A 57,671-nucleotide genomic window follows, 5' to 3' on the forward strand; every position below is an offset into this window, starting at 1 on the left:
GGCGTGGGGTGTCGGTGCGGCTGGTGAGTGTGAGGTGTCAGTGAGGCTGGTGGGTGGCGGGGGTGGGGCGGGGTGTGCGGGGGTGGGCGGTCATCTGCAGGGGCTGGGGGCGCAGGGTTACGCGGGGGATGGGGGTTACCGGGCGGCCTGGGGTGGGGGTCAGGGTTCGGATGGAGCTGATCGCGGCCAGGGCCAGTGCTCCTTCCATCTCGGCGAAGGTGTTGCCGATGCACTGGCGGGTTCCGCCGCCGAAGGGGAAGTAGGCGTACTTCGGGCGGGTGGGGTCGGGGGTCAGCCAGCGCTGGGGGCGGAACTCCTCGGGGGCGGGCCACCAGGTGGGGTCCCGGTGGATCACCCACTGGCTCAGCAGGACGTTCGTGTCCGCGGGCAGGTGGTACCCGGCGAGGGTGACGTCCCTCGTCGTGCGGCGCAGGAGGATCCACGCGGGTGGGTACAGGCGCAGGGTCTCGCTGAACACGGCCCGGGTGTAGGGCAGCTCGGCCAGGTCCGCGGTGGTCGGTTTTCGGCCGTTGAGGACGTCGTCGAGTTCGGTGTGCATCCGGTCGCGGGCCTGCGGGTTGGTGGCGAGCAGGTGGTAGGCCCAGGTCATCGCGTTCGCGGTGGTCTCGTGACCGGCCAGCAGGATGGTCAGCGCCTCGTCGCGGATCGAGGTGTCGTCCAGGGGGGCGCCGGTGTCGGCGTCGCGGGTGGCCAGCAGGGTGGACAGCAGGTCGGAGCCGGCGGCGTCGAGTGATCTGCGCTGCTCGATCATCTCCATGACCACGGCGGTGAGGTCGTCCCGCGCGTCGCGTGCCGCTCGCAGCGGGCCGATCGGCAGGTGCTGCTGCAGGCGCATGGCTCCCGGGAGAACGGCCAGCTGGGACAGCCGCATGTTCGCGGCGACGGCGCGGCGCACCCGCCGGACCACCTCGCTGTCGACGTCGACGCCGAACACGGTGCGGGCGACGATCGCGAGGGTCAGCTCGCTCATGTCGGTGTGGACCTCGCGGCGGGAGCCGTCCGCCCAGCCCAGCGCGGTGGCGCGGGACAGCTCGGAGATCGCGGCGCCGTAGCCGGCGATCCGCTCGCGGTGGAACATCGGCTGGATCAGCCGGCGGCGGGTCCGGTGGAGGTCTCCGCCGCTGGTGAGCAGGCCCGAACCAAGCAGCAGGGACAGCGGCTGGATTCCCTCGCCCGGCGGCATGGTGCGCCGGCGCAGGCCCTTCGCGTAGGCCCGCTGCTCGCCCACCAGAACCTGCTCGACCGCGTCGGGGCCGCACACGAGGTGGAAGCCGCCGCGCCCGACCGGCACCCGGACGATCGGGCCGTAACTGGTGCGCAGCCGGGTGAACAGGCGGAGCGGGTCGGCGAGCAGCTCGCGCAGGAACGCCGGGGTGGCCCGGCCCGGCCCCGGTGCCTGCGCCCCGGTGTGCCCCGCGGTGGGGAGGCGGTCGATCGACATGTGCGGCTCCAGGAGGCGCTCCGGGGACAGCGGCCCCGTACCGCGCCCTCGGGATTCATCCTGGACCCCGGGCCGGGTGGCCGACCGTCTCGCCGGCCGCGGGCGGGCCTGTACTGGCGGCCCGTGCGCGGCCCGCGGGTGGGTACCGTGGTGTCTCGGACGGGTACCGGCGGGCCGGCTGGTGATCGGCGGCGGCGGGACGGGGCTCGCGGGGCGCGGGAGGCGGCAGCGTGGTGAGGGTGGCGCAGGTCGGAGGGCGGTGCTGGCGGGAGCCGATCCCGTCGGCGGCGGGGCCGGGCAGGTGAGCGCGACCGCGGCGCCGGACGGCACGCCCGTCGACGAGCAGGCTGGTGTCGGCCACCCGGACGCCTTCCAACGTCTCTACACGCCGCATCGCATGGCGTACATCAAGGGGGCGGGGCGGTCCCCCGACGACGAGTGCCCCTTCTGCGCCATCGTGGCGATGACGGACGAGGACGGCCTCGTGGTCGCCCGGGGAAAGTCCGTATACGCCGTACTTAATTTGTATCCATACAACGCGGGTCATTTGATGGTGGTGCCGTACCGCCATGTCGCCGACTATGCCGAGATGGACTACGACGAGACGGTGGAGATGTCGTTGTTCGTCCAGCACGCGTTGCGCGCGTTGCGGATGGCGAGTGGCGCGCACGGCTTCAACACCGGTATGAACCTCGGTTCGGTGGCCGGCGCCGGAATCGCCGCCCATGTGCACCAGCATGTTGTTCCGCGCTGGGGTGGTGACACGAACTTCATGCCCGTCGTCGGCGCGACCCGGGTGTTGCCGGCGCTGCTCGGCCAGACGCGGGAGCTGCTCGCGCAGGCGTGGCGGCGCACCGAGCGGACGGCCTGACCCACCCGCGCGGGGGGTGGGCCGGCGGCCGTCCGCGGTAACCCGCTGTCACCCGGGAGGGTCGGGCCCGGCGCCGTCCGGCACAGCCGCGCCCGCCCGGGTCATGCCGGCGCGGGGCGGCCGTGCGGGGTCACGACTGCTCGGTGAACCTGGCCGTCAGATGGTCGGGAACCGGCTCGTAACCGAGGGGGCGGCGGCTGAAGACGCCCGTCCCGTGGCTCACGGAGCGTAGGTCGACGGCGTAGCGGGTCATCTCGGCCGCGGGGATCTCCGCGTGGATGGCGGTGCGCGCCGGGACCTCCGGGCCGCCGTTGCCGACCGGCGCCATCCCCACGACCCGGCCGCGCCGCGCGGAGACGTCGCTCATCACCGCGCCGACGTGCTCGTCGGGCACGGTGACGTGCACCTCCAGGACGGGTTCGAGCAGCACCACGCCGGCCGCGCGCGCGGCCTCCCGCAGCGCCAGGCCGCCGGCCGCCTGGAAGGCCATGTCGGACGAGTCGACGCTGTGCGCCTTCCCGTCGACCAGGCGCACCCGCAGGTCGACGGCGGGGAACCCGGCCTCCAACCCCCGCTCCAGCTGGGCCCGCACTCCCTTCTCCACCGAGGGAATGAACTGGCGGGGGACCGCGCCGCCGACGACCTCGTCCACGAACTCGAAGCCGCTGCCGGCGGGCAGCGGCTCGACCTTGAGGCGGCAGATCGCGTACTGCCCGTGGCCGCCCGACTGCTTCACCAGCCGCCCGACGCCCTCGGCCGGCCCGCGCAGCGTCTCCCGCATGGGAACCCTCAGCGGGATCTTCTCGAGGGTGACGCCGAACCGCTCCCGCAGGCGGTCCAGGACGACGTCGCAGTGGGCCTCGCCCATGGACCACAGGACGAGCTGGCCGGTCTCGGTGTCCTGCGTGACGGTCAGGGTGGGGTCCTCGGCGCAGACACGGCCCAGCGCCGCGGACAGCTTGCTCTCGTCGGAGCGGGCCGGGGCGCGCACGGCTACGGGCAGCAGCGGCTCCGGCATCGTCCAGGCGGGCAGGTGGCGCGGGTCCGCCGGGTCGGAGAGGGTGTCCCCGGTCTCGGCGGTGGACAGCCGGGTGATGACGCAGATCCCGCCGGCGGCGCACTCGTCGACCGAGTGCAGCGCGATGCCGACGGCCTGCGAGAGCGCCCCGACCCGCTCGTCGTCGTCGTGGTCGGGATGTCCGGCGGCCGCCCGTCCGTGGCCTGAGACGTGTACGGCCGCGTCGGGGCGCAGGATGCCGGAGAAGACCCGGACGAGGGACATCCGGCCGATGTACGGGTCGGTGGTGGTGCGGACGATCTCGGCGACCAGGGGCCCGGCCGGGTCGCCGACCGCCGGTGGGCACGGTGAGCCGTCGGGGCGGGTGAGGCTGGGCAGCGGGTGCTCGCGCGGGGACGGGAAGGCGTGCGCGAACAGGTCGAGCAGCTCCACGGTGCCCAGGCCGGGCGGCACGCCACGCGCTCCGGCCGCGGCGCGCGACGGTACCGCGAGCGGCAGGACGGGGTAGAACGACCCGCGCGCCACCGCGGTCTCCAGGTCGTCGAGCAGCATCTTGGGGTCGAGCTCCTCGCCGCCGAGGTACCGCTCGAGCAGGCTCTCGTCCTCGCTCTCGGCGATGATCCCCTCGACCAGGGCGCCGCGCGCCGCCCCCGCGGCGCCGGTCAGCTCGGCCGGGGGCTCCTGCTCGCGGCGGGTCCCGGCCGAGTACTCGACCACCCGTCCGGTGAGCAGGGCGACGAGCCGGGACGGCTCCGCGCCGCCGGGTTCGGGCAGGTAGACGGGCAGGACTCCGGCGCCGAAAGTCTCCTGGCAGGCGAGCAGGGTCGCGTCGAAGTCGGCCCGGGGATGGTCCAGCCGGGTGATGGCGATCGCGCGGGGCATGCCGACCGTCGCGCACTCCTCCCAGAGCATCCTGGTCGACCCGTCGATGCCCTCGAGGGCGCTGATGACGAACAGGGCGGCGTCCGCCGCGCGTAGGCCCGCTCGCAGCTCCCCGACGAAGTCCGGGTAGCCGGGGGTGTCCAGCAGGTTCACGGCCAGGCCACGGTGGCGCAGCGAGGCCAGGACGAGCGAGATGCTCCGCTGGGCCGGTTCTCCGCCGGGGGATGCGCCCGCGCCGCCCCCGGCGGCACCCACCCCGGGCGCGCCCCCGTCGGCCCCGGCGCGGGCCTGGCCGCCGGCGCCTCTGCCGTTGGTGTTGGCGCGGCCGTTGCCACCCTTCCCGCCGTTGCCGTTGCCGTTGCCGTTCGCTGGCATGGTGGTGGCGGGCTGCCCGTCGAGGAACTCGGCCACCTGGAGGAGATGCCGCAGCAGGGTCGTCTTGCCGGCACCGGTGTGCCCGACGAGGACCACGTTGCGCACCTCGCACGGAGTTGCTGACATTCCGGCCTCCCAACAGGGTGCGGCGGAGCCGGTGCGCCGGCGCGACTCCGCCGGCGCGGATCCGCCTGGCTCGCGGTGCCCGCGGCCGGCCGAGGGGCCGTACCCCGCGGGCGTCCTGTTCTGCGTGGCAGGTCCTGCGCGCCGTGTCTGTCGTGTGTCCGCCGCGGGCACTGGTATGTACCCCGAAGAGTCCTCCGATGTGACGTGGGGAACAACCCCAGCCCCGATCGTGATCGGATATGAGCGGATCGTGACGGCGGTACTGTGAGACCGCCCCAACCCGGGCGGTACGCCAGAGACGACGGGACGGACATGCTCGCAAGCAAGGCGCGACCCCAGATCCAGAAGGTGCTCGATCCGTTGAGCCAGTGGGCCGCGCGCTCGTCGGTGTCACCCGACATGGTGACGGTGATCGGCACGATCGGGGTGGCCGGCGGGGCCCTCGGCTTCTTCACCCGCGGAGTGTTCTTCGTCGGAACGCTCGTCATCACCCTGTTCGTCTTCTCGGACCTGATGGACGGGGTGATCGCCCGGGCCCGCGGCATCTCCTCCAAGTGGGGCGCGTTCCTGGACTCGACCTCCGACCGGGTCGGCGACGGCGCGATCTTCGGGTCACTGGTGATCTGGTACGCGGGCGACGGCGACTCGCTGCCGCTGGCGGGCGCCGCCCTGCTCTGCCTGGTCGCCGGCTCCGTGACCTCATATGTCAAGGCCCGCGCCGAGGGCCTGGGGTTCAGCTGTGACGTCGGGTTCGCCGAGCGCGGCGAGCGTCTGCTGATCCTGCTCGTGGCCGCCGGCCTGTACGGCCTGGGCGTGCCCTACCTGCTGCCCGCGGCGCTGTGGTTCCTGGTCGGGGCGACCCTGCTCACCGTGAGCCAGCGGGTGGTGCACGTGCACCGCCAGTTCGTCCGGTCCGGGCGGCCCACGCTCGCCCCGCCGGCCGGCTCGCCGGCACCCGACCCGGCTGCCGAGCAGCCCGGCTCGCCGGGCGGCGACCCGTCCGGTGCCGCGTCGGTCATGAGCGCGGGCGGCGGCATGGACGGCGCACCCACCCCGGCCGGGGCGGGCGGCGCGCAGCAGCCGGCGGTGCCGGCACAGCAGCCGCAGCCGGCCGTGCTGGCACAGCAGCCGCAGCCGCCGGTGCCCGCGGTGCCGCGGATAGCTCCGGGCCACTGACCGCGCGAATCGGAACCGACCGTCGAATGACGTCCGCGGGGCGGGTGACGCTGCTCGGCTACGTGCTGGGGTGGCGTCTCGTCCGGCTGCTGCCCGAGTGCGTCGCCGCCTGGTGTTTCGCCCGTGCCGCGGATCTCGCCCACCGCCGTGGCGGGCGCGGGACGGCGCGGCTGCGCGCCAACCTGGCCCGGGTCGTGCCGCCGGGCACCGACCTCGACGCGCTGACCCGGTCCGCGCTGCGCTCCTACGCGCGGTACTGGATGGAGGTCTTCCGTCTTCAGGACATGCCGACCCGCCGGCTGGTCGGCGCCATGCGGGTGCTCGACGAGGACCGGCTGCGCCGCGCGCACGCGACCGGCCGGGGCGTCATCCTGGCCCTGCCGCACATGGGGAACTGGGAGCAGGCCGGGGCGTGGCTGGTGGCCACCGGCATCCCGTTCACGACGGTGGCCGAGCGGCTGCGCCCCGAGGAGCTCTTCGAACGGTTCGTCCGGTTCCGCACCGCGCTCGGCATGGAGGTCATCCCGCTGACCGGCGGCACGCAACCGCCGTCGGACCTGCTGGCCGAGCGGCTGCGCGCCGGCGGCGCCCTGTGCCTGCTTGCGGACCGCGACCTCAGCTCCGCCGGGGTCGCCGTCACCTTCTTCGGGGCGACGGCGACCATGCCGCCGGGGCCGGCCGCGCTCGCGCTGCGCACCGGGGCGGTCCTGCTGCCGGTCACGCTGTGGTTCGACGACGACGGCTGGAGCGCGCGGATCCATCCCGAGGTCGAGCACACCGACATCCCGGCCATGACCCAGCGGCTCGCGGACGAGTTCGCCTCCGGCATCGCCGCCCATCCGTCCGACTGGCACATGCTCCAGCGGATCTGGCCCGAGCGGTCATGAGGAGCAGCCGGCGGTGAGAATCGGACTCGCCTGCCCCTACACCTGGGACGTGCCCGGGGGCGTCCAGGCGCACGTGCGTGACCTCGCCGAGACGCTGCTCGACGCCGGGCACGAGGTCTCGGTGATCACCCCGGTGGACGACGAGTCCACGCTGCCGGCGTACGCCGTGGACGCCGGCCGCGCGGTGCCGGTGCCCTACAACGGCTCGGTGGCCCGGCTGCTCATGGGGCCGGTCTCGGCCGCCCGGGTGCGTCGGTGGCTGCGCGAGCACGACTTCGACGTGCTGCACGCGCACGAGCCGACCGCGCCCAGCGTCAGCCTGCTGGCCTGCATGCTCGCGGACGGCCCGCTGGTGGCGACCTTCCACACCGCCAACCCCAGGTCAAGGATCCTCACCGCGGGGCACCGCGCGCTGCGGCCGTCGCTGGAGAAGCTGCGGGCACGGATCGCCGTGTCCGAGGCGGCACGGCGCACGCTCGTGGAGCACCTCGGCACCGGCGCGATCCTCATCCCGAACGGAGTGGCCGTGCGGGCCTTCGAGGGCGCCCGCCCGCTGCCCGGCTACGGCACCGCGCCGACGGTGGCGTTCCTCGGCCGGATCGACGAGCCGCGCAAGGGCCTGGACGTGCTGATGGCCGCGTTCCCGATGCTCGTCGAGAAGGTGCCGGACGTCCGCCTGCTGGTGGCGGGCCCCGGCGACACCGAGGCGGTGCGCTCCCGCATCGACCCTGCGCTGCTCGGCCGGGTCGACCTGGTAGGGCTCGTCCCGGAGGCCGACAAGGCGGCGGTGTTCGCCTCCGGCAGCGTGTACTGCGCCCCGAACACGGGGCAGGAGAGCTTCGGGATCGTGCTGCTCGAGGCGATGGCGGCCGGGACGCCGGTCGTCGCGAGCGACATCGACGCGTTCCGGCGGGTGCTCGACAACGGGCGGGCCGGGCGGTTGTTCGGGGTGGGGGAGCCGGCGGAGCTGGCGGCGAACCTGGCCGAGCTGATCGAGGACCCGGCCGAGCGAGCCCGGCTGGCCGAGCGCGGCCGCGCCGTCGTCGCCCGGTACGACTGGCGGGTGATCGCCCAGAGCATCGTCGGCGTGTACGAGATGGTCTCCGGCGACCGTCCGGTGTCGGTCGCCGCCCCCGAGGAGAGCTGAGCCGGCCGGCCGGTATCCCGCGGCGGCCGGATCGCGGCGCCGGCCGGTATCCCGTGCCTGGCGATGTCCCGCGCCGGCCGATATCACCGACCGGCCGTGACCTGTCCACCGGGGTTGACTACGCTGCGCGAGATGACAGTCGTGGTGGTCGTGGTGGTGGCCGTAGTGGTGATCGCCACCTACCTGACCTGGCTGGCGAGTCGGCTCGACCGGCTGGCCGGCCGGGTCGACGCGGCGCGCGCCGGCCTCGTGGTCCAGCTCATGGCCCGGGCCGACGCGGCGCACGAGCTCGCCCGCCGCCGTGACCTCGCAGAGCTCGCCGACATGGCCGAGCGTGCCCGGGCCGGCCATGCCGCCCTGCTCGCCGGCGCCGGTCTGGGCACCACCGCGGAGGACGCGGAGAACGGGCTGAGCCGGGCGCTGCGCGCCCCGGCCGTCGTCGCCGTGGGGCAGCGCGCCCCGGAGGAGGTGCGCGCCGTCGACTCGGCGGCGGCCCGGGTGGCCCTGGCCCGCCAGTTCCACAACGACGCGGTCGGCGACGTCCGCTCGCTCGCCGGCCGGCGCCTGGTGCGGGTCCTGCACCTGTCGGGGCGCCGGCCGCTGCCCGCCTACTTCGAGATCGACGACGCGCTTCCGGCCCGGGAGGAGGACCCCCCGCCCCGGTCGGACGACCCGGCCGGGATCCCCGGAGCCTGAGCGCTCGCGTTGCGCGTCGTCCCCTGCTGGTCCGGCACCTCGCTCGGGTCGGGCTGCCCCGCGCCCGCGCCCGCGCCGGGCACCGGCCCGAGACAGAGGACGAAGTCAGGACCCGGCCCGGTCTGCGTGTAGCTCGCGGTCGTCTCCGTCCAGAGGTCGCACCGGGCGTCGGAGTCGCCGTCCAGCCTGGTCAGGACGACGTACTGGGCCTGCGGTGACGCGCAGTCGACGATCGAGATCCGCTGGCCGTCCCGGCGGACGCAGTCGCCGGAGCGGGCCCCGGCCTCATCCGGGTCGATCGTCGCGATCGCCGCCACGACCAGCGCGAGCACGAGGAGCGGGACCAGCAGGCCGAGGGCCTCGGGCCGGCGGAACAGCGGGCGTCCCGGCCGTAGCGGCGGGGCGAGGGCGGGCCCCGGCGGGGGCAGCTTGCCGATCTTCGAGTGCTCGGTGAAGTTCAGCAGCAGGATCACCGGGGTGATGAACAGCGACGCGATGCCCCACCAGCCCTGCCAGAGCGTTCGCGCGTTCATGGCGCGCAGCGTCGCGGTGCCGCAGGTGCGGCAGAACGGTCCGTGCTCGGCGCGGAACCGCATGAAGATGATGAAGCCCTGGTGCCCGCGGATCGTCGCGGGCACGGCCGGGGCCGCACCGCAGATCCGGCACCGCGTCCCCCCGGGCCATCCGGCGGGTCCCGGCCGCGCCCACGGCTGGGGCCCCGCCGGCCCCGGCGCGGCGTAGGGCCCGCCCGGCGCCGCGTACGGCCCGGCTGGCGCCGCGTACGGCCCGGCTGGCGGAGATCCGGTCGGCGGCGGGGGGCCGGGGAAGGACGGCGGGCCACCACCCGGCCGGCCCGGATACGGCCCGCTGGGTGCCGGCCCGGGGTAGGGCCCGGCACCGGGCGGGGGCCCGTAGCCGCCGGGCGCGCCGCCACCCCACGGCGGCTGTCCAGGAGCAGGTTGCCCAGGTCCAGGCTGCGGGCCGGGCGGTCCACCGCCGTAGGGACTTGTCATGACTCTCCTGGAAGGTTCCGCGTCGTGGCACGGCAGGATACTGCGCTGGTCACCGGGCGGATATCGGTACGGACACCCGGTGTGCCCTCCGGTGCGCCGCCTGGTGCGGGGCCCCGGTGTGGAGATCGCCACCGTCGGTGGTGATCTCCACGATGCCGAAGATGGGGTAGGGCATGCGCGTCTCGGCCGTACCATGGAACCGAATCCATGTCCGTCCGGGTCCGTCCGGCCCGGAACGACCACCGAACAGCCTGGTCCCCGCGTGGCCCGAGCCGGTCGGCCGGTCACCGGTCTCCCGGCCCCTCCGGCCGGGGCTCCCCGCACCGGGCCGCCGCCGTCGGTGCGCCGGCGCGGTGCCGCCGGAGCGCCGGCGGCGCCCGAACCGGCGGCGGACGCCACCGTCGGACCGCCACCACCGGACGGGTCGGCACCACCGGACGGCGGGGTACCGCCGGCGGGTCCGCACCACCGCGGATCCCGTCCGAAGAACCTGTCCGAACTACCCGAAAGAGACACCACATGATGTCCGACGGCCTGACCGCCCCCGCCCCCGCCCCGGGCGCTTCGCCATCCGGCCCCGTCGCGCCGGCGGACGGCGCGGAGCGGCACGCCGGCACCGCCAAGGTCAAGCGCGGCATGGCGGAGATGCTCAAGGGCGGCGTCATCATGGACGTTGTCACCCCCGAGCAGGCCCGCATCGCCGAGGAGGCGGGCGCCGTCGCGGTCATGGCGCTGGAGCGGGTGCCCGCGGACATCCGGGCGCAGGGCGGCGTGGCGCGGATGAGTGACCCCGACATGATCTCCGGGATCATCGAGGCGGTCTCGATCCCGGTCATGGCCAAGGCCCGCATCGGGCACTTCGTCGAGGCGCAGATCATCCAGGCGCTGGGTGTGGACTACGTCGACGAGTCCGAGGTCCTCACCCCGGCGGACCCGAACCACCACATCGACAAGTGGGGCTTCACGGTTCCCTTCGTCTGCGGAGCGACGAACCTGGGCGAGGCGCTGCGGCGGATCTCCGAGGGTGCCGCGATGATCCGCTCGAAGGGCGAGGCGGGCACCGGCGAGGTCTCCAACGCCGTGGTGCACATGCGCACGATCCGGTCGGAGATCGCGCGGCTGTCGGGGCTGCCGTCCGAGGAGCTCTACGCCGCGGCCAAGGAGCTGCGTGCGCCGGTGGAGCTCGTCACCGAGGTCGCGCGGCTGGGCCGGCTGCCGGTCGTGCTGTTCACCGCGGGCGGCATCGCCACCCCGGCCGACGCGGCGCTGATGATGCAGCTCGGCGCGGACGGCGTGTTCGTCGGCTCCGGCATCTTCAAGTCCGGCGACCCGGCGCGGCGCGCCCGGGCGATCGTCGAGGCCACGACCATGTACAACGACCCCGGCGTGCTGGCGAAGGTGTCGCGCGGCCTCGGTGAGGCCATGGTCGGCATCAACGTCGGCGAGCTCCCGCCCGAGGCGCGCTTCGCCGCCCGCGGCTGGTGAGCGCCCCGCGGATCGGCGTCCTGGCGCTGCAGGGCGATGTGCGCGAGCACGTCCGCGCCCTGCACGAGGCCGGAGCCGACGCCGGTGAGGTGCGCCGGGCCGGTGAGCTCGCCGAGCTGGACGGCCTGGTCCTGCCCGGTGGCGAGTCCACTACGATCGGGCGGTTGCTGCGCGTGTTCGACCTGCTCGAACCGCTGCGGGCCGCCGTGGCCGGTGGTCTGCCGGTGTTCGGCTCGTGCGCGGGCATGATCCTGCTCGCGCAGGACGTGATCGACGGCCGCCCGGGCCAGCCGCTCATCGGTGGGCTCGACGTGGTCGTCCGGCGCAACGCCTTCGGCCGCCAGGTGGAGTCGTTCGAGACCGACCTGGTGGTGGACGGCGTCGACGGACCGGCGGTGCACGCCGTCTTCATCCGGGCACCGTGGGTAGAAAAGGCGGGGGACGGCGTCGAGGTGCTGGCTCGGGTCGCCGACCGGCCGGTCGCGGTCCGGCAGGGGCCGCTGCTGGCCACGTCGTTCCATCCTGAACTGACGGGGGACATCCGGGTGCACCGGCTGTTCGTGGAGATCGTCCGATCCGAGCTCGGGCTCAAGAGGGGCAGGTCATGAGCGGTCACTCCAAGTGGGCGACCACCAAGCACAAGAAGGCGGTCGTCGACGCCCGCCGGGGCAAGCTGTTCGCCAAGCTGGTCAAGACCGTCGAGGTCGCGGCCAAGACGGGCGGCGGCGACCCGGCGGGGAACCCGACGCTGGCGGACGCGATCGCCAAGGCGAAGTCCCAGTCGGTGCCGAACGACAACATCGACCGGGCCATCAAGCGGGGCTCCGGCGAGCTCGCCGGCGGGGTGAGCTACGAGTCGGTCACCTACGAGGCCTACGGGCCGAGCGGGGTCGCCGTGCTCGTCGAGTGCCTCACCGACAACCGCAACCGGGCCGCCTCCGACGTCCGGGTCGCGATCACCCGCAACGGCGGCACCCCGGCCGACCCGGGCTCGGTGTCGTACCTGTTCAACCGCAAGGGCGTCATCCTGATCGACAAGACGCCCGACCTCACCGAGGACGACATCCTCCTGGCCGTGCTGGACGCCGGGGCGGAGGAGGTCAACGACGTCGGGGACGCGTTCGAGGTCGTCTCCGAGGCCACCGACCTGCACGCGGTGCGGGTGGCGGCCACGGAGGCGGACCTGACAGTCGCCTCCGCGGACATCTCCTGGCTGCCCTCGGTGAGCGTCCCGCTCGACGCGGAGCCGGCCCGGAAGGTCCTCAAGCTGGTCGAGGCGCTCGAGGATCTCGACGACGTCCAGAACGTCTGGTTCAACGCGGACATCTCCGACGACGTGATGGAGCTCGTCTCCAGCTGAGCCCGTGCCGTCCGGGTACTGCCGGGCGGCCGCCCGTTCGGCGTGTCGTGGATGTCGGTGTTGCCCCGGCCACTAGGATCGAACGGATGTTCGTCAGTGTGGTCGGGAGGGCTCGGTGCGTGTACTCGGAGTCGACCCGGGGCTGACCCGCTGCGGCCTCGGGGTGGTCGACGGCGGCCCCGGCCGCCGGGCCAGCCTGGTCGAGGTCGGCGTGGTGCGCACGCCCGCCTCGGACGAGGTGGCCGACCGGCTGCGGGCCGTCTCCGAGGGCGTGGACGAGTGGCTGGACCGGGTCCGCCCGGACGCGGTCGCGGTCGAGAAGGTTTTCAGCCAGGCCAACGTGCGCACGGTGATGGGCACCGCGCAGGCCGGCGCGGTGGCCATCGTCGCCGCGGCCCGGCGCGGGCTGCCGATCGGTCTGTACACGCCGAGCGAGGTCAAGGCCGCCGTCACCGGCAGCGGACGCGCGGACAAGGCCCAGGTGGGGTTCATGGTGACGAAGCTGCTGGATCTTCCGGAGGCGCCGCGCCCGGCGGACGCCGCCGACGCGCTCGCCCTGGCACTGTGCCACCTGTGGCGCGGGCCGGCGCTGGCCCGGATGCGGGCCGCGACCCCCGCGCGCAGCCCGGGTGTGCGGGGCGTTCCGGGCGGCCGGAGGTGATCGCGTCGGTCAGTGGCACGGTGGAGGCGCTCTCGCCCGGCTCGGCGGTCGTCGACGTCGGCGGCGTCGGCGTCCTGGTGTGGTGCACGCCGTCGACGCTGGCCCGGCTGCGGGTCGGCGAGCGCGCGCGGTTGGCGACGACCCTCGTCGTCCGGGAGACCGAGCTGACGCTGTACGGGTTCCGCGACGCCGACGAGCGGGACGTCTTCGAGATCCTGCAGGGCGCGGCCGGGGTGGGGCCCAGGCTCGCCCAGGCCGTCCTCGGCGTGCACACCCCGGACGTCATCCGCCGGGCTGTCGCGGAGGAGGACCTGGCCACGCTCACCAAGGTGCCGGGTATCGGCCGCAAGAGCGCCCAGCGCATCGTGCTCGACCTGCGGGACAGGCTCGGCCCGCCGTCCTCCCCGGTCCCGCCGCCGCGCGCCGCGGCGCCGCCGCCGGCCGCCGCGGATCCGCGTCTCGGCGCCGCGGGCGAGCAGGTCCGGGACGCGCTGGTCGGCCTCGGTTACTCCGCGAAGGAGGCGCTGGACGCGGTGGTCGCGGCTCGGACGGCGCTGCACGGCCCCGGCGCGGCCGTGACCGGTGACGGTGACGGTGACGGCGTGACGGGTGACGGCGCGGCGGGCGGCGCGGACCCCGCCGGTCCGGTCGACCCCGCGGCGCTGCTGCGGGCGAGCCTCGCCGTGCTGCGGCCGCGATGACGCCCCGGATGATGACGCCCTGGATGTCGCCGTGAGCGGCGAGGGCCTGGTCTCGGCGGCGGCGGCCCCCGAGGAACAGGCGTTCGAGGCCGGCCTGCGCCCGAAGAACCTGGACGAGTTCGTCGGCCAGCGCAAGGTGCGGGAGCAGCTTTCGATCATGCTCGAGGGAGCGCGCGGCCGCGGCCGCCCGCCTGACCACGTGCTCCTGTCCGGTCCACCCGGGCTGGGTAAGACGAGCCTGGCGATGATCATCGCCGAGGAGCTCGGCGTGCCGCTGCGGATGACCAGCGGCCCGGCGATCGAGCGGGCCGGTGACCTGGTGGCGATCCTGACCGCGCTCACGCCCGGCGAGGTGCTCTTCCTCGACGAGATCCACCGCATCGCCCGTCCCGCCGAGGAGCTGCTGTACGCGGCGATGGAGGACTTCCGCGTCGACGTGGTCCTAGGCAAGGGCCCGGGCGCGACGGCGATCCCGCTCGACCTGGCGCCGTTCACGCTGGTCGGCGCCACGACCCGCTCCGGCCTGCTGACCGGGCCGCTGCGGGACAGGTTCGGCTTCACCGGCCACATGGACTTCTACGACGCCGCCGAGCTCGCGCTGGTGCTGACCCGCTCCGCCCGGCTGCTCGGCGTCCAGCTGACCGAGGGGGGCGCGGCCGAGGTGGCGGGCCGCTCCCGGGGCACCCCGCGGATCGCGAACCGGCTGCTGCGCCGGGTCCGCGACTACGCGGAGGTCCGTGCCGACGGTGTGGTCTCCCGCGAGGTGGCCCGCGCCGCCCTGCGGATCTACGACGTGGACGCTCTCGGCCTGGACCGGCTCGACCGGGCGGTGCTCGACGCGCTGGTCCGCCGGTTCGGTGGCGGGCCGGTGGGGCTGAGCACTCTTGCCGTGGCGGTGGGCGAGGAGGCCGACACGGTCGAGGACGTCTCGGAACCGTTCCTGCTCCGGGCCGGCCTGCTGATCCGCACGGCCCGGGGGAGGGTGGCGACCCCGGCCGCGTTCACCCACCTGGGCCTCGAGCCTCAGTCGGACCAACTCGGCAGGTCACAGGCACCGGCGGCCCTGTTCGGGGAGGACCCGCCGGCGTCCTGAACCGCCGTCCGGGTGGGTCGGCCGGTGCCTTCGGGGAACACACCACCGGCCTGCCCGCTGTGGGTGTGGCGCGGCTACGTACGATCAGCCGCGACACCCAGGAGGGCGGGACGTGCAGGTATTCGCGGCCGTGACAAGTGCGGCGGACAACAGTGGCGGCAGCTCCATCAGCGGGCTGATCTTTCCAATACTGATCGTCCTTCTGATCGTCTACTTCTTCTCGACCCAGCGGCGCCGTGCGCGCGCGCAGCAGCAGCAGCTTTCCCAGATCGTCCCCGGCACGCTGGTCCTGACCACCGCCGGCCTCTACGCGACCGTCGTCGAGATGGACGGCGCCGACGTCCTGCTGGAGATCGCGCCGGACGTCGTCTGCCGGTTCGGCCGCAGCGCGATCGCCCGGGTGATCAGCACGCCCGGCCAGGACGGCGACACGGACGCCGAGGCGGACGAGGACACCGACGGTCACCCGGACACGGACGGACCCGGCCCGGACGCGACCGGGAAGTCCCTCGGTGGCGACTCCGGCACGGGGAGCGGGGACGCCGGCACCGGTGCCGGCGGAGCGACCGGCAGCGGGGCCGGCCGCGGTGCCGAGAGCACGGACGACGCTGCGCGGCCGCCGCGCAAGGAACTGTAGGGCGCGCCGTGGCTGTAGGGCGTTTCGCGCCCCCTCGCGCCCGGTTCAGGGGGCGAGGGGGCGGCCGCTAGGGGTCTGTGGTGCGGCCGTGGTGCCTGCCGTCGCTGACCGTCACGCGCCTGTCGGCAGCCGGTGGTGTCACAGCCGGGCCGTCGGAACGTACCCTCGGTGACACTCGTTCGGAATCGTTGAGCGCCGCCGGGATCGGTGACGGTGTGTGAGGAAGGGACTTGGCGTTGGCACGTCGCTCGGCACGAGCCTCCGGAGGCGTCTCCGTCGGCGCCCGGCTCGGAGTACTCGGTGCTCTGCTCGCCGTCCTCTACGGCCTGATGGCCATCACCGGGATCTGGACGCCCAAGCTCGGCCTGGACCTCCAGGGCGGGACAAGCGTCATCCTCACCCCGCGTTCGATCACCGGCGGATCGGTCGACAACGGGGCTCTCAACAAGGCCGTGGACATCATCCGTGAGCGGGTGGACGGCCTCGGCGTGGCCGAGGCCGAGGTCCGCCGCGCGGGCGACACCATCGAGATCTCCGTGCCGGGCCGCGGCCGCAACGACGTCGTCGACCTGGTGGGCCAGACCGCTGAGCTGCGCTTCCGCGAGGTCTACCAGGCCGACGTCGCGCAGTCGGCTCCCGCACCGGCCGCGACACCCGCCCCGGGCACGACACCCGCCCCGGGTGCGACGCCGACGCCGGGTGCGACGCCGACGCCGGGCGCCACACCCGCTCCGGCCGACATCGCGCCGGCGCCGACGGCCACCGCGCCCGCCTCGCAGCGGCCCGCCGCGCTCGGGCCCGCCCCGGGCATCGGCGAGCAGCCCGGCCTGGTGGCCCAGCCCGCCAGCTTCACGAGCGGGTCCGGGAGCTCCGGGCCCCGCATCGAGCTCGCGGCCGCGACCAACCAGTCCGCCTCGCCCGCGCCGGCCGCCGCTCCCACGGCCAGCGCGCCCGCCGCCACACAGCCGGCAGCGACCGACCCGGCCGCGACCAGTCCGGCCGTGACCGACCCGAACGCGGCGGTCGACCCGAACACGCCGACGCCGCCCGCCGACGTCGCGAACAAGTTCGCCACCCTCACCTGCTCGGCCACCGGCGTGCGGAGCACCTCGGTGAGCCTGGACCGCCCCGAGGACTGGATCGCCGCCTGCGACCGCAACGGGACGACCAAGTACCTGCTCGAGCCCGCGGCCCTCGTCGGTACCGACGTGTCCACCGCCTCGGCGGGCCTGCTCAGCAGCGGTGGCGGAAGCACGAGCGTCACCACCGGCCAGTGGGTCGTCAACGTCGACTTCACCGGCTCCGGCCAGACCAAGTTCACGAACCTGACCGAGAAGACGATCGGCCGGCAGGTCGCGATCGTGCTCGACGGCATCGTCCAGTCGGCGCCGCAGACGAACGAGCGGATCGCCGGCTCGGCGCAGATCTCGGGGAGCTTCTCCCAGTCCGACGCCGAGGACCTCGCGAACGTCCTGCGCTTCGGCGCGCTGCCGCTGGCCTTCGAGCGCTCGCAGGCCGAGTCGGTCTCCCCGACCCTGGGCCGCGAGTCACTGCACGGCGGGCTGCTGGCCGGCGCCATCGGGCTCGGCCTGGTGATCATCTACTCGTTCCTGTACTACCGGGCGCTGGGCATCGTCGTGATCGCCTCGCTGGGGGTCAGCGCGGCGCTCATCTACGCCTCGGTCGTCCTGCTCGGCGACGCGATCGGGTTCACCCTGACGCTCGCCGGCATCGCCGGACTGATCGTGTCGATCGGTGTGACAGCCGACTCGTTCGTCGTCTACTTCGAACGGATCAAGGACGAGGTCCGGGCCGGCCGCAGCGTGCGGACCTCCGTCGAACGGGCCTGGCCGGCGGCCCGGCGCACCATGCTGTCCGCGGACACCGTGTCCTTCCTCGCCGCGGCGGTGCTCTACGTCCTGTCGGTCGGGTCGGTCCGGGGCTTCGCCTTCACCCTCGGTCTGTCGACGCTCATCGACGTCCTGATCATGTTCATCTTCACCCGTCCGCTGGTCACCGCGCTGGTCCGGCGGCCGTTGTTCAGTACCAGCCGTTTCTCCGGCCTGACGGTGCGGTCGACCGGCGGTGCCGCCGCGGTGGACCGGCCGCGGCTGGCCCGGCGCGCGGACGTGAGCGCTCCCGGTGCCGAGGACGGCGGCCCACGGGCCGCCGGTGACCTTGACCCGCCGGATCCAGGACCCCGGCTCGAGAAGCCGGGCACGGGGCCGCGGGTGGCGGGCCGGCGCACGGCCGGACAGAGGCGGGAGCACTGACATGTCGTTGATAGGTCGGCTCTACCGCAGCGAGTTCAGCGTCGACTTCGTCGGCCGTCGCCGTGTCTGGTACATCGTGTCCGGCGTGCTGATCATGATCTGTGCCCTCAGCATGATCTTCCGGGGATTCTCCCTCGGCATCGAGTTCTCCGGCGGCGCCGTCTTCCAGTTCCCGTCGAACGGCGGGACGGTCGAGCAGGTCGACAGCCTTCTGAGCAAGAACGGGATCGACGCGTCCGACAGCGTCGTCCAGCAGCTCGAGACGTCCCACCAGTTCCGGGTGCAGACGCCCACGCTGACCGACCAGCAGACCGAGGCGCTGCAGAAGGACTTCGCGACGAACTTCCACGTCGCCAACCCGGACGAGGCCATCGCCGTCTCGACCGTCGGGTCGTCCTGGGGATCGACGATCACGAGCAAGGCGATCCAGGGCCTGATCGTGTTCCTCGTCCTGGTGATGATCTATCTGTCGATCCGGTTCGAGTGGAAGATGGCGGCTGCGGCGATGGCCGCGCTCATCCATGACCTCATCGTCACGATGGGTGTCTACTCGCTCGTCGGCTTCGAGGTCACCCCGTCCACGGTCATCGCCGTCCTGACCATCCTCGGCTTCTCGCTGTACGACACGGTGGTCGTCTTCGACCGGGTCCGCGAGAACACGGCGGGGATGGCGACGTCCTCGCGGCGCACCTACGCCGAGGCGACCAACGACGCGCTCAACGAGACGCTGGTCCGCTCGCTGAACACGTCCCTGATCGCGCTCATCCCGGTGGCCTCGCTGCTGTTCGTCGGCGCCGGCCTGCTGGGCGCCGGCACGCTCAAGGACCTCGCCCTCGCCCAGTTCGTCGGCATCGCCTCGGGCACCTACTCCTCGCTGTTCTTCGCCACCCCGCTGCTGGTCGACCTCAAGCGCGGTGAGCCGGCGGTGAAGGCACTCGACGCCCGGGTGCTGCGGGCGCGGGCGAGCGCCGCCCGCGCGGCCAAGACGACCGAGCCCGGGGGCGGCGGCCGGCCGGCGGCGCGCCGCGGCGCGGCTCCGGAGACGGCCGTCCCACTGGCCGACCCGGACTCGGACCGGCGCGACGACGGCCGGGATCCGGCGGACACTGTCGGCATCGCCACCGGGATGCGCGCGGCCCCGGCCGGGGCCGCCAGCGGCGCGGCCGGGCGTGGTGGCATGCCGTCGGCCCAGCGCCGCGCCCCGAACCGCAAACCGTCCCAGCGCGGCCGCCCGAGCGGCAAGAAGCGACGCTAGGGGCGCACCCGCCGCGACGGAGTAACAGAGGCAGAACCACGATCTGCAGAACCACGACCGGCACGACATCGGCGCGAACCGCCGCCCGCGGGGCGGCGACAACGAAGATCGGAGAGGTCACCACGATGACAAGCGTCGACAGCCAGCCGGACCTGAGCGCGGCCGAGGCCGTGCTGGGCGCGCACGTGCGCGACGTCATGGACTTCCCCAAGCCGGGAGTCGTCTTCAAGGACATCACCCCGCTGCTCTCGACTCCGGCCGCCTTCGGAGTGGTCGTCGGTGCGCTGGCGGACCTCGCCCGCGGGCTGGGCGCCACCACGATCGCCGGTATCGAGGCGCGTGGCTTCCTGCTGGCCGCCCCGGTCGCCGACCGGGTCGGCGCCGGCATCGTCCCGATCCGCAAGCAGGGCAAGCTGCCCGGCCGGACCCGCAGCGAGGCGTACGCGCTGGAGTACGGGACGGCCGTCCTGGAGATCCACGAGGACGCCGTCCCGACGGGTGAGCGGGTCCTGATCGTCGACGACGTGCTCGCCACCGGCGGCACCGCGGCCGCCGCGCACACCCTGCTGCGCGGGTGCGGCGCCGACGTGGTGGGGTTGGCGGTGCTGATGGAGCTGACCTTCCTCTCCGGGCGCGACCGGACCGGCACGCTCGACGTCACCTCGATCATGAAGATCTGACCGTGTCCGGTGCGTCGCCCGTGTCCGGTCACGGTTCGTGACCGGCGCTCGGCATTGACGCGACCGGCCTGCCCACCGGCCTCCGGCGCGCCCCTGGCCGGGCGGGGTTGCGGAAGGCCCGGCGCCGCCGCAGCGTTAACCTCGACGTCAGGAGCCCTTCGCACATCCGTGCCACGGCTGAAGTGCTAAGCAGGAGCGGCCTGTGCCTGAGGCGCCGCCGGTGACCACCGGATCCGTGCCGACGGCCGCGTCATCCGCCGGGGATACGCGGCCGGTCCAGGCTGCCCTGTCCGCGACCGACCGCACGCCGTCCGCCGCGGACCGCACGCCGCTCGCGGCCGACCGCACGCCGTCCGCCGCGGACCACACGCCGCTCGCGGGCGGCCAGCTCCCGCGCACCGGGCCGTCCGCCGCGCACGGCGGCCGCGACGGCGCCGAGGGCGGGTCGGGGTCCTCGCCCGTCCCGGACGCCACCGGAGAGGACGCCGAGAGCGGCTCGCCGGTGGTGCCGCGGCTGGGGCACGAGTCGCCTCCGCTGCCTCGCCGGGTCCGCCGCTTCTCCCGGCTGGGGGCGCACCGCGCCACGCCGCCCTCGTCGCTGGATCCGGTGCTGCGAGGGCTGGTCGCGAACCACCCGCGGATGGACATCGGGCCGGTGCAGCGGGCGTTCGAGGTGGCCGACGCGGCCCACGCCGGGCAGGTCCGTTTCTCCGGGCACCCGTACATCACCCATCCGATCGCGGTCGCCAGCATCCTGGCCGATCTCGGCATGGACATCCCGACGCTGTGCGCCGCGCTGCTGCACGACACCCTGGAGGAGACCGACCTCCCGCCGGAGACGATCGAGGCCGAGTTCGGCCCGCAGGTGCTGCAGATCGTCGACGCCGTCAGCAAGCTCAACCGGGTCAAGGTCGGCGAGGCCGCGCAGACCGAGACCATCCGCCGGATGGTCGTCGCCATGGCGCGCGACCCGCGGGCCCTGGTGGTCAAGCTCGCTGACCGCCTGCACAACATGCGGACGCTGCGCTTCCTGCCCGAGCACAAGCAGGAGCGCAAGGCGCGCGAGACGCTGGAGATCTACGCGCCGCTGGCCCACCGCCTCGGGATGAACTCCCTCAAGTGGGAGCTGGAGGACCTGGCCTTCGCGGCGCTGTTCCCCAAGCGCTACGACGAGATCGTCCGCCTTGTGGCCGACCGGGCACCCAGCCGCGACGTCTACCTCACCGAGACGTCCACGCAGGTGCAGACGCAGCTGGCCGAGGCGCGGATCAAGGCCGTGGTGACCGGCCGGCCGAAGCACTACTACTCGATCTACCAGAAGATGGTCGTCCGCGGCCGGTCCTTCGAGGACATCTACGACCTCGTCGGCATCCGGGTCCTGGTCGACTCGGTGCGGGACTGCTACGCGGCGCTGGGCACCGTCCACGCGAACTGGAAGCCGATCCCGGGCCGGTTCAAGGACTACATCGCGATGCCCAAGTACAACATGTACCAGTCGCTGCACACGACGGTCATCGGGCCCGAGGGCAAGCCGGTCGAGCTGCAGATCCGCACGCACTCGATGCACAACCGGGCCGAGTACGGCATCGCGGCGCACTGGAAGTACAAGGAGGACGGCTCCGGCGCGGGCTCCCGGTCCGGCGGCTCCAAGTCGTCGGGCTCGTCGGCGTCGCGGCGGGCTGCCGCGAACAGCGGCGCCGGGGGCACCGACCCGAACCTGCGCAACTGGCTGCGCCAGATCCTGGACTGGCAGCGCGAGACGGCCGACCCGGGGGAGTTCCTCGACAGCCTGCGCTTCGACATGGCCGACGACGAGGTCTTCGTCTTCACGCCGAAGGGCGACGTCATCCCGCTGCCGGTCGGGTCGACGCCGATCGACTTCGCCTACGCCGTACACACCGACATCGGCCACCAGTGCGTCGGCGCCCGGGTCAACGGCCGGCTCGCGGCGCTCGACACCGCGCTGGAGAACGGCGACACGGTCGAGGTCTTCACCTCGCGGGCCCACTCGGCCGGCCCGAGCGAGGACTGGCTGACCTTCGTCCACTCGTCCCGCGCCCGGACGAAGATCCGCCAGTGGCACGCCCGGGAGCGCCGCGAGGACGCGATCGTCGCCGGCCGGGACGCGATCGGCCGGGCGATGCGCCGCCACGGCCTCCCGCTGGCCCGCCTGATGACCGGCGACGCGCTGCTGACCCTGGCGAAGGACATGCGCTACGCCGACGTCGCGGCGTTGTACGCGGCGGTCGGAGAGAAGAACATCAGCGCGCAGGCGGTGGTGAACCGGCTGCTGCAGGGGCTCGGCGGTCCCGAGGGCGCCGAGGAGGACGCGGCCGAGATCGAGCTGCCGATCCGGGCCCTGCGCCGGGCCACCGGTGACGCCGGCGTGCTCGTCACCGGTTCCCCGGACGTGTGGGCCAAGCTGGCCCGCTGCTGCACGCCGATGCCCGGCGACGCCATCGCCGGCTTCGTCACCCGGGGCAAGGGTGTGTCGGTGCACCGCGCCGACTGCGTCAACCTCGCCGGCCTGCGGGGCGGCCCGCACGACCGGACGGTCGAGGTGGAGTGGGCGCCGTCATCGGGCTCGGTCTTCCTGGTGGTGATCCAGGTGGAGGCGCTGGACCGGACCCGGCTGCTCTCCGATGTGACCAGGGTGCTGTCCGACCACCACGTCAACATCCTCTCCGCGTCGGTCACCACGACGCGCGAGCAGGTGGCGGTCAGCCGGTTCACCTTCGAGATGGGCGACGCCAAGCATCTCGGTCACATCCTCGACGCCGTCAGATCCACCGACGGCGTGTACGACTGTTTCCGAGTCACCTCGGACGCACAGAGCTGACTGCGAGGGGGCACGCCGTGAATGCTGAGGCCGCGGGAGCGGGTCTGCCGGCGGGCGGCGGCTTCTCGCCCGCACTGCCCGCACTGTCCAGGGCGGACGGTGACGCGGACTCCCGGACGATCGCCGCGGCCCGCCAGGCCAGCATGCGCCTGGCGCACCTGGCCCGCCGGATGGCCGCGCCGCGCACCCCGCAGGTGCCCCCCGAGCTGCGCGATCTCGTCGAGGCGCACCGGGACTTCCATCCCAAGGCCGACATCAGCGCGGTGATCCGCGCCTACTCGGTGGCGGACGGCCTGCACGCCGGCCAGACCCGGCGCAGCGGCGACCCGTACATCAGCCATCCGCTGGCCGTCGCCGAGGTGCTCGCCGAGCTCGGTGTCGACACGACGACCCTGATCGCCGCGCTGCTGCACGACACGGTGGAGGACACCGGCTACACCCTCGAGTCGGTCGCCGCAGAGTTCGGCGGGGAGGTCGCCAACCTCGTCGACGGTGTCACCAAGCTCGACAAGATGCGTTTCGGGGAGGCCGCCGAGGCCGAGACGCTGCGCAAGCTGATCGTCGCGCTCGCCCGCGACTACCGCGTCCTGGTCATCAAGATCGCCGACCGGCTGCACAACATGCGGACCCTCGGCTTCATGTCACCGGCCAAGCAGCAGAAGATCTCCCGGGTCACGCTCGAGGTCCTCGCCCCGCTGGCGCACCGCCTCGGGGTGAGCGTGATCAAACGGGAGCTCGAGGACCGCGCGTTCGCGGTGCTCGACCCCGAGGAGCACCGCCGGATCTCCACCGTCGTCGACGACTTCACCACCGCCGAGCGGGCGAGCGGTGTGCTCGCCGCGATGGTCACGCGGATGCGCGCCGGCCTCGCCGAGGCCCGGGTGGACGGCGCGGTGTCCATCCGGACCAGCCACATCTTCTCGATCTACAAGCGCGGCCAGGAACGCGGCCGCCCACCGCGCGACTACAACGACATCGTCCGGGTGCTCGTGCTCGTCGACGACATCACGGACTGCTACGCCTCGCTGGGTGTCATCCACGGGATCTGGCGACCGGTGCCCGGGCGGCTGCGCGACTTCGTGGCGACCCCCAAGTTCAACATGTACCAGAGCCTGCACACCAGCGTGATGGACGAGACCGGGCGCACGATCGACATCCAGATCCGGACCCCGTCCATGCACCGCCTGGCCGAGACCGGGATCGTCGCGAAGCCCGTCGGCCCCGGCGCGGACGGCGCCCGCCTCGAAGGGCTCTCCTGGCTGCACAGCCTGCTCGACTGGCAGGTCGACACCGTCGACCCGGGGGAGTTCCTGGAGTCGCTGTCGTCCGACCTGAACTCCGACGAGGTGCTCACCTTCACCCCCAAGGGCAAGATGATCGCCCTGCCGGCGCGCTCGTCGCCGGTCGACGTGGCCTACGCGGTCCACACCGACGTCGGCCACCGGGCCATCGGAGCCCGGGTGAACGGCCGGCTCGTGCCGCTGCACACCCGGCTGCGCAACGGCGACGTCGTCGAGATCCTCACCTCGAACCTGCCCGGCGCCGGCCCGAGCGAGGACTGGCTCGAGTTCGTGCGGACGTCCCGCGCCCGGGTCCGGATCCGCAAGCGGCTGGCCCGGCAGCGACGCGACGCGCAGGCCCGGGCCACCCAGGCGGCCGCGGACCGGTCGTTGGTGGTAACCGAGCGTGCGGCCTCCGACGCCCGCGCCGCGGGCGCGCCGTGGACAGCCCGGGGAGCGGGCGCGGGGGGCGGCTGGCGGGTCACCCGGCTGCGCCCGTCCGCGCAGCCCGTCCGGGTGGCGGACGCGGCCGACTCGAATGGTCCCCGGGGCGGCGCCGACGAGGCCGCGGGCTCGCCGCGCGCCCATTCCGGTGGTTCGACAATGCGCGCCGGTTCTCCACGTACCGGCGGCGCGGCTTCCCTGGGCGGTTCGATTATCTCGGGCGAACCCGCCGGATTGAACGGTTCCGCCGGACTGAACGGCTCGGCCGCATTGAATGGCACGGCCGGCCCGCAGGAATCCGTGAGATCGGGTGACAGTGCCACTTCGGGCGACAGTGCCTCTTTGGACGGCGCCGCCGGCCCGGGAGGGTCTGGTCAGGGCCGAAACGCCCGTTCCGCCGGCTCCGCCGGTGCGGTGGGCGGAGCCGGTTCCGGTGGCTCCAGGGGCTCAGGGGAGGACAGCGCGCTGTCCCGGGGCGCGCGGCGCACGCGGCGTTCCGCCGCGGCACAGCGTGGTGATCGCCCGGGTGGCCCGGACGGGCCCGGCGCGGGGAGTTCCCAGGGCTGGGAATCCGCCTCGTCCGCGGGGGGTGACGGTTCCGCGCGCCGGGGAACGCAGAACTGGGCGGGCTTCGCCGAGATCGACGGCGCGGATGTGCCGGTGCGGCTCGCGCGATGTTGTCTTCCGCTCCCGGGCGACACGGTCGTCGGCTTCACCACGCACAGCAGCTCGGTCTCTCTTCACCGGCAGGAATGCGCGAACGTCGCCGCTTCGGCGTCCTCGCGCGAGCAGGTGACCGTCAAGGGGTGGACCGCTCCGGAGAGTCAGACCTTCCCCGCGGAAATCGCCGTGGAGGCGTTCGACCGCTACGGATTGCTGGCGGATATCACCGAGGTCCTCTCGGACACCTCCGCCTCGGTGCGGGCGGCGTCCACGTCGACATCCGAGGACAGGGTGGCGCGCGCTCGCTTCACCATCGAGGTCACCGGCCCGGACCAGCTCGACCGCGTGCTGGCGGCCGTGCGCGGGGTAGGCGGGGTGTACGACTGTTACCGGGCATGTCAAACAACGGTATGACGCCGCGTGGTCACGCGGGAGATTTATGCTCTCCGTGTCGCTATGACCCCGGAAGTCGCGTTTCCCCGCATTCCGGGCAGCGGTGGAGATCGCATCGAATGTGCCTGTCGCCGCCGTCGTGGAAAATCGACGGTGGCACGGGAGATACGATGTAGAGTATCCCGTGTAGCCATCGGTGATGGGTGGGAGTACGCGTGGGATACCTTCAGGTCATCACGAGCATCGACTCACCGGACGCCGCGGATCGTATCGGCAGGGCTCTCGTCGAGCGGCGCCTCGCCGCCTGTTTCCAGGTGGTCGGGCCGATTCGGAGCACTTATCGCTGGAACGGCGAGATCGAACAGTCCGAGGAATGGCTGTGTCTCGCCAAAACAACTACCGACCGGGTGACCGAGCTGATCACGGAGCTCTCCGCCGCGCATCCTTACGAGACGCCGGAGATCATTGCGACTCCGATCGTGCATGGGCATACGGACTATCTCGACTGGATCTCGGCGGAGACCGAACCGACGGTCCATAACTGAGACATCCCGGCGCTGGGTCATCCCGACACCCGGCCCGCCCGGTTGCCGGGATGTGCCCGGCAACCGGCTTCCGGTGGGCGCCGGCCGCGGGGGCGCTCAGGTGAGCGCGCGGAGCTGCTCGTCGAGGTCGCGGACGGCCTGCGTCTGCTGCCAGGGCCGCAGATGCTCCCGGACGCGGCGGACCCTGGTCAGCCCGAGGGAGAAGTCAGTCGCCGCGACGATGGCGAGCGACTCGGTCGCGTACTGGGTGGCGGCCTCGATCTCCCGGCGCTGGATGTGGACCTCGGCGATGTCACCGAGCAGCAGGGACCGCTTCTTGGTGCCGCTGTGCGGGGTGGTGGCGCGCAGTGCCTCGGTCGCCGCCGCGTGGGCCGCGGCCGGGCGCCGCAGCCGGGTGTAGGTCGTGACCTTGATGCCGTCCAGGCGGCCGCGGTCGAAGAACTGTGTCCAGACCCGGTCGCCGTCGTCGGCGCGGTCGAACGCGTCCTGGGCGCGGTCGAGGGCGGCCAGCGCGGCCCGCCCCTCACCGCGGGCCGCCTGCTCCTCGGCCTCCCGCCCGGCCAGCCAGGCCTTCGTCATGACGGTGCTGCCCGTCGCGGCGCGGCGCTGCGCCTCGGCCAGCAGCGCGCAGGCCTGGTCGTGACGGCCGATGCCCGCGCTGTGGTAGCTCTCGTAGCCCAGCACGCAGGCCCACAGCGCGCTGTCGTCGGCCTCCCGCGCAGCCTCGATGGCGACCCGGTAGTAGGCCAGGGCCGAGGGGACGTCGTTCATGTCGAAGGCGAGCCAACCGGCCAGGGCGGCGGTCTCGCCGGCCGTGGAGGCGAGGTCCCGGCGGACCGGCGAACGGCCGCTGGACTCCAGGAGTTGCGTGAGCGTCCCCAGATGCCCGGTGACCCTGGGGAACAGGGCCCGGGCCGGAACCCGCTCCTCGAGGCCGTACAGGCCCGCGGTGCAGCGGCTCAGCTCGTCCGCGAGCTCGGGGGTGACCGTGGTGCGCCGGCGCAGCGCGGCGGACAGCCGCTCCCAGGGCGCGTCGTCGCCACCCATGCCCAGCGGGACGACCGCGACACCGCCGGCCGCCGCGAACAGCCGCAGGAACCCGCGCCGCTCCACCGGGAGAGCGTTGTGCAGGCCGGCGTCGGCCTCGGCGGCCTGCAGGAGCAGCGTGCCGGCCGGCACGATCTCCCGGGAGGCCTTGTCCGCGCCGGACGCGTGCGCCGGAAGCCCTGTGCTGGGGTCGTCGTCCACGAAGCCGAGCTCCGCCGACGACCGCTCGAACAGGGCCCGCAGGAGCCGCTGGTAACGAAGGCTGGGCTTTTTATCGCCCTTCTCCCATTTGCAGATCATATTTCCCGTCACGCCGGCCTCACGGCCCTCGTGTATGACGGAAAAACGCCGGATCTCACTGGCCAGTCGTTCCTGCGACCAGCCGCGTTCCTCCCGGCAGGTACGCAACCGCACGTTCGGAGTGCGGGTGATCCCGGCCGATGCCGGCCTGTGGTCGTTCGCCTGCGCAGTCCTCGGCGTGGCACGACCAGCCGACGGTCCTGTCGAGCGCTGCATCGGGACCTCCGAGTCAAGCGGTTGACTTCAGGAGCTTAACCCTGAGTTAGCAAAGACGGTGATACCCCCTGTGTGGTCCTTCGGTGACAATAAAGCGACAAATCATGGCACCGGTTGAGCTGCCCACAGGGAGTGGCCGGGTGGCGCCGCGATGCGCGGCGTCGTCGTCCGGCTGGCGCACCACCATAGAGTCTGATGTCGTGAGAGTCGGACCCCTGCCTCAGAGCTCCAGCGGGCAAGGCCCCAGCGGGCGAGGCCCCCGCGCGCGCGGCGAGGCCCGGCCCCTGCGGGCATGGCAACGCGCAGCCCTGGAGACCTACCGGTCGCGCAGCGCGTCCGGCGGCCGCGACTTCCTGGCCGTCGCGACCCCGGGCGCCGGCAAGACGACGTTCGCGCTGGAGATCGCCGCCGACCTGTTGGCCGCGGGCGAGGTGCGTTCGGTGACCGTGGTCGCCCCGACCGAGCACCTCAAGCGGCAGTGGGCCAACGCCGCCTCAGTGGTCGGGATCGACCTGGACCCGACCTTCCGCAACTCGGCCGGCGCCACCGCGTCGGACTACACCGGGGTCGCGGTCACCTACGCCCAGGTCGCCGCGCACCCCGCCCTGCACCGCATGCGCACCGCCGCGCGCCGCACGCTGGTGATCCTCGACGAGATCCACCACGCGGGCGACGCCCTGTCCTGGGGCGAGGCGGTCCGGGAGGCGTTCGAGCCGGCCGCCCGCCGGCTCGCGCTCACCGGAACCCCGTTCCGGTCCGACGTCAACCCGATCCCGTTCGTGACCTACCTGCCCGACGCCGAGGGCGTGACGCGCAGCGTCGCGGACTCCTCCTACGGTTACGCCGAGGCGCTGCGTGACGGTGTGGTCCGTCCCGTGCTCTTCCTCGCCTACTCGGGTGAGATGTCCTGGCGTACCAGCGCCGGCGCGGAGCTCAGCGCCCGGCTCGGTGAGCCGCTGAACAGCGAGCAGACCGCGGCAGCGTGGCGCACGGCCCTGGACCCCCGCGGAGACTGGATGCCCGCGGTCCTGGCCGCCGCCGACACCCGGCTCTCCCAGGTGCGCCGGGGCGGGATGCCGGACGCCGGAGGCCTGGTCATCGCGACCGACCACACCAACGCCCGCGCCTACGCCGGCCTGCTGCGGCGGATCACCGGCGTGTCTCCCGTGATCGTCCTCTCCGACGACCCGACCGCCAGCACGAAGATCGCCACGTTCCGTGAGTCGACGGATCGGTGGATGGTCGCCGTCCGCATGGTCAGCGAGGGCGTGGACGTCCCCCGCCTGGCGGTCGGCGTGTACGCCACCTCGGCCTCGACCCCGCTGTACTTCGCCCAGGCCGTCGGCCGGTTCGTCCGGGGCCGCGGCCGTTCGGAGACGGCGTCGGTGTTCCTGCCCAGCGTCCCGTCGCTGCTGGCGCTGGCCGGCGAGATGGAGGTCCAGCGCGACCACGCGCTCGACAAGCCGCAGCGCGAGCCCGACGCGTTCGACGACGACGCGCTGCGCGAGGCCAACCGCCGCCGTGACACCCCCGAAAAGCCCGACACTCTGTTCACCGCGCTCGGCTCCTCCGCCCAACTCGACCGGGTGATCTTCGATGGCGGCGAGTTCGGCACGCCGGCCGCCTCCGGTTCCCTCGAGGAGGAGGACTTCCTGGGTCTGCCGGGCCTGCTCGAGCCCGACCAGGTCGCGACCCTGCTGCGCCAGCGCCAGGCGGCGCAGCAGGCCGCCGCGGCGAAGGCGCGGCCCGCGGCCGACGAACCCGTGGTGCCGGCCGCCCGGCAGGGGGAGGCGGGCACCGACCCGGGCGACCGGCCCGTCCACGAGCAGATCGGTGACCTGCGGCGCGAGCTGAACAAGCTTGTCGCCGCGCACTACCATCGCACCGGCAAGCCGCACGGGATGATCCACGCCGAGCTGCGCCGCTCCTGCGGCGGCCCGCCGAGCGCCCAGGCCAGCACGGCCCAGCTCCAGGCCCGGATCGACACGATGCGCCGCTGGGCCGGCTGAGCCGCCCCGCCGACCCCGGTCAGACCCAGCCCGGCGATCCCCGTCGGCCTCGTCCGGCGCGCCGGTCCTCGTCCGTCCAAATTGTTCCGCCGCCCCGTCCAGGGCGGTCAGTCCGGGACGGGGCGGCGGGGCGATGGGGCGGACGAGGTCAGGGCCCCTGGGTGATCTCGATCGACTTGATCTGCGGCTTGCTGGCCGGCGCGCCGTCCGACCCGCCGCCCTCGACACCCGGGGATGTCAGCTTGTCCAGGACGTCGAGGCCCTCGGTGATGTGGCCGAAGACGGTGTAGCCGCCGGCGAGCGCCGCGGCGCCCTGCTGGCTCGGGTCGGCGTAGTTGATGAAGAACTGGCTGCCGTTGCTGTCCGGCTGGCTGCTGTGCGCCATGGCCAGGACACCCCGGTTGTAGTTCACGCCCTCGGTGTTCTCGTTGGCGTAGCCGAAGCCCGGGCCGCCCGACCCGCTGCCGGTCGGGTCCCCGCACTGCAGCACGTTGATGCCGGCGTCGGCGCCACCCGTCTGCCGGTGGCAGGCGGTGTCGTTGTAGAAGCCCGCCTCGGCGAGCGTGCGCAGCGCGTTCACCGTGCAGGGAGCCTTGTCCGCGTCGAGCGCGGCCGTCATCGTGCCCTGGTCGGTGGTGATGACCATGGTGGCGGGGGCCTTGTTCACCGTGGCGGCGGCCGTCGGGAGCCCCACCGGGCGGGACGGCGACTCGCCGCTCGAGGTGTAGACGCAGTCGCCGACCTTGCTCGTCTGCCCGGCCGGCACCGCCGGTGCCGCCGACGCCGACGGGTTGGCCGCGGGATCGGTCGCGCTGAGATTGTCGTTGTCCCCGCCGCCGCTGAGCAGGACCGCGGCGATCACCGAGCCGACGATGGCCACCACGGCCACCGCCGCGACGATCGTCAGGCGGCGTTGCCGTCGCTGGTACGCCTGGCGGCGGCGCTGCGCCTGGCGCGCCGCCCGCGCGGCGGCCAGCTCGCGCTGCCGCCGTTCCTTCGTGCTCGACACCCTCGCCGGCCTCCCGCTCCTCGTCGGAGTGACTACCGGATGGTCATCAGGTCGTCACCAAGTCATCCGTCCATCAGGTGATCGGCCCCGGCCGGCGATCCTCGTCAGCGTGCCGGCACCGGCCCGCCACGAGTGTGCGCATCCGGACCTGTACGCGACCTGTGAGCCGCTCGTAGTCCGTCCAGAACGCGTAGTCCGTCCGGGGCGTCGGTGCGACACGGAACCCGAGGGCGTGACCGGGCGCACCGCCGTCACACAGGGTACGCGGGGGGAATGCCGTGGAAACCGGTGTGCCGAGCCGGGCGCCGGCGCGCCCTTACGACAGGGGGTCCGGGGAGGCGACTGATAGCGTCTGCGCACAGGGAACCGATACGAAGGCTGACACGAATTCATGCTCGACAAGCGCTTCATCCGGGAAAATCCCGACGCCGTGAAGGAGGCCGTCCGCCTCAAGGGCGTCGACCTCGACGTCGACGAACTGCTTCAGCTCGACCAGGAGAACCGCAAGCTGCAGTTCGAGGTCGACGAGGCCCAGGCCCGGCGCAAGTCCTTCGCCAAGCAGTTCGCCAAGGCTGACGAGGCTCGCCGCGCCGAGCTGCGTGCCGAGCACGCCGAGTTCGACCGGCAGCTCCGTGACCTGCGCGAGCAGCTCACCCGGACGAGCACGCGGATGTCCGAGCTGATGCTGCTCACCCCGGGCATCCCCTGGGAGGGCGCCCCGGTCGGCCCGGACGAGTCCGCGAACGTGGTGGTCCGCACCGTGGGCACCCGCCCGGAGTTCGACTTCACCCCGATCGACCACACCGAGCTCGCCGAGAAGCGCGGCTGGGCCGAGTTCGCCCGGGCCCGCAGGGTCGCCGGTGAGCGGGCGTACGCCCTGGTGGGCGACATGGTCATGCTCGAGCGGGCGGTCCACTCCTACGCCCTCGACCTGCTGCGCGAGCGGGACTTCACCCCGGTGTCGGTCCCCGCGCTGGTCAAGGAGGGCCCGCTCGTCGGCACGGGCATGCTCCCGAAGGCCCGCGAGGAGATCTACGAGATCCCCGCCGACGACGCGTTCCTCGCCGGGACGGCGGAGGTGGCCCTGGTCGGCCTGCACGCCGGGGAGATCCTCGACGCCAGGCACCTGCCGATCCGCTACGCCGGCATCTCGCCGTGCTTCCGGCGCGAGATCGGCAGCGCCAGCCGGGACGTCCGCGGGCTGCTGCGGGTACACCAGTTCGAGAAGGTCGAGCAGTTCGTCCTGTGCGTGAACGACCCGGCGGAGTCAGCCCGCTGGCACGCGGAGCTGCTGGCTACGGCCGAGCACATCCTGGCCGACCTGGGCCTGCACTACGAGGTCGTCGAGTGCTCGACCGGGGACATGGGCCTGGGCAAGTTCCGGATGAACGACATCAACACGTGGTTCCCCACCCTCGATCTCTTCCGGGAGACCCACAGCTGCTCGACGCTGCACGACTGGCAGGCCCGCCGGGCGAACCTGCGCTACCGCGACGCGGACGGCAACGTACGTTTCGCGCACACCCTCAACAACACCGCGGTGGCCACGCCCCGCCTGCTGGCCGCGATCCTGGAGAACTTCCAGACCGCCGACCACCAGGTCAGGGTGCCCGAGGTGCTGCGCCCCTACCTCGGCGGCCGCGACCTGCTCTGAGTCGCGACCCGCTCTGAGCCGTGATGTGGGGGCTGGTGGGGCGGCTTAGTTCGTCGAGGGATGGCGGCGGGAGCGGGTGGCGCGGATCAGGGCCGGGGTCGCGACGGTGAGGCGGCGGCCCAGGCCGACGGACACCCGTCGGTCGAGGATCTGGTAGTCGGCGCGTTCGATCTCGTCCAGGATGTCGCCGTAGAGGTGGAACGCGGTCCAGACACAGTCGCGGGACGTCGGGTGCAGCAGCCGGATGCCCGGTCGGGCCGAGCGGAACAGCTCCCGCGCACGGGCGATCTCGTGGGTCAGCAGCCGGCGGACGGGGCCGTCGACCACCCCGGTGGCGAGGCGCCCCCTGGTGACTCCGAACAGGTCCAGGGACGTCTGCGGAAGGTAGACGCGGCCGCGGCGCAGGTCCTCCCCGACGTCGCGGAGGAAGTTCGCGAGTTGGAAGGCGGCGCCGAGGTCGCGGGCGTACGGCTCCGCCGAGGCGTCGACGGGCTCGAGGATGGGCAGCATCTGCAGGCCGATCACCACCGCCGAGCCGTGGACGTAGACCATGAGGTCGTCCCAGGTGGCGTAGCCGGTGACGGTCAGGTCCATCGCCATCGAGGTCAGGAAGGCCTCGAAGTACGCGACCGGCAGGTCGAAACGCCGAATCGTGTGCAGGACGGCTGGCAGCACCCCGGCATCCCCGGCATCCCCGTCGCCGACGGAGCCTGCCCCGCTCCCGTCGACCCCGACCCCGACCCCGACCGAGCCGGTGGCGAGTGCGGTGAGGAAGCGGTTGCCCCACTGTCGCAGCCACTGTGCCTTCGCCTCGTCGGTCAGCGTCGAGTCGAGGTCGTCCACGATCTCGTCGGCGTACCGCGCGAAGCCGTACAGGGCGTGGACGTGCGGGCGCTTCCACCGTGGCAGCAGGAGGGTGGCCAGGTAGTAGGTGCGCCCGTGGACGGCGTTCAACTCGCGGGCGGCGCGGTAGGAGCTCCGCAGGCGCGGATCGGTGATGCCGGCCGCGTCCAGCTCGCTGCGCAGGCCGCTCACGACAGCCAGCGTAGCCGGCGGATCAGGGCAGCCGGGAGGACATCGCGAGTGAGAGCGCGGCGGCGGCCAGCCCGAGCCCGAGGGAGAGGCCGACGAACCAGGTCGTGATCTCCCGGTACTCCGTGCGGTAACCGATGGAGCTGCCCAGGCCCCGGTAGACGGACTGCAGCTCGTCGCCGGAGGTCGCCCGGTGGTACGAGCCGCCTGTCTGGTCGGCCAGCTCACGCAGGGCTTCCTCGTTGACCGGTACGGGGATCTGCTGGCCGCCGACGTCGAGGGTGCCGTCCGAGGTGCCGTAGGCGATGGTGTCGACGGGGATCTCGGCGTCGCGCGCGGCCGTCGCCGCCTGCGTGTTCGGGCGCCCTCGTGTGGTCTCACCGTCCGAGAGCAGGACGATCGCGGCGGGCGGTGGCGGCTGCCCCTCGCCGGAGAGCCGCTGCCCGGCGGTGGCGATCGCCTGCAGGGAGGCGTAGATGCCCTCACCGACGGCGGTCGCCGGGCCGAGCTGCAGCCCGCGGATTCCCGAGCGCACCGACTCCCGGTCGGTCGAGGCGGGGACGAGGACGGCCGCCGAGCCCGCGAACGACACCAGCCCGAGGTTGATCCGCGGCGGGAGCTGGTCGACGAAGGCCTGGGCGCCCTGCTTGGCCGCCTCGAGCCGGGTCGGGGTGATGTCGGTGGCGGCCATCGAGTTCGACACGTCGATGGCCAGGATGATCGTCGCTCGTTCGCGTGGCACCCGTTCGGCCCGGGCGGGGCGGGCCATCGAGATGACCAGGCCGGCCAGGGTGAGCAGCAGCAGCGCCGCCGGGACGTGGCGGCGCCACCACTGCGGGCGGCGCGGCAGGACGCTGGAGAGCAGGGCGGTCGACGACAGCCGCGCGGCGTAGACCCGGCGGCGCAGCGACACCACGACGTAAGCCGCCGTCAGCGCGCCGACGGCGAGGAAGAGCCACAACCAGTGACCGGCCAGGAAGCTCACGGCGCCGCCGCCCGCCTGCCCCGCCGGCCGCCTGCCCCGGCCACGGCTGCTGTCCCGGGTCGACCCCGGCCGGTGGCCGGCGGGAGCGATCGCGGGTGGCCCGGTAGCCGGGTCGAGTCCACGGGTGGGCGTCGTGCCGCGCCGCGGCTCGTCCGGCTCGCCGAGACGAAGCGGACGATGTCGATCAGCCAGTCGGAGTCGGTGCGCAGCACCAGGTGCCCGGCGCCCGCCCGGCGCAGCGCGAGGGCGACCTGGGAGCGGTGCTCGGCCGCGGCCAGGCGGTAGCGCTCACGCAGTCGCCGTGAGGACGTCGGAACCTCCACCAGCTCGCCGGTCTCCGCGTCCACGACCGGAAGCAGGCCCACAGCGGGCAGCGTCAGCTCGGCCGGGTCGAGGACCTCGACCGCGAGGAGCTGGTGGCGCGCCGCGAGGACGCGCATCGGCCGTTCCCAGTCGAGGTCGGTGGAGAGGAAGTCGCTGACGACCACCGCGAGGCCACGGCGCCGGCGCGGGCGGTCCAGGGCGGCGATCGCGGCGGCGAGATCGGTGGCGGCCGCCGGGTCGGGCCGGCGCAGCGGCCGGTCGTGCGCCCCCTCGGGGACCGTCAGCAGGGTCCGCAGCAGCGTTCGCAGGCCCTGGCGGCCGGGCCGGGCGGGGATGACCCGCGGCCCGGCCGGGGTGAGGGCCACGGCTCCCATCCGGTTGCCCGTGCGGGCGGTGAGGAAGCCGATCGCCGCCACCGCGGCGATCGCCAGATCGCGCTTGCGGACCGAGGTGGTGCCGAACTCCTGGCTGGCCGTCAGGTCGACCAGCGCCCACGTCTCCAGCTCCCGGTCGGCGATCAGGTCGTGCACGTGCGGGACGGTCGTCCGCGCGGTGACCGCCCAGTCCATCCGGCGGACGTCGTCGCCGACGTTGTACTCCCGGCTCTCGGCCTTCTCGGTGCCCTGGCCGGGCAGCAGACCGAGATGATCTCCGAGCAGCATGCCGTCCAGCCGGCGGGTCACGGTGAGCTCGAGGCTGCGCAGCGTCCGCTCGACCGACGGCGACGTCGCCGTGGGCTGGGGCGCGGCCGGATCCGCGGGGGGAGCCGTCACCGGGACGGCCCGCCATCGAAGTACTCGGGGAAGCCGGTGCGTGGGTCGGTGCGCCAGCGCCCGGAGTGCGTGACCGGTGGGGGGATGCGCCCGTTGCGCCCGTGGTCGGCGCCGGCCTGCTGGCGGGGCGCGACCTGGGGGTGCGGCAGCGCGTCGAGGACGCGGCCGGCGATCTCCTCGGCGGTGAGCCCCTCGGCCAGCGCCTCGTAGGAGAGGACCAGGCGGTGCGGCAGGACGTCGAGCGCGACCGCGGACACGTCGTCGGGGACCACGTAATCCCGGCCGCGCAGCAGGGCGAGCGCCCGGGCCGCGGCGATGAGGCCGAGCGAGGCCCGGGGGGACGCGCCGTACGCGAGGTGCCCGGCCAGCTCGGGGAGGTCGACGTCGGCGGGGGAGCGGGTCGCGAGCACCAGGCGGACGGCGTACTCGGTGATCGCGTGGTGGACGAACACGTCGTCCGCGCGGTTCTGCAGCCTGATGAGGGACTCCGGCTCGAGGACGCCCTCGGCGGTGGGCGGCCGCACACCCATCCGCCGGACGATCTCCAGCTCCTCGGCCGCGGTCGGGTACGGAACGTTGACCTTCATCAGGAAGCGGTCGCGCTGCGCCTCGGGTAGCGGGTAGACGCCCTCCGACTCGATCGGGTTCTGCGTCGCCAGCACAAGGAAGGGCCGCGGCAGCGGGTGAGTGACCCCGCCGAGGGATACCTGCCGTTCCGACATCACCTCGAGCAGCGCCGACTGCACCTTCGCGGGCGCGCGGTTGATCTCGTCCGCGAGAACGAAGTTCGCGAAGACCGGGCCGAGTTCGATGTCGAATGTCTCCCGGCTGCTGCGGAAGATCCTCGTTCCGATGATGTCCGAGGGGACGAGGTCGCTGGTGAACTGGATCCGCACGAAGGAGCCGCCGACGACCGTCGCCAGCGTCTGCACGGCCAGCGTCTTGGCGACGCCGGGCACGCCCTCCAACAGGCAGTGCCCCCGGGCCAGCAGCGCGACGAGCATGCGCTCGACCATGTGATCCTGGCCGACGATGACCTTCTTGACCTCGAACAACGCCCGCTCGAGCAGGGCCGCGTCGTCGGCCGCCTCGATCGCGGAGGGCTCGGCCGGACGGCTGGCCGCCGAACCCGAGCCGGCGGGCGCCCGGACCTCCGCGCCGGGTGCCGCCATGCCGGGATCGGTCGTCCACTCGTTCATGGCGCCATCCTCCCAGACGCTGTGCGGAATCGAGTGCCAACGGACTCGGGACAGTGTGGCCGGAAGCCTCTTCTAAGGTGCCCTTCAGGAAGTTCTCACCTAATACCGCGCCGAAACTCCGGGGACACGAAACCCGGGTGACGCCCCGAACGCCCAATGACACATTGCGGCGTCAGGGAATAGCCCTCAGTGTCCGCGTGCGGTAGCCACGATCACGGCCGAGAACCCGCTCGGCGGCCAGCCGGCCCGATATCAGCACCATCGGAACTCCCACCCCCGGCCGGGTCCCGCTGCCGGTGAACACCACGTTGGCCAGTCCCGGCGCCAGGTTGGACGGCCGGAACGGGCCGGTCTGGCGGAAGGTGTGTGCCGCCGCGAACGGCGCGCCGGCGGCCATTCCGCGGGCCCGCCAGTCCGCCGGGGTGGTCACCTGCTCGACGTCGATCGACGTCCCGAACCCGGGGTAGCCGGCACGCTCCAGCGTGGCGACGACCTCGTCGCGGTACCGCGGGCCGAGGACCGACCAGTCCAGCGGCGCGGTCAGGTTCGGGGTGGGGAACAGGACGTAGTAGCTGTGCCCGCCGGCCGGCGCGGCCGCGGGCTCGGTGACCGACGGCGTGCTCACCAGGAACGACGGGTCGCTCATCAGCTCCCCGCGCCGGATGATCTCGTCGAAGGTGCGCCGCCACGCGCCCCCGAAGTGGATCGTGTGGTGCGTCCCGGATGGGTGGGCACCCCGGGCGCCGGCGAGCAGCAGGAAGCAGGACGGCGAGTACCGCAGGCGGTCCAGCCGCGCCGGGGCGGCGGACGCGGGCAGCAGGTCGCGGTAGGCCACCGGGAGGTCCGGGTTGAGGATCACGACGTCCGCCGGCACCCGCTCGCCGGCGGTCGTGTGCACGGCGACCGCCCGCCCGCCGCGGACCTCCACCCGGTTCACCTCGGTGCCGTAGCGGAAGGTGGCCCCGTGCCGGGCCGCCGCCCCGGCCATGGCCGCGGCGACCGCGTGCGGGCCGCCGTCGGCGTGGAAGACGCCGGCCACCGAGTCCATGTAGGCGATCACGGCGTACAGCCCGAGCGCCTCGTGCGGGTCGAGCCCGGCGTACATCGCCTGGAAGGAGAACAGCCGCCGGGTCCGCGGGTCGCGGAGGTACCGTCCGACCACGGTGTCCAGGCGGCGGAAACCGCCGAGCGCCGCCACCCGGGCCAGCGAGGGCCGCATCAGGGCCAGCGGCGAGTCGACCTGGGCGTCGATGAAGTCGCGCATCTGCGCCTGGAACATGCGGGTCGCGAACCGGGTGAAGTCACGGAACCCGGCTGCCTCGGCCGGCCCGCACAGCTCCCGCACCCCCTGCTCGGTGTGCTCCGGGTCGGCGCGGACGTCCAGCACGGACCCGTCCGCGAAGCGGGCCCGGTACATCGGGTCGAGGCGGCGCAGCGGCAGCCACCGGCCGAGGTCCTCGCCCACGCAGTCGAGCGCGTCCGCCACCAGGTCCGGCATGGTGAGCACGGTCGGCCCGGTGTCGAACCGGTAGCCGCCCAGCCGCAGCGACCCCGCGCGCCCACCGGGGGTGTCGTCACGTTCCAGGACGGTGACCCGCCGGCCCGCGCCGGTCAGCCGGAGCGCGGCCGAAAGTCCGCCCAGCCCGGCTCCGACGATGACGACGTGGTCCGTCGGCCCGGTCACTGTTCGCATCGGAGGTCCTCTCTGCACCCGCCCGGCCGTCCACCGCTCGGGTGGGTACGGTCTCACCGGGCCCGAGCGGGCCTCCGCTCCGCCCGCCGCCGATGGCCCCGTCGGTGGGGCCACCTCGGTGGGACGGCCCGGCGCCCACCCGGTGACCGCCGCGCGGCGGGAGCCCTGGACCGCCGCCCGGGGCGGGCCAGGGGCGGCCGTGCGCCGAACATCTCACCGCGGAGGGGACCTCGGGCCGGCGCCCGGTGCCGGCGGTAGCGGGTAGCGTTCGACCGTCCTGATCGGCGACCCGGTGGGGTCGCCGCGTTCAGAGGTCGTCCAGAGGTCGTGCGGAGGTGTCGTGTCTGATCTCGTCGTCGTCGTGCTCGGCGTCGCGCTGCTGGTGGTGACCGGCAGCGCTCTCATCCTGCTCCGGATGCCGCCGGAGCGGCTCGAGCGCACGGTCGACGAGGTGACGTCCGTGGAGGTCCGGCTCGCCGCCGGCCGGGTCGAGATCGGCGAGTACGACCGGTCGGACGTCGCCGTCGAGATCCTCGCGCGCCGTCGACCCGGGCGGGCGAGGCCGACCATGACCCGCTCGGGCGGTGTGCTGCGGATCGACGGGCGGACGAGCGAGGCGCTGGCCCGGCTGAAGCTGCCGCGCGGGACGAAGGCCCGGGCCGAGGTCCGGATGGGGGAGATCACCCTCTGGGGCTCCGCCGGTGACCTGGTGCTGGTCACCGAGGGCGGCGGCATCACCGGGCGGGAGCTCTCCGGCGCGCGGGTCAGCGCCCGTAGCCGGACCGGCGACGTCAATCTGCACTTCGACGGCCCGCCGGACGACCTGTCCGCGGTCAGCGAGGACGGCATGGTGACCCTCGTGTTGCCCGAGGGCGAGTACGGGGTCGAGGCGGAGGCAGGGAACCCGCAGTCCGCGGTCGTCGACCTGCCGAGCGTGCCGGGTGCCGCGCGCCGGGTGCTGGCCCGCAGCGTCGCCGGCAGGATCAGGATCAGGCCCGCGTCACCGCGCGGTCCGGTGCGGATCTAGGCCGACCCGGCGCCGCGGTGGCCGTCACGGGCCCGGCAGGCCCTGTCCGGGGTGCGGGTCGCCGCCGGATTACTCTCTTCTGCATGACAGGGTCCCTCTCATGACGGCGGCTGGGAGCACGACGCGGATGTCGACCCCAACGGTGGCCGAGTGCCTGGCCTCCGGACGTACCTCTTTCTCCTTCGAGTTCTTCCCACCGAGGACGGCCGAGGGCGAGCGGCATCTGTGGACCGCGCTGCGTGAGATCGAGGCCCTGCACCCGACCTTCGTGTCGGTGACCTACGGAGCCGGCGGTTCCACGCGGGACGGGACCATCCGGGTCACCGAGCGCATCGCCACCGAGACCACGCTGACGCCCATCGGGCACCTGACCGCGGTGAACCACTCGGTGGGCGAGCTGCGTCAGGTCATCGGCGGCTACGCCGGCGCGGGCGTGCGCAACGTGCTGGCGCTGCGGGGCGATCCGCCGGGCGACCCGCAGGCGGAATGGGTGCGCCATCCCGAAGGCCTGGCGTACGCCGACGAGCTGGTGCGCCTGGTCCGCTCCCTCGGGGATTTCTGCGTCGGCGTCGCCGCCTTCCCGGACAAACACCCGCGGTCGCCGGATCTGGAGACCGACGCGCGGTTCCTGGTGCGAAAGCTGGACGCGGGCGCCGACTTCGCCATCACCCAGTTCTTCTTCGGTGCCGACGACTATTTCCGGCTGGTCGAACGCGTACGGCGGCTCGGCTGTGACGCACCGATCATTCCGGGTGTGATGCCGGTTACCAATGTGGCCCAGATCGAGCGCATGGCGCAGCTTTCCGGCGCGGATTTCCCGGCGGATCTCGCGGCCCGTCTGCATGAGGTCGCGGACGATCCCGCCGCGGTCCGGGCGATAGGTGTCGAGGTCGCCACGGAGCTCTCCGAGCGGCTGCTCGCCGGCGGCGCGCCGGGGCTGCACTTCATCACGCTGAACCGTTCCAGCGCGACGCGTGAGATCTACCAGTCCCTGGGCCGCTGACGATCCGCCTGTGGCCTGTGGCGCCGCGCTCCCGTCCGGCCGGGGCGCGCGGCGGCGGGCGGCGTGGCGGTTCAGTCCTGTTCCTCGTATGCGTCGAAGACGCAGAGTAGCCATTCGTCGCGGAAAGTCTGTTCCCGCACCAGCGCGAATCCCGCGTGGTTCGCCGCGTCGATGACGGCGGTGACCAGACCGAGATCGAGAGCGTTGAAGACCGGGGTGATGCGCACGGCCAGTATCACCTGGTCACGGTGCGCGCTGAAAACGTGATCGGGGTCCAGGTCCTCGATGGACTCGACGACACCGGTCGGCTGGTCGGATACCACGACGGAACTCTACGGCGCGGGCACGATGGACGGTGTGCGCACCCCGATACCCGATCGAGACACCTACCTGGTCGAATGGGCCGCGCTACACGGCGGGTACGACCCCCGAAGTGGCGCGCGCATGATCCGGATCTGGCTCGATCTGGTGTATCGCCTGGCCAGGCCGCTGGCCGCGGCCGGCGTTAGTCCGGGCGCGGTGACGGCGGCGACGGTCGCCGCCACCACGCCGGTGATTCCCGCCGCATGGGCGGGAGGCCGTTGGGTGCTGGTCTGCCCACTCGTCGTCGTGGCCGGCGGCCTGCTGGACAATCTCGACGGCGCGGTCGCCGTGCTGCGCGCCCGGGTGACGAGCTGGGGCTACGTGCTCGACTCGGCCGCAGACCGGGTCTGCGACGCCTGCCACCTGCTCGCGCTCTGGCTGGTCGGGGCACCGGTCGCGCTGGTCGTGTCGGCGGGCGGCGCGATGATGATGCTCGAGTACGTGCGGGCCCGCGCGGCCGGTGCCGGGCACGGTGAGATCGGCACCGTGACGGTGGGGGAGCGGCCGACGAGGATCATTCTCGCGGCGGTGGGTCTCGCGCTGGCCGGGGCCGTCCCAGCGCATGCGGCCGCGGTGGCCACGGTCGCCGCGGCGGCCACGCTGGTGGTGTGCGTCGTCGGGCTCGTCCAGTACCTCGTCTCGGTGCGGTCGGCGCTGTCGTCGGGCGGCGGGGTCAGGCCGGGCCGATGAGATCGGCGACGATCTTCGCGGAGAGCGTGACCAGCGGCAGCCCGCCGCCCGGATGGGCCGAGCCGCCGACCAGGAACAACCCGGGTACCGGCGAGCGGTTGCGCGGGCGTAGGAACGCCGACCGCGGCCCGTTGGAGGACACGCCGTAGATCGAGCCGCCCACAGCGCCGGTCGCGCGTGCGAGGTCGGCCGGCGAGATCGTCCGGTACCAGCGCACCCGGGCGCGGACGTCGAGCCCACGTGAGGCCAGCACCTCGAGGATGCGGCGGGCGTAGGCGTCGGCGAGCCCGGGCCGGTCCCAGTCCACACCGGGACCCCGCGGGCCGGCGGCGGCGGTGGCGGCGGCGTGCGGGCTGGCGTTCACCAGGACGAACCACGCCTCGTCGCCCGGCGGTGCGGTCGCCGGGTCGTCCGGCGCGGCGATGTAGACGGTCGGATCCCAGGCCAGCCGGCCGCCGAAGACCGCGTTGAACTCGTCTTCATAGTCGGCGGGGAACAGCACGGTGTGGTGGGCCAGGCCCGGCGTCCGCCCGCGCAGTGCCAGCAGCAGGACGAAACCGGACAGCGACGGCGCCAGCCGCCGGATCCGCCGCCGGCTGGCCGGATGGTCGACGAGCGGGCGCGGGCTGGCCCGCCCGGGCGCCGCGGGCGGTGCGCCGTCGTAGAGCCGGGCCGCGTCGACGTCGGACACGACCAGGTCGGCACCCAGCAGCGTTCCGTCGGCCAGGCGGACGCCGTCCACCCGCCCCCCCGGCGTGCGGGTGATCCGCGCGACCGGCGCGCCGGTGCGGATCACCGCGCCGCGCTCGGCCGCCCGCTCGGCGATCGCCTGCCCGAGCAGCCGCAGCCCGCCCGGGACGTACCAGCCGCCGAACCGTCGCTCCACGTGCGGGACCGTGACCAGCGCGGCCGGTGCCCGGCGCGGATCCGAGCCGGTGTAGGTCGCGTACCGGTCCAGCATCATGCGCAGCCGCGGATCGGTGAGGTGACGGCGCCCGATACCGCGCAGGGTGGTGCCGGGTGCGACGGTGGCCAGCCCCAGCGGGCGGCGCGCGGCGGTCCGCGCCAGCGCCGCGGCCGAGACCGGGCTGCGCAGGAAGGGCTGTTCGGACACCGCCCAGACCCGGCGGGCGCGTTCGTCGAGGCGCCGCCACTGGGCCCCGGCCCCGGCGCCCAGCCTCGCGTCCAGCTCCGCGTGGAACGCGGCGTCGTCGGCGTGCGCGGTCACCGTCGCCCCGTCGGCGAACCGGTAGGCGGCGATCGGGTCGAGGCGGCGCAGCGTGAGCTGCTCGCCGAGCGGCCCGCCGGTGGCGGCGAACAGCTCCTCGAACACCTCGGGCATCGTCAGCAGGGACGGGCCGGTGTCGAACCCGTAGCCGTCGCGTTCGTACCAGCCGAGCTTGCCGCCGATCCGCTCCGCCGCCTCGCAGACGGTGACCCGGTGCCCGGCGGCGGCGAGCCGAGCGGCGGCCGCGAGCCCGCCGACGCCCGCCCCGACCACGACGACCGTCGCCACGGCTCCGAGCCTATGCGCGGTCGTCCGCTCCCGGTCGGTGGCCCGTTCAGCGCGCGGCCTTTCCAACGGATGGTGCCGTGCCGGTGCCGCCACCAGGACAGCGCCGTCAGGTAGCCGAGCAGGCAGACGGAGACCGGATGGGCCGCCGCGTCCGGCCAGGCACGGCCGCCGGTGCGCCGGGCCGCGATCAGCCGGCTCACCGTGCCGGCCAGCAGGCCGACGAGCCCCGCGCGTGACCCGCGCGTCGCGGCGACCGCCGGGCCGACGAAGAGCCATCCGAGCACGGCCAGCTGACCCACGCTGGCCGCCGGGGTGCCGCCCGCGGCCCACAGCGACTTGGCGTAGCCGTCCCGCAGTGGCTGCCAGCCGTCGTACATCCAGGTGACCGCCAGCTCGGTGCCGTCGGCGACCACACCGCGCCCGCCGGAGTGCTTGACCGCGCGCAGCAGCTCGATGTCGTCCAGAACGGCGCCGCCGACCGCGCCGTGCCCGCCGGCCCGGCGGTAGGCCGCCGCGTCCACGCAGAGGAACTGGCCGTTGGCCGCGGCCAGCGACGGGCGGGCGGAGCGCTCGGCGGCGCGCAGCGGGAGCAGCGCCAGCCACGACCATTGCAACAGCGGCTGCACGAGCCGTTCGGCCGCCCCGACGGCGACCTGCCGCGGGTAGGGCGAGACGAGGTCCAGGCCCGATCCGCGCAGCAGGCCCACGGCCCGGGCGAGGCCGTCCGGGGCGAGGGTGACGTCGGCGTCGACGAAGACCAGCACGGTGCCGGTGGCCTGGCGCGCCGCCCGGGCGCAGGCGTGGGGCTTGCCCAGCCAGCCGTCCGGCGGCTCCGGCCCGGTCAGCACCCGCAGGCGCCGGTCCCGCTCGGCGAGCCGGCGCAGGATCACGCCCGTGCCGTCCGTCGAGCCGTCGTCGTAGACGATCACCTCGAGGTCGGTGACGTCGCGGGAGCCGAGCAGGGCAGTCAGGCAGGTGCGCACCCGCGCCGCCTCGTCCCGCACGGGCAGGATCACGCTGACCCGCTCCCGCACCGGGACGGCCGGCGCCGGGACGCGCAGCAGCGCCGCGTTCACCGCCGTGTGCGCCGCGACAGCGACGGCTCCGGCCGCCCCGGAACGCACCAGCGCCGTTGCCAGTCTGTCCCCGCTCACAGCTCAGAGCGTGCCAGGTCCCGTTCGCGGGCGGTGCCGGCCCACCCGCGGGCCGCGTCGCGGCGGCCGAGCAGCACGGCGAGGCCGAGCAGCGAGCCCATCGCGGCACCGCCGGCGAGCGCCACCCCGGGACGGCCGAAGAAGGCGAGGTTGGCCAGCACCGACGAGGCGCAGGTCCAGCCAAGCAGGGCCATCGGCGCCCGGTCGGCGGAGGGCGCGGCGGTGGCGGTCCGGGCGGTGGCGGGCAGGGCGGCCAGCGCGCCGGTGAGCAGCGTGCCGACGAGCAGCCATCCGGCCGCGTTGCTGAGTGGGATGCCGTTGAGCGCGGGACCGCCGGAGGACCACGCCCAGTAGCCCTCGGCGACCATCTGCGGGTCGAGGAACAGATCCCAGGCGGTGAGCGTGGCACCGCCGACCAGCGCCGTCACTGCCCAGCGCGCGGCCGGTGCCCGCACCAGCGAGCGGGCGCAGCGGCGGCCGAGCACCAGCGCCGGCAGGCCCATCATCGCCCAGGCCAGCGGCACGACGACCGGGACGCGGGCCACATCGGGGCCGAGCGCGGAGCCGTACGCGTAGTGGCCGAACGGCCAGCCGGTACGCAGGCCGATCGACTCGGCCAGCAGGCCGGTGCCGGCGGCCAGCGCCGTCGCGGCCGCGGCCCACGCGGGCCCGTGGACGGCGGCCGCATGGCTCACCGCCGCCGCGAGGAAGGCCAGGACCGACAGCACCGTCACGGCCGCCCGCCTGTCCCCGGAGGTCAGCGGATAGGTGATCTGGAGCGCGACGGCCACCGCGGTGGCGAGCCAGGGCAGCACGGCCGCGGCCCGCCCCGCAGGGGCGGCCGGAGGTGGATCGGCCCGCCCCGCAGGGGCGGCCGGAGGTGGATCGGAACCGGCTGGTCCCGACCGGCTCACGGCACCCGGGCGGGCTGGCCTGCCGGAGAGGAGCGCGGCGGGTCGTCGGCGTCCCGCCCGGGCAGCTCCTTGCCGAGCACGGCGTACTCGGTACCGCTTCCGGGAAACTGGAAGTGCGACAGCAGGGGCACGAATCCCTCGCTGGCGTACAGCCGGCGCGCGCGGCTGCCGGGCAGCTCGAGCGCGGAGAGCGCCGCCGTGCGGTGCGGGACGTCCCGCAGCAGCTCCCGCAGCAGGTCACGGCCGATGCCGCGGCCCTGGTAACCGGGCAGCACGTGCAGCTCGACGACCTCGAGGCAGTCGGCGAGCCAGTGCGCCGCGGTCCCCTCCGGCAGCGCGCCGGCGACGACGTCGTGCCACCACTGGCCGTTCTTGCCGGGCAGGCCGTAGGTCATGCCGACCAGCTCGTCGTCCGGGGTCACCGCGGCGACGGCGCGCAGATCACGGCGGTCGAAGTGACGGCGCGCGTGCGTCGCCCTGTCTCGGGCGGCGCGCACCGGGTCGTCCTCGTGGTGGTCGAGGAACGCGGCCTTGTACACGGCGATGACGTCGTCGAGCCGGGCCCGCATCCGGGCCGGTGACCACCGCACGATTCGGACGTCGGTCAACAGCCTTGCCTCCTGTCGCGCCGGGCCATCCGACGATAACGCGCGGCGCGAGGCCACCGCCCGTCGGCCGGAACGGGTCTGGCAAACAGTGCTATAGCCGACCCCCGCCGACGGGCAGCCCGGTCCGGTCACCGGCCATGGCCAGCTGTGCCCACCACGGGTGGCCGTCGAGCAGGTCGGCCACCAAATCCGCGAGGGCCGGCGCCTGGACGGCTCCGCCCGCGTTCGTCCCGGCCGCGACGACGATCCGCCCGCCGAGCTCCGCCGGGGCGTCGACCACCGGCAGGCCGTCCGCGGTCATCGGCCGCTCGCAGGTGCGCACCTCGCGGACGTCCAGCCGCCCGTCGGGCCCGCGCAGCGCGGGGAAGAGATCGCCGATGGCCACGATGAGCGCTGTGACGAGCTCCTCGACGGCCCCTGCCACGCCACCACCGCCCGCTTCGGTGTCGCTGTCGGCCGGGACGAGGCGCGCGCCGCGCCAGGACGCCAGGCCGAGGTACCCGAAGCCACCGCTGACGTGGATCACCGACTGGTCGGCGGCGGGCGTCAGGTTGATCACACCGAGCGGATCGCCCGCGTGGATCTTCAACGGTCGGGCCACGCCCGGGTTCGGCAGGGTCAGCGACACCCCGAGCACGTTGGCGACGCAGCCGGCGTCGGGCCAGCGCCCCCCGAGCAGCCGGTACAGGTCACGGCCGCCGACGGTGAGGACGACCCGGCCGGCCGGCACGACCGTGCCGTCGCCGAGCTCCACCTCGACCGCCGCGCCGGTGGGCCGCAGCCCGCGGACCGCGGCCGACGCGACGACCGGCACGCCCCGGCGGCGCAGCAGGTCGGCGAGCGCACCGGCCAGGTCGTGGACGGCCACGGCGCACCCGTCGACCTCGACGGCCCCGCCGCCGGACCGGCTGCCGGCTCCGCTGTCGGTCCGACAGTCGGGTCCGGCGCCGAGCCCCGCGGCGAGGGCGGGCCAGTGCCGGCGGATCGCCGCGGCGTCCAGGTCGGTGGTGTCGTCGTTCGCCTGGCTCTGCAGCGCGCGGCCGGCGGCGAGCCCGGCGTCGTCGAGGTAGACCCGGGCCAGCCGGTTCCCCCGCAGGCAGGCGCCGAGGTCGTCGGGACGGGCCCGGAAGATCTCCTCCCACCGCCGCAGCCCCAGCCGATTGAGCGCGATCACCGCCTCGGCGGCGAGGGCGCGCATCCCCGGCCGGTCGGTGAACTGCTCGAACGCCTCGGCCCAGGCGGCCTCGGGCGCCGAGAGCGATTCCGGCGGGCGCAGCCGCCATCCGCCATCCGTCGGGGTCCGGGCGAGGACCCCGGCGCGGGTGGCGTCGGCGTGCGGCAGAGTCTCGGTCGTCGACAGGTGACGTCCGTTGGCGCCGGCGAAGGTGGTGCCCTGCTCGTCGACCCGGCGGCGGTCGGCCGGTGCCGCGTCGAGGACCACGACCCGCCGCCCGGCCTCGTGCAGCCGCAGTGCCACGGTCAGGCCCACGATCCCGCCGCCGACCACCACGACGGCCTCGGCCTCGGCCCGGCTCGGCCCGGCGGGTGGGCGCGGGAGCTCCCGCCGGTCGTCGAGATCGAGGCGGGCGAGGGCGGTCAGGACGGCCTGGTCGAGATCGGCCGCGCACTCCGGCGCGCGCATCGCGGCCGACACGAGGGTGAAGCCGGGCCGCACCCGCCGCGGGTCGTCCGGGTCGTACCGGCCCGCCAGCAGCGCTCGCACCGGGTCCAACAGCCGTGGGGCGTTGTCCAGGACGACCTCGAGATCGAGCTGGTCGAAGGCCGCCGTCAGCGCCTGCCCGGTGAACACGTCGGGCTCGCACACCGAGACGATCCGGTGGCCGCCGAACCGCTTGAGCCGTTCGGCCCCGATGAGGCCGGTGGTGGGATGCTCCCCGCCCGTGGTCAGCGGGACGGCGAGCCCGAGCAGGTCGGCCGCGTCGAGCACGGACTCGACGTCCCGGGCCGCCCGGATGCGTCCCGCCGGCAGCCGCCTGGCCGTCAGCCAGCGGTCGAGGGCGCCGGCGCCGGCGGCCAGCGACGGGCTGTACACGATCACGTCGTGGCCGCGGGCCACCGCCTCGCGCGCGACGCGGCTGTTGATGTCACCGCTGCCGATCAGCCCCACCGTCGGCGGCCGTGGGCGGTGGCCCGCGGCGCGGCGGGGCGCGAGGAGCTCGTCCGCCATGAACCGGGCGACGTGCCGGGCGTTGACCTCCGGGGTGTTGCGTACGGTCACGCCGAGCTCCGCGGCCGCGTCGGTGTCTATCTCGGCCAGTGACGTCCCGCGGCGGATCACCGCCAGCGCGCGCCGGTCCGGTGTCCTCCGCATGGCCTGCGCCCACCGGTGCAGCGCGTCGCCCGGAACATGGTTGGCCCCGACGACGAGAGTGTGCGGCCGGTGTTCGGTCAGCGCCGCGGGCAGGTCCGCGGGCCGTCCGGCGAGCTCCGGGAGAAGCACCGCGCCGGCCCGGGTGGCCAGCCCGGCGACCCGGGCGGTCACCGCCGTCGCGATGAGGGTCCGCCGCCCGGCCGGGGCGGCGTCGGTGGTGCTCCCGGCCGGTCTCCCGCGCGCGGCGAGCGGGGCGGAGGGGTCGAGGGACCTTGGCATGCGAGTTACGCCACCCGGGTTGGATCGAACGCGGCCGGCCGCGACCGTCGTGGTCGGAGGCGGTGCGTGGTCGGCGGGAACGGAGCGGGAAACGGACAGTGGGGGGACGGAGCGGGAACAGAGCGGGGAACGCCGGGGCACGGGATGCTGGGACATGGGGTGGTGGAGGCACGGGGCGGTGGGCGCCCAGGGGCACCGGGCGCGCCGGGCGCCGACCGTCCCGTCGTCGGCCGTCCCGCCGCCGGCCGCCCTGCCGGCGTCAGTCCGGTCCGCGTCCGCGTGCGCGTCCGCGGGAGTCGGCCCGGGCCTCGGCGGGACCCACATTCGCGCAGGATCTTCAACGGGTTGTCAAAGGATGATCGGCCTTCCCGGCGGACGGCGGGATGTCGAGCGGGTTCACACCCCCGATCGTCCCGCGTGAGCCGAGCACGACAAAACGGGCGAACAGCTCCTCGGCGTACCAGCCCGCCGAGGGGGTCCGCCGCACCGCCGCGGCGTGCGCCGGCCCCTGGTAGGCGAACGCGCGCAGCGCCGTGACGTCCCGCCACAGGCTGAAGGTGCCCTGCAGGCCGATCGGCGCCTCGCCGATGCCCGCGGCGAACAGCAGCCCGCCGGCGCCGCGCAGCTCCGCCGCGACCGGCGGGACGGCCCGCCAGAACGCCACGGCCTGCCGCGGCGCGAGCCGGGCCCGGGTGACAGCCGCCACCGGCCCCCCGCCGTGTTCCTCGCTGTGTCTTCCATGGTGCTCGCCGTCGGGGCGGCGGTGGCTCGCCGGGCCACCGGGACGGCCCCCGAACGGCGCACGGCCCGACCACCGCCCCCGGGAGGCCACCGGGCGCAGCTCCACCCGCCAGCGCTCGTCCGCGATGCCGGCCCACGACCGGATTGTCCTGGAGCGCTCGAAGCCCCGGGCCGCCGAGGGTGTGTCCCACACCGCCAGCAGCGCCCACCGCAGCGGGTCGGCGTCGAGCGGGGTGAACCGGTGGCTCGAGCCGGTGCCCAGCAGCTTGCCGAACGCCAGCCCGGACGTCCGCCGCAGCGTGGGCCGGTCGAGCGCCATGCGCGCGGCGGCGTGCCCCGCCCGCCGGCGCGGGACGTGCCAGAAGTCGACGGTGACGAGCACGTCACGGCACCGATCGGGGCGACGGCAGCGGGCCCCTCGGCCCAGGGCCCGCCGGGCCAGGAGCCGTCGGCCCGGCGGCGGGCGGGCCGGCGGTGGGCGGAGTGGGCGCGGGCGGCGGGGGGCGCATCGGCGCGAGCCGCAGCGGCGGGCCGTCCGGCGCGGGGGCCGTGGTCTGCGGGCCGTACTTCTTCGCGAAGGCGTCCGCGGCGCCGTCACGCCCCTCCCAGGCCGGCACGACCCGGCACCGGTGCAGCTCGGTGAGCGGGTGGCGGCCGGTGCCGCCGATCTCGGTGACGAGGCCGTCGGCGCCGCCGTCGTGGACGAGCCGGGTCAGCTCCTCGTCGGCCAGGTAGACCGTGTCGCCCAGCCGCGCGTACCTCGCCTGAATCGTGCGGGCGTCCCGGCCGGGGCCGTCGGTGCGCAGGATGCGCAGCGGGACCCGGAGATAGTCGTCGAGGCTGACACTGCGGTCGGGATGCCAGATCTTCTCGAAGTGCTGCTCGACGAACTGGACGAGGGTCGAGGAGATCGCCGCCTCGTGCTGGGTCGTGGCGGCCGACGAGTGCCCGAACGGGAAGGTCGAGATCAGGGCCCCGCTGTCCCACCGGTGGTAGGTCGTCAGTGGCTGGTCGCCATAGATCCGCACGGAGAGCCGGGGCCGCAGCGCGGGGACCAGCCGCGCCCGCACGGTGTCGAGCACGCGCAGGTTCGCCCTGATCACATTCGGGACGTCGATGCTGTGCAGCAGGTCCTCGGCCCGGCCGGCCGCGGGCGGGGAGTCGGGGTCCAGGAGCAGGATCTGCACCATCGCCCCCGCGTCGACCGCGGTGAGCAGAGCCTCGGCGAAGGCCTCGACGTGCGCCGGGGCCAGCAGGTCCGTCCACGTGTTGAGCAGGCGGACGCTGCGCCGGCTCGTGGCGACCCGTCCGATGAAGTAGGCCGGGTCGAAGTCGCCGAGCAGCCGGCCGCTGGCGAACTGGGTCGGCGCGGTGCTCGCCGGGCGGGCCAGCCGCGACTCGGCCGCGGCGAGCTCGGTGGAACCGTGCTGGCGCAGCAGGGTGACCGCCTGCTGCCAGGACCGGCGCGCGGCGAGATGATCGTCGAGGCGCGCCAGGATGTCGCCCCGCCGGACCAGGATCCGCGGCTCCCACAGGATGTCGGGCAGCGCGCTCAGCAGCGGCAGGCTCTCGTTGTAGTGGGCCAGTGCGCGTTCCGGTCGGTGCCGGTGCAGGTCGCCGAGCCGGCGCAGCGCGAGGGCTTCCAGCGACCGGCTGGTCAGCTCGCGCGCGATCGACAGGCTGATCGACAGGCAGGTGATGCCCTCGCCCAGCTCGTCGCGGTCGCCGTGCGCCATCGCCAGGCAGATCAGCGCCTCGGCCTCCGCGCGCCGCGCGCCGCCGCGGCGGGTCAGCGCCAGGCACTGCTCGAAGTGCTCCACCGCGCCCTCGGCGTCCCCGCGCCCGCGCGCGGCGTCGGCCAGCCCGTGCAGGGTGCGGGCCTCGCCGAGCGTGTCGCCGTACTCGACGAAGATCGAACGGGCACGTTCCAGGCGCTCGGTCGCGAGGTCGAGGTGGTCGGCGGCGCGGGCACCGAGGACGGCCGCCGGCTCCCCGTCGTTGTCGGCACCGGGCGCGTCCAGCCGCCAGAAGGCGTGCTCGAAGGCGAGGGTGATGTCGCGTTCACCCAGGCCGCACAGCAGGACCGCCTCGGCCAGCCGGTTGCCGCGCCGCCGCGCCGCCGCGAGCGCGAGGGTGTGGATCCGCTCCCAGTCCGACCAGTGCGCGCCGAAGGCGCAGAACTCGGCGGCCTCGATCGCGAGCAGCCAGGTCGGTTCGTCGAGGCCGTGCCGGTGCGCCTGGTCGACGAGGGCCAGCAGGTTGACCCGCTCGCCGCCGAACCACAGCAGCGGCTGGGCGGTGAGCGCGGCGACCACGTCCGGGTCGACGGCGTGCACCTCCGGGTCGACGGCGTGGCCCGGTCCACCGGAGCCGCCCGCGGCGGGGGTGTGGGCGGCGGGCTCGATGGTGCGCGCGGTGCCCGGCGCGAACTCGTCGACCGCGCCGCGCAGCACCGCCAGATAGGCGTACAGCAGCCGGTCGAGGGCCTGCGCGTGCTCGGGAGCCAGCCGCGGCACCTGGGCTGCCGGCGCCGCTCCGGTGTCCGTGCCTGTGGGGGCGGCGCGCGGGACGCCGGTGGTCGCCGTCCGGGTGAAGCCCGGGCCCGGGGGGACGGTGGGGTGGGCCGCGCTGGCGGACGCCTCGTTCTTCTCCCGGGCGAAGACCCGGAGCAGGTCGTGGAACCGGTACCGCTCGGTGCCGGCCCGGTCGACACCGCGGCGTTCGAGCAGCTGGGCGTCGACGAGGCGGTCCACGACGTCCTCGGCCTCGTCCAGGCCGACGTCCAGGACGGCGGCGGCGGCCCACGGGGCGAAGTCGGCCAGCTCGGGCAGCGCCAGCAGGCGGAACGCCCGCTGCTCGTCGGCGGGGCGGCCCTCGTAGCTGAGCCCGAAGCTGGCGCGGACCTCGAGGTCGCCCGCCTCCAGCCAGGACAGCCTGTCCCGCTCGTTGGCCAGCCGGGAGGCCAGCCGCGTCAGTCGCCAGTGTGGGTGGGCGGCCAGCTTGCGCCCCGCGATCTGAATGGCGAGCGGCAGGTACCCGCACAGCCCCACGATGTCGCGTGCCGCCTCCGGCTCCGCGCTCACCCGCCGCTCGTCGACCACCTTGGAGAGCAGCTCCACGGCGTCGCCGGGGTGCAGGACGTCGACCATCCAGTAGGAGGGGGTCAGCCCGTGCATCCGCGAGCGGCTGGTGACGATGACCACGCTGCCGGGGCTGGTCGGGAGCAGCGGGCGGATCTGCGCCTCGTTCGCCGCGTTGTCCAGCAGGATCAGCACCCGGCGGTTGACCAGCAGCGACCGGTACACCTCGACCAGATGGTCGGGGTCGGAGGGAACCGCGGCCCGGCTTACCCCCATCGCCTGGACGAAGCGGCCCAGCACGCGGTGCGGGTCGAGCGGTTCGCTGGTGCCGCGCAGGTCCACGTACAGGGCGTCGGCGAACTGGGCGCGGACGCGGTGGGCCACGTACACCGCGAGCGCGGTCTTCCCCGCCCCGGCCTTGCCGGCGATCGCGGCGACGACCGTCCCCTTCGCGCCCGCCACCGGGTCGGTGAGGGTGGCCAGGATCTGGCCCCGGATCGTGTCGCGGCCGGTGAACTCCTCGATGTCGGGCGGGAGCTGGTAGACGCCCTGCCCGGTGGGCGGCGCCGACACCGGCCGGCCCAGTGCACGTGGCGGCGTCCAGGCCAGGCCCGGATCGGCGCGCAGGACGTCCTCCTGGAGCCGTTGCAGCAGCGGGGATTCCAGACCGAGATCGTGGAGTGCCTCAAGGCCTTCCCGGCAGGCCCGGGCGGCGTCCTCGGTGCGGCCGTCGCGGTAGAAGGCGAGAACAAGCTCCCGGCGCAGCCCGTCGTCGTGCGGATGTCTCGTGACGAGCATCCGCAGATCGCCGATGACCTCGCGGTGTCGGCCCAGCGACAGATCGGCTGAGATTCGCGTCTTCTGGATGTCAAGGTGAAGCTCTGTCAGTTTTTCGACGTAGCCCGTTGTGAAGGGATAGTCGACGAGATCGACCAAAGGTTGGCCGCGCCAGAGCGCCTGCGCCTCCTGCAACGGTGCGATGGCGCTGACCGGGTCACCGTCCTCGATGGCGCGCCGGCCCTGCTCCAACAGCCGCCGGGCGCGTTCGGCGTCGATCTGCGCCGGCCCTACGTCGAGTAGATAACCGGCTCCCCGGCGGATAAGCACCTGGGCTGAGCTGGGGCTCTCCAGCCGGCGGCGCAGCTCGCTGACGTGTGTCCGCAGGGTGGCGAGTGCCCTTTCCGGGGCTGGTTCGCTCCAGATCACCTCGATCAGGCGCTGGGTGGACAGCACCTGCCCGGCCTCGAGCAGCAGCGCCGCGAGCAGCACCTTTCGCTGGGTGCCGCCGAGCACGACGGGAACACCGCCCGCGGTGACCTCCAACGGCCCCAGGACGGCGAACTGGAGCCGGTCCGGATCGGGCATCTGGTCCTCTCGGGAGAATGCGGTCGCCGGTGCGGTGCGGTGCGGCGCGCCGGCGGTGTTCGTCCTTCTGATTCTGCCTTTCCCGCGGCGGCCCGTGGCGGACACCGGGACAACCGCGGAATCGTCGCGCGTGCGATTCGACGCTTTCAACTCCGGGTCAACGGCAGCCGTGATCGGGTGTGTACCGGTTGTTGATCGGTCCGGGGTGCACTCGTTGTCGAGAGCCATACCGGGCCGCCGCGCATTTCGGCGGGGGGTGTTCGGGGTCCCGCGGTGGCTGGAGGGAGGGTGTCGATCATGTCGATCTTCGAGTTCTCGGGTATCGGAGCGGTGACGGGTGCGTCCCGCGGCGGAGCGGACGAGGCACCGGATCACCGCCGCCGTGACGGCGGCGCGCGGCGGGCGGCCGTGGACCGGGCTGACGTGAGCCGGGTGGAGGCGGGCCGGGCGGGTGCCGAGGGGGCCGGCGCGGGCCGCCGCGGGGTGGCGCCCGGCCTCGCCGCGCGGCTGGACGGCCTGCTGCCGCTGGAGGTGGGCTACGACTTCGTGTCGGGCACCCGCAACCAGGTGTGGGTGCGCGGTGACCGGGCGGCCGTCCTCGAGAGGTGGCATCGGGACGGCGGGGTGGAGCTCATGGTCGCCGACCGCCCGTTCCGGCTGGAGTCGGACCTCGACGGCGTGGGGGTGCGGGTGGTCGATCCGGTGGCGCGGCTGCCGCTCGCCGCGTTCCGGCCCCGGCCGCGGGGCGGCCTGGTCGACCTCGCGGACGGCTCCACGCTGCGCTGGCTGCGCCCGCGCCGCCGGGCCGCCGGGTACGTCTTCGAGCGCGGATTCGTCGGCTGGAAGAACGCCAACGTGGTCCGGTTCGCGCACGACGGGGTCGCGATCGTTCTGGTGGACCCGTCCGACCTGACGCGCCATCGCCCGCCGGTGGCCCGCCCGGACTTCGGCGCCGGGACGGTGGCCGACCCGCGCCGGGGCTGGGTGCCCGAGGTAACGGTGCTCGTGCTGCTCGGCTGGTTCCTCCTGCTGCTGGAGGACGACCCGGTGCCTTCGGCGCCCGCTTACCCCGATCTTGACCCGTCCGGGTGGCGCGCCGCGCCGTCAGGTTGACGGTCTGCCTGCTCGGGATTATCTTCGAACATGCGTTCGATTATGTCGGTGTCGGGGCGACCGGTGCCGGAGCGGGTTGGCGTCAGCGCAGGTCGGCACCGGAGAGGTGATCCCAGTGGGCGCGGTTCGGCGGAGCACTGCCAGCGGGTTCGGAGTGGCCGGCGACCAGGGCGCGGTGAGCCGTCACGGCGGTGCCGGTCGGTACGAGGGGGGCGGTCGGCTGGAGGGGTTCGGCGTGCGGGATGCCGGCCGGCCGGGCCCGCCCGGCCCCACGGGCGCTGCGCGCGAGCCCGGTCCCGGCACGCGGGGGCAGGTCCCCGGGCAGGTCCCGGGCAGGACGATGCTTCCCGCCTCGGGGCTGCCGCGGCGCTCCCGGGACGAGCTCCTCACCTCGGCCCGGCGCGGGCTGGCCGAGGCGGCCTTCACCCGCCCGGCGGGTGAGCGCTACGCGCTGGCGCATCTCGCCGCGCTGCGGGCCGCGGCCGCCGTTCTCGCCGCCCGCGCGCAGCCCCGTCCGGGTCATCGGGGCCGCCCGGCGAGCGCGTGGCGGCTGCTCGCGCTGGTGGCTCCCGAGCTCGAGGAGTGGGCGGCGTTCTTCGCCGCGGGCGCCGGCCGGCGAGCCGCGGCCGAGGCCGGGCTCGCCGTCGTGACGGCCAGGGATGCCGACGACCTCGTCCGCCAGGTGGAGATCTTCCTCGGGCTCGTCGAGGCGGCGCTCGGCGTGCCCTCCCAGCCCCCGTTGTCGCAGGCCGCGTCCTCTGAGGGGGGGATGTGGCGCTGAGCACGCCGCACCTGACTGAGACCATCCGTGGCTGAGGGGCCGGTGGTCCCCTACGCGGAGCTGCACTGCCATTCGGCCTTCAGCTTCCTCGACGGCGCCAGCCAGCCCGAGGACCTGGTCGCGGAGGCTGTCCGGCTGGGCCTGTCGGCGCTCGCGCTCACCGATCACGACGGCATGTACGGCATCGTCCGGTTCGCGGAGGCGGCGGTGGAGGTCGGGCTGCCCACCGTGTTCGGCACGGAGGTCTCGTTCAAGTCCACGGTCCCGCGCGGCGGGGCGCCCGACCCGGCCGCGACCCATCTGGTGATCCTCGCCCGTGACGCCGAGGGATACCGCCGGCTGTCCCGGGCGGTCTCCGACGCCCACCTGGCCAGCGGGGAGAAAGGCGTGCTGATCGCGGAGCCGGAGGCGTTCGCGGCCGCCGCCGGTGGGCACTGGCAGGTGCTCACCGGGTGCCGCGAGGGCGCGGTTCCCCAGGAGCCGGTCGCCGGAGGCACCAGCCTCTCCGGGCCGGCGCCGGCTCCCGAGGGCTTCCCGGGCGCGGCCGCCGGCCGCGCCGCCCTGGACGAGCTGGTCGCCCTGTTCGGCCGGGAGAACGTCGCGGTCGAGCTGTGGGATCACGCCGCCCCGCTGGACTCGGCCCGCAACGACGCCCTCACCGGGCTTGCGCGGGACGCCGGGCTGCCGGTCGTCGCCTCCGGCAACGTCCACTACGCCACCCCGGCGTCGGCGCGGCTGGCGGCGACGATGGCCGCCGTGCGGGCGCGCCGCTCCCTCGACGAGATGGACGGCTGGCCGCCCCCCGCCCGAACGGCCCACCTGCGTTCCGGCGCGGAGATGGCGGCCCGGTTCGCCCGCTTTCCGGACGCCGTTCGCGCCGCGGCCCGCATCGGCGCGGAGTGCGCGTTCAGGCTCGACCTGGTCGCGCCGAGCCTGCCGGACTTCCCCGTACCGGCCGGGCACGACGAGGCGAGCTGGCTGCGGCTGCTCACCATGCAGGGCGCGGCCCGCCGGTACGGCCCGGCCCGGGCCGAACGGGTGGCGGGTGCCTACGACCAGCTCGTCCACGAGCTGAAGCTGATCGAGCGCCTGGGCTTCCCGGGCTACTTCCTGATCGTTCACGACATCGTCGAGTTCTGCCGGCGCAGCGACATCCTCTGCCAGGGGCGGGGATCGGCGGCGAACTCGGCGGTCTGCTACGCGCTGGGCATCACCAACGTCGACGCGGTGTCCTTCGGGCTGCTGTTCGAGCGTTTTCTCGCCCCCGAGTGGGACGGGCCACCCGACATCGACCTGGACATCGAGTCGGGGCGCCGAGAGGAGGTCATCCAGTACATCTACGGCCGCTATGGCCGGGACAGAGCCGCGCAGGTGGCGAATGTGATCACCTATCGGCCCCGGTCCGCGGTGCGGGACGTCGCCCGGGCCCTGGGGTTCTCGCCCGGCCAGCAGGACGCCTGGCCACGCCAGATCGACCGGTGGCCGCCGCCACCGCCCGGAACGGCCGCCGCGCCCCGGGTGCCGCCGTCCCCGGCGGGGACGGGTGTGCCCGTGCCGAGCCCGCCCTCGCCGTCGTCCGCCGGCCGTTCCGGGGCGGGGGAGGGCCGGCCGGCGGCACTGCGGGGTGCCCCCACCGAGATCCCCGCCGAGGTCCTGGGCCTGGCCGGGCAGCTTCTCGGGTTTCCCCGTCACCTAAGGATCCACTCCGGCGGGATGGTCATCTGCGGCCGCCCGGTCGCCGAGGTGGTCCCGGTCGAGTGGGCCCGGATGCCGGGCCGCACGGTGGTGCAGTGGGACAAGGACGACTGCGCCGCGGCCGGGCTGGTCAAGTTCGACCTGCTGGGCTGGGCGTGCTGTCGATGCTGCACGGTGCCTTCGACCTCATCGGGGGCGGCGGCTCTGATCGTGCGCGGCCGGCTGGGGAGCGCGCAAGGCGTGGTGAACGTGGTCGCCGAGAGCCTGCGCCCGTTGCCGCTGGCGGTGAGTGGGCGCTCCAGGGACTTCCGATGGCGGCCCACCCTTGCGTCGAGGCACACGTTCGGTCACCATCGGTTACATCTTGGAGTTCGATGATTACCGAGGGTGGTGGTTTCCGGTGGTGGTCGCTGGTGTGGACGAGCGGCGCGGCAGCCGGGCGGTGCCAGGGCGGCCCTTGGCGCGACGGCGGAACACCTGGCTGGTGCGGGTCGCCGGGCTCTCGGCGGGCAGCCTCGCCGTCGGTCTGGTCATCGGCCTCCTGCTGCCGCGCTGACGGCACCACGGGAGGACCGCGGTGAGGTCCCCGCCGGAGCCTGCGCCGGAGCCGGTGGGCAGCCGGATCCTGCATGTCGACATGGACGCCTTCTACGCCTCCATCGCGGTACGGGACGCACCCGAGCTACGTGGCCGACCGGTGATCGTCGGCGGGGGAAGTCGGGGGGTGGTGCTCTCCGCGACCTACGAGGCGCGGGCCTTCGGGGTGCGCAGCGCCATGCCGATGGCGCGGGCCCGCGGGCTGTGTCC

At 74.1% G+C, this 57,671-nt stretch carries 44 protein-coding genes and 2 pseudogenes (1 of these 46 running past the window's edge); 28 read left to right on the forward strand and 18 right to left on the reverse strand.

Translation table 11 applies throughout. From position 1 onward, the window contains the following. Nucleotides 1-37: 37 nt before the first annotated feature. Nucleotides 38-1,462 (reverse strand): cytochrome P450, encoded by a 1,425-nt coding sequence (locus tag MXD62_RS15135; RefSeq protein WP_248829900.1) that lies wholly within the window; start codon nt 1,460-1,462, stop codon nt 38-40. Between the two features lie 301 nt (nt 1,463-1,763). Between MXD62_RS15135 and MXD62_RS15140 the strand changes: the two genes are divergently transcribed. Next, the gene (locus MXD62_RS15140) at nt 1,764-2,333 is read left to right on the forward strand and encodes an HIT domain-containing protein (protein WP_248829980.1); all 570 of its coding nucleotides are present in this window, start codon (nt 1,764-1,766) and stop codon (nt 2,331-2,333) included. 130 nt (nt 2,334-2,463) lie between these two features. On the opposite strand, the gene MXD62_RS15145 is transcribed toward MXD62_RS15140, so the two are convergent. Continuing rightward, the gene (locus MXD62_RS15145) at nt 2,464-4,734 is read right to left on the reverse strand and encodes an elongation factor G-like protein EF-G2 (protein ID WP_248829901.1); all 2,271 of its coding nucleotides are present in this window, start codon (nt 4,732-4,734) and stop codon (nt 2,464-2,466) included. Between the two features lie 312 nt (nt 4,735-5,046). On the opposite strand from MXD62_RS15145, the gene pgsA reads away from it, so the two are divergent. From pgsA to MXD62_RS15165, 4 genes are all read left to right on the forward strand, one after another. Next, nucleotides 5,047-5,910, forward strand: a complete 864-nt coding sequence (gene pgsA / locus MXD62_RS15150; RefSeq protein WP_248829902.1) for a phosphatidylinositol phosphate synthase — start codon at nt 5,047-5,049, stop codon at nt 5,908-5,910. A 26-nt stretch (nt 5,911-5,936) separates the two neighbouring features. After that, the gene (locus MXD62_RS15155) at nt 5,937-6,797 is read left to right on the forward strand and encodes a phosphatidylinositol mannoside acyltransferase (protein WP_248829903.1); all 861 of its coding nucleotides are present in this window, start codon (nt 5,937-5,939) and stop codon (nt 6,795-6,797) included. 13 nt (nt 6,798-6,810) lie between these two features. Further along, nucleotides 6,811-7,944, forward strand: a complete 1,134-nt coding sequence (locus MXD62_RS15160; RefSeq protein WP_248829904.1) for a glycosyltransferase family 4 protein — start codon at nt 6,811-6,813, stop codon at nt 7,942-7,944. A gap of 132 nt (nt 7,945-8,076) precedes the next feature. Beyond that, nucleotides 8,077-8,640, forward strand: coding sequence for a hypothetical protein (locus tag MXD62_RS15165; RefSeq protein ID WP_248829905.1), 564 nt, complete (start codon nt 8,077-8,079; stop codon nt 8,638-8,640). Here MXD62_RS15165 and MXD62_RS15170 read toward each other — a convergent pair. Further along, on the reverse strand, nt 8,553-9,278 hold the full coding sequence (locus MXD62_RS15170) for a hypothetical protein (protein WP_248829906.1): 726 nt from the start codon (nt 9,276-9,278) through the stop codon (nt 8,553-8,555). The genes MXD62_RS15165 and MXD62_RS15170 overlap by 88 nt on opposite strands. An 894-nt stretch (nt 9,279-10,172) precedes the next feature. Here MXD62_RS15170 and pdxS point away from each other — a divergent pair. The 13 genes from pdxS to cutA all read left to right on the forward strand — a co-directional run bounded on the left by pdxS (nt 10,173) and on the right by cutA (nt 25,962). Then, a complete protein-coding gene (pdxS, locus tag MXD62_RS15175) occupies nt 10,173-11,138 on the forward strand; it encodes a pyridoxal 5'-phosphate synthase lyase subunit PdxS (RefSeq protein ID WP_285224085.1) in 966 nt (321 codons plus the stop codon). Continuing rightward, nucleotides 11,135-11,746 (forward strand): pyridoxal 5'-phosphate synthase glutaminase subunit PdxT, encoded by a 612-nt coding sequence (gene pdxT, locus MXD62_RS15180; protein WP_248829907.1) that lies wholly within the window; start codon nt 11,135-11,137, stop codon nt 11,744-11,746. The genes pdxS and pdxT overlap by 4 nt, the downstream gene beginning before the upstream one ends. Then, nucleotides 11,743-12,498, forward strand: a complete 756-nt coding sequence (locus MXD62_RS15185) for a YebC/PmpR family DNA-binding transcriptional regulator (RefSeq protein WP_248829908.1) — start codon at nt 11,743-11,745, stop codon at nt 12,496-12,498. The genes pdxT and MXD62_RS15185 overlap by 4 nt, the downstream gene beginning before the upstream one ends. A gap of 115 nt (nt 12,499-12,613) precedes the next feature. Beyond that, nucleotides 12,614-13,159, forward strand: coding sequence for a crossover junction endodeoxyribonuclease RuvC (gene ruvC, locus MXD62_RS15190; protein WP_248829909.1), 546 nt, complete (start codon nt 12,614-12,616; stop codon nt 13,157-13,159). Continuing rightward, nucleotides 13,156-13,860: a Holliday junction branch migration protein RuvA gene (gene ruvA, locus MXD62_RS15195; RefSeq protein ID WP_248829910.1), complete on the forward strand. Its 705-nt coding sequence runs from the start codon at nt 13,156-13,158 to the stop codon at nt 13,858-13,860. The genes ruvC and ruvA overlap by 4 nt, the downstream gene beginning before the upstream one ends. A gap of 31 nt (nt 13,861-13,891) precedes the next feature. Next, nucleotides 13,892-14,953: a Holliday junction branch migration DNA helicase RuvB gene (ruvB, locus tag MXD62_RS15200; protein WP_248829911.1), complete on the forward strand. Its 1,062-nt coding sequence runs from the start codon at nt 13,892-13,894 to the stop codon at nt 14,951-14,953. 112 nt (nt 14,954-15,065) lie between these two features. After that, entirely contained in the window at nt 15,066-15,590 is a 525-nt protein-coding gene (gene yajC / locus MXD62_RS15205; protein WP_248829912.1) for a preprotein translocase subunit YajC, read from the forward strand. A 236-nt stretch (nt 15,591-15,826) separates the two neighbouring features. Beyond that, nucleotides 15,827-17,863, forward strand: coding sequence for a protein translocase subunit SecD (gene secD, locus MXD62_RS15210; protein WP_248829981.1), 2,037 nt, complete (start codon nt 15,827-15,829; stop codon nt 17,861-17,863). A gap of 1 nt (nt 17,864) precedes the next feature. Then, a complete protein-coding gene (gene secF / locus MXD62_RS15215) occupies nt 17,865-19,118 on the forward strand; it encodes a protein translocase subunit SecF (RefSeq protein WP_248829913.1) in 1,254 nt (417 codons plus the stop codon). 125 nt (nt 19,119-19,243) lie between these two features. Next, the gene (locus tag MXD62_RS15220; RefSeq protein WP_020462613.1) at nt 19,244-19,798 is read left to right on the forward strand and encodes an adenine phosphoribosyltransferase; all 555 of its coding nucleotides are present in this window, start codon (nt 19,244-19,246) and stop codon (nt 19,796-19,798) included. Nucleotides 19,799-20,000: 202 nt separating this feature from the next. Further along, nucleotides 20,001-22,637 carry a bifunctional (p)ppGpp synthetase/guanosine-3',5'-bis(diphosphate) 3'-pyrophosphohydrolase gene (locus MXD62_RS15225; RefSeq protein ID WP_248829914.1) on the forward strand — a complete coding sequence of 879 codons (2,637 nt, stop codon included), beginning with the start codon at nt 20,001-20,003 and terminating at the stop codon, nt 22,635-22,637. A gap of 17 nt (nt 22,638-22,654) precedes the next feature. Then, a complete protein-coding gene (locus tag MXD62_RS15230) occupies nt 22,655-25,438 on the forward strand; it encodes a RelA/SpoT family protein (RefSeq protein WP_248829915.1) in 2,784 nt (927 codons plus the stop codon). Between the two features lie 194 nt (nt 25,439-25,632). Then, a complete protein-coding gene (gene cutA / locus MXD62_RS15235) occupies nt 25,633-25,962 on the forward strand; it encodes a divalent-cation tolerance protein CutA (RefSeq protein WP_020462610.1) in 330 nt (109 codons plus the stop codon). A 96-nt stretch (nt 25,963-26,058) separates the two neighbouring features. Here cutA and MXD62_RS15240 read toward each other — a convergent pair whose 3' ends face one another. Next, a complete protein-coding gene (locus MXD62_RS15240) occupies nt 26,059-27,525 on the reverse strand; it encodes a helix-turn-helix transcriptional regulator (RefSeq protein ID WP_248829916.1) in 1,467 nt (488 codons plus the stop codon). 200 nt (nt 27,526-27,725) lie between these two features. On the opposite strand from MXD62_RS15240, the gene MXD62_RS15245 reads away from it, so the two are divergent. Continuing rightward, the gene (locus MXD62_RS15245; protein ID WP_248829917.1) at nt 27,726-29,534 is read left to right on the forward strand and encodes a DEAD/DEAH box helicase; all 1,809 of its coding nucleotides are present in this window, start codon (nt 27,726-27,728) and stop codon (nt 29,532-29,534) included. A gap of 148 nt (nt 29,535-29,682) precedes the next feature. Here the strand turns inward: MXD62_RS15245 and MXD62_RS15250 are convergent, their stop codons facing one another. Further along, a complete protein-coding gene (locus MXD62_RS15250; RefSeq protein ID WP_248829918.1) occupies nt 29,683-30,543 on the reverse strand; it encodes a peptidylprolyl isomerase in 861 nt (286 codons plus the stop codon). A gap of 391 nt (nt 30,544-30,934) precedes the next feature. On the opposite strand from MXD62_RS15250, the gene serS reads away from it, so the two are divergent. Then, nucleotides 30,935-32,197: a serine--tRNA ligase gene (serS, locus tag MXD62_RS15255; protein WP_248829919.1), complete on the forward strand. Its 1,263-nt coding sequence runs from the start codon at nt 30,935-30,937 to the stop codon at nt 32,195-32,197. 45 nt (nt 32,198-32,242) lie between these two features. Here the strand turns inward: serS and MXD62_RS15260 are convergent, their stop codons facing one another. The 5 genes from MXD62_RS15260 to crtI all read right to left on the reverse strand — a co-directional run bounded on the left by MXD62_RS15260 (nt 32,243) and on the right by crtI (nt 38,203). Continuing rightward, nucleotides 32,243-33,232 carry a phytoene/squalene synthase family protein gene (locus MXD62_RS15260; protein WP_248829920.1) on the reverse strand — a complete coding sequence of 330 codons (990 nt, stop codon included), beginning with the start codon at nt 33,230-33,232 and terminating at the stop codon, nt 32,243-32,245. A 22-nt stretch (nt 33,233-33,254) separates the two neighbouring features. Next, nucleotides 33,255-34,214, reverse strand: coding sequence for a VWA domain-containing protein (locus MXD62_RS15265; protein ID WP_248829921.1), 960 nt, complete (start codon nt 34,212-34,214; stop codon nt 33,255-33,257). Next, nucleotides 34,211-35,311 (reverse strand): DUF58 domain-containing protein, encoded by a 1,101-nt coding sequence (locus tag MXD62_RS15270; RefSeq protein ID WP_248829922.1) that lies wholly within the window; start codon nt 35,309-35,311, stop codon nt 34,211-34,213. Before MXD62_RS15270 ends, MXD62_RS15265 begins: the two co-directional genes overlap by 4 nt. Next, nucleotides 35,308-36,510 carry a MoxR family ATPase gene (locus MXD62_RS15275; RefSeq protein ID WP_248829923.1) on the reverse strand — a complete coding sequence of 401 codons (1,203 nt, stop codon included), beginning with the start codon at nt 36,508-36,510 and terminating at the stop codon, nt 35,308-35,310. Before MXD62_RS15275 ends, MXD62_RS15270 begins: the two co-directional genes overlap by 4 nt. A gap of 172 nt (nt 36,511-36,682) precedes the next feature. Next, the gene (gene crtI / locus MXD62_RS15280) at nt 36,683-38,203 is read right to left on the reverse strand and encodes a phytoene desaturase family protein (protein ID WP_248829924.1); all 1,521 of its coding nucleotides are present in this window, start codon (nt 38,201-38,203) and stop codon (nt 36,683-36,685) included. Between the two features lie 340 nt (nt 38,204-38,543). Here crtI and MXD62_RS15285 point away from each other — a divergent pair, with 340 nt between their 5' ends. Together MXD62_RS15285 and metF are read left to right on the forward strand one after the other, a co-directional pair. Continuing rightward, nucleotides 38,544-39,230 carry a DUF4097 domain-containing protein gene (locus tag MXD62_RS15285; protein WP_248829925.1) on the forward strand — a complete coding sequence of 229 codons (687 nt, stop codon included), beginning with the start codon at nt 38,544-38,546 and terminating at the stop codon, nt 39,228-39,230. A gap of 127 nt (nt 39,231-39,357) precedes the next feature. Next, on the forward strand, nt 39,358-40,233 hold the full coding sequence (metF, locus tag MXD62_RS15290; RefSeq protein ID WP_248829926.1) for a methylenetetrahydrofolate reductase [NAD(P)H]: 876 nt from the start codon (nt 39,358-39,360) through the stop codon (nt 40,231-40,233). A gap of 71 nt (nt 40,234-40,304) precedes the next feature. On the opposite strand, the gene MXD62_RS15295 is transcribed toward metF, so the two are convergent. Continuing rightward, on the reverse strand, nt 40,305-40,556 hold the full coding sequence (locus tag MXD62_RS15295; RefSeq protein ID WP_041254788.1) for a hypothetical protein: 252 nt from the start codon (nt 40,554-40,556) through the stop codon (nt 40,305-40,307). On the opposite strand from MXD62_RS15295, the gene MXD62_RS15300 reads away from it, so the two are divergent. Then, a complete protein-coding gene (locus MXD62_RS15300; RefSeq protein WP_248829927.1) occupies nt 40,519-41,286 on the forward strand; it encodes a CDP-alcohol phosphatidyltransferase family protein in 768 nt (255 codons plus the stop codon). The two genes, MXD62_RS15295 and MXD62_RS15300, sit on opposite strands and share 38 nt — an antisense overlap. On the opposite strand, the gene MXD62_RS15305 is transcribed toward MXD62_RS15300, so the two are convergent. From MXD62_RS15305 to MXD62_RS15335, 7 genes and pseudogenes are all read right to left on the reverse strand, one after another. Beyond that, complete coding sequence (locus tag MXD62_RS15305; RefSeq protein ID WP_248829928.1) at nt 41,270-42,802, reverse strand: NAD(P)/FAD-dependent oxidoreductase; 1,533 nt, start codon at nt 42,800-42,802, stop codon at nt 41,270-41,272. The two genes, MXD62_RS15300 and MXD62_RS15305, sit on opposite strands and share 17 nt — an antisense overlap. Nucleotides 42,803-43,212: 410 nt before the next feature. Further along, a pseudogene (locus MXD62_RS15310) lies at nt 43,213-43,956 on the reverse strand (glycosyltransferase family 2 protein); the annotation flags it as partial. After that, entirely contained in the window at nt 43,953-44,771 is an 819-nt protein-coding gene (locus tag MXD62_RS15315) for a carotenoid biosynthesis protein (protein ID WP_248829929.1), read from the reverse strand. The pseudogene MXD62_RS15310 and the gene MXD62_RS15315, both read right to left, overlap by 4 nt. Before the next feature lie 95 nt (nt 44,772-44,866). After that, complete coding sequence (locus MXD62_RS15320; RefSeq protein ID WP_248829930.1) at nt 44,867-45,478, reverse strand: GNAT family N-acetyltransferase; 612 nt, start codon at nt 45,476-45,478, stop codon at nt 44,867-44,869. 91 nt (nt 45,479-45,569) lie between these two features. After that, on the reverse strand, nt 45,570-48,089 hold the full coding sequence (locus MXD62_RS15325; RefSeq protein ID WP_248829931.1) for an FAD-binding oxidoreductase: 2,520 nt from the start codon (nt 48,087-48,089) through the stop codon (nt 45,570-45,572). Nucleotides 48,090-48,426: 337 nt separating this feature from the next. Next, nucleotides 48,427-49,212 carry a spheroidene monooxygenase gene (locus tag MXD62_RS15330; RefSeq protein WP_248829932.1) on the reverse strand — a complete coding sequence of 262 codons (786 nt, stop codon included), beginning with the start codon at nt 49,210-49,212 and terminating at the stop codon, nt 48,427-48,429. 1 nt (nt 49,213) lies between these two features. Beyond that, on the reverse strand, nt 49,214-53,275 hold the full coding sequence (locus MXD62_RS15335) for a BTAD domain-containing putative transcriptional regulator (RefSeq protein WP_248829933.1): 4,062 nt from the start codon (nt 53,273-53,275) through the stop codon (nt 49,214-49,216). Between the two features lie 297 nt (nt 53,276-53,572). Between MXD62_RS15335 and MXD62_RS15340 the strand changes: the two genes are divergently transcribed. The 5 genes and pseudogenes from MXD62_RS15340 to dinB form a co-directional block, all read left to right on the forward strand. Further along, the gene (locus tag MXD62_RS15340) at nt 53,573-54,388 is read left to right on the forward strand and encodes a hypothetical protein (RefSeq protein WP_248829934.1); all 816 of its coding nucleotides are present in this window, start codon (nt 53,573-53,575) and stop codon (nt 54,386-54,388) included. Nucleotides 54,389-54,503: 115 nt separating this feature from the next. Then, the gene (locus MXD62_RS15345) at nt 54,504-55,169 is read left to right on the forward strand and encodes an SAV_6107 family HEPN domain-containing protein (RefSeq protein WP_248829935.1); all 666 of its coding nucleotides are present in this window, start codon (nt 54,504-54,506) and stop codon (nt 55,167-55,169) included. Between the two features lie 42 nt (nt 55,170-55,211). Then, a pseudogene (locus MXD62_RS15350) lies at nt 55,212-57,055 on the forward strand (PHP domain-containing protein); the annotation flags it as partial. A 209-nt stretch (nt 57,056-57,264) separates the two neighbouring features. After that, nucleotides 57,265-57,420 (forward strand): hypothetical protein, encoded by a 156-nt coding sequence (locus MXD62_RS15355; protein ID WP_248829982.1) that lies wholly within the window; start codon nt 57,265-57,267, stop codon nt 57,418-57,420. Between the two features lie 21 nt (nt 57,421-57,441). Further along, nucleotides 57,442-57,671, forward strand: the 5' portion of a protein-coding gene (dinB, locus tag MXD62_RS15360; protein WP_248829936.1) for a DNA polymerase IV. 1,015 nt of this gene lie beyond the right edge of the window; the window shows 230 of its 1,245 coding nt (coding positions 1-230); the start codon lies at nt 57,442-57,444; its stop codon lies off the right edge, out of view.

This window comes from Frankia sp. Mgl5 (genome assembly GCF_023242985.1).
Classification (GTDB): domain Bacteria; phylum Actinomycetota; class Actinomycetes; order Frankiales; family Frankiaceae; genus Parafrankia; species Parafrankia soli.

What these genes read in the sequence shown, in the direction of transcription:
- serS (WP_248829919.1), top strand. Translation starts at nt 30,935, where the DNA reads ATGCTCGACAAGCGCTTCATCCGGGAAAATCCCGACGCCGTGAAGGAG.
- secF (WP_248829913.1), top strand. Translation starts at nt 17,865, where the DNA reads ATGTCGTTGATAGGTCGGCTCTACCGCAGCGAGTTCAGCGTCGACTTC.
- crtI (WP_248829924.1), bottom strand. Translation starts at nt 38,203, where the DNA reads ATGCGAACAGTGACCGGGCCGACGGACCACGTCGTCATCGTCGGAGCC.
- pdxS (WP_285224085.1), top strand. Translation starts at nt 10,173, where the DNA reads ATGATGTCCGACGGCCTGACCGCCCCCGCCCCCGCCCCGGGCGCTTCG.
- MXD62_RS15165 (WP_248829905.1), top strand. Translation starts at nt 8,077, where the DNA reads ATGACAGTCGTGGTGGTCGTGGTGGTGGCCGTAGTGGTGATCGCCACC.
- MXD62_RS15220 (WP_020462613.1), top strand. Translation starts at nt 19,244, where the DNA reads ATGACAAGCGTCGACAGCCAGCCGGACCTGAGCGCGGCCGAGGCCGTG.
- MXD62_RS15275 (WP_248829923.1), bottom strand. Translation starts at nt 36,510, where the DNA reads ATGAACGAGTGGACGACCGATCCCGGCATGGCGGCACCCGGCGCGGAG.
- MXD62_RS15335 (WP_248829933.1), bottom strand. Translation starts at nt 53,275, where the DNA reads ATGCCCGATCCGGACCGGCTCCAGTTCGCCGTCCTGGGGCCGTTGGAG.
- pgsA (WP_248829902.1), top strand. Translation starts at nt 5,047, where the DNA reads ATGCTCGCAAGCAAGGCGCGACCCCAGATCCAGAAGGTGCTCGATCCG.
- MXD62_RS15300 (WP_248829927.1), top strand. Translation starts at nt 40,519, where the DNA reads ATGGACTCGACGACACCGGTCGGCTGGTCGGATACCACGACGGAACTC.
- MXD62_RS15340 (WP_248829934.1), top strand. Translation starts at nt 53,573, where the DNA reads ATGTCGATCTTCGAGTTCTCGGGTATCGGAGCGGTGACGGGTGCGTCC.
- MXD62_RS15145 (WP_248829901.1), bottom strand. Translation starts at nt 4,734, where the DNA reads ATGTCAGCAACTCCGTGCGAGGTGCGCAACGTGGTCCTCGTCGGGCAC.
- metF (WP_248829926.1), top strand. Translation starts at nt 39,358, where the DNA reads ATGTCGACCCCAACGGTGGCCGAGTGCCTGGCCTCCGGACGTACCTCT.
- MXD62_RS15155 (WP_248829903.1), top strand. Translation starts at nt 5,937, where the DNA reads ATGACGTCCGCGGGGCGGGTGACGCTGCTCGGCTACGTGCTGGGGTGG.
- MXD62_RS15325 (WP_248829931.1), bottom strand. Translation starts at nt 48,089, where the DNA reads ATGCCAAGGTCCCTCGACCCCTCCGCCCCGCTCGCCGCGCGCGGGAGA.
- MXD62_RS15185 (WP_248829908.1), top strand. Translation starts at nt 11,743, where the DNA reads ATGAGCGGTCACTCCAAGTGGGCGACCACCAAGCACAAGAAGGCGGTC.
- MXD62_RS15240 (WP_248829916.1), bottom strand. Translation starts at nt 27,525, where the DNA reads ATGCAGCGCTCGACAGGACCGTCGGCTGGTCGTGCCACGCCGAGGACT.
- MXD62_RS15135 (WP_248829900.1), bottom strand. Translation starts at nt 1,462, where the DNA reads ATGTCGATCGACCGCCTCCCCACCGCGGGGCACACCGGGGCGCAGGCA.